The 56,526-nt window shown below is 63.7% G+C and carries 47 protein-coding genes and 3 pseudogenes (1 of these 50 only partly in view); 19 read left to right on the plus strand and 31 right to left on the minus strand.

Features of this window, described 5'->3' with window-relative positions:
- Positions 1 to 3 precede the first annotated feature (3 nt).
- The 3 genes from repA (at position 4) to repC (ending at position 3,672) form a co-directional block, all read left to right on the plus strand.
- A complete protein-coding gene (gene repA, locus SS05631_RS19475) occupies positions 4 to 1,197 on the plus strand; it encodes a plasmid partitioning protein RepA (RefSeq protein ID WP_037421435.1) in 1,194 nt (397 codons plus the stop codon).
- A gap of 3 nt (positions 1,198 to 1,200) precedes the next feature.
- Positions 1,201 to 2,205, plus strand: a complete 1,005-nt coding sequence (repB, locus tag SS05631_RS19480; RefSeq protein ID WP_037421359.1) for a plasmid partitioning protein RepB — start codon at positions 1,201 to 1,203, stop codon at positions 2,203 to 2,205.
- 156 nt (positions 2,206 to 2,361) lie between these two features.
- On the plus strand, positions 2,362 to 3,672 hold the full coding sequence (gene repC, locus SS05631_RS19485; RefSeq protein WP_037421362.1) for a plasmid replication protein RepC: 1,311 nt from the start codon (positions 2,362 to 2,364) through the stop codon (positions 3,670 to 3,672).
- A 309-nt stretch (positions 3,673 to 3,981) separates the two neighbouring features.
- On the opposite strand, the pseudogene SS05631_RS19490 reads toward repC, so the two are convergent.
- Both SS05631_RS19490 and SS05631_RS19495 read right to left on the minus strand, forming a co-directional pair.
- Positions 3,982 to 4,345, minus strand: a pseudogene (locus tag SS05631_RS19490) (VOC family protein).
- A gap of 76 nt (positions 4,346 to 4,421) precedes the next feature.
- Positions 4,422 to 5,258, minus strand: a complete 837-nt coding sequence (locus SS05631_RS19495) for a hypothetical protein (RefSeq protein ID WP_037421364.1) — start codon at positions 5,256 to 5,258, stop codon at positions 4,422 to 4,424.
- Between the two features lie 469 nt (positions 5,259 to 5,727).
- On the opposite strand from SS05631_RS19495, the gene SS05631_RS19500 reads away from it, so the two are divergent.
- Positions 5,728 to 6,870 (plus strand): RHE_PE00001 family protein, encoded by a 1,143-nt coding sequence (locus SS05631_RS19500; protein ID WP_037421367.1) that lies wholly within the window; start codon positions 5,728 to 5,730, stop codon positions 6,868 to 6,870.
- A 20-nt stretch (positions 6,871 to 6,890) separates the two neighbouring features.
- Here the strand turns inward: SS05631_RS19500 and SS05631_RS19505 are convergent, their stop codons facing one another.
- Entirely contained in the window at positions 6,891 to 7,391 is a 501-nt protein-coding gene (locus SS05631_RS19505; protein ID WP_037421370.1) for a hypothetical protein, read from the minus strand.
- Positions 7,392 to 7,566: 175 nt separating this feature from the next.
- The gene (locus SS05631_RS19510) at positions 7,567 to 8,430 is read right to left on the minus strand and encodes a DMT family transporter (protein ID WP_037421372.1); all 864 of its coding nucleotides are present in this window, start codon (positions 8,428 to 8,430) and stop codon (positions 7,567 to 7,569) included.
- 93 nt (positions 8,431 to 8,523) lie between these two features.
- Between SS05631_RS19510 and SS05631_RS19515 the strand changes: the two genes are divergently transcribed.
- On the plus strand, positions 8,524 to 9,945 hold the full coding sequence (locus SS05631_RS19515) for a PLP-dependent aminotransferase family protein (protein ID WP_037421375.1): 1,422 nt from the start codon (positions 8,524 to 8,526) through the stop codon (positions 9,943 to 9,945).
- Here SS05631_RS19515 and SS05631_RS19520 read toward each other — a convergent pair.
- Positions 9,881 to 11,218, minus strand: coding sequence for a mechanosensitive ion channel domain-containing protein (locus tag SS05631_RS19520; protein WP_037421378.1), 1,338 nt, complete (start codon positions 11,216 to 11,218; stop codon positions 9,881 to 9,883). The two genes, SS05631_RS19515 and SS05631_RS19520, sit on opposite strands and share 65 nt — an antisense overlap.
- Positions 11,219 to 11,668: 450 nt before the next feature.
- Here SS05631_RS19520 and SS05631_RS19525 point away from each other — a divergent pair, with 450 nt between their 5' ends.
- Together SS05631_RS19525 and SS05631_RS19530 are read left to right on the plus strand one after the other, a co-directional pair.
- On the plus strand, positions 11,669 to 12,826 hold the full coding sequence (locus SS05631_RS19525) for a ceramide glucosyltransferase (RefSeq protein ID WP_037421381.1): 1,158 nt from the start codon (positions 11,669 to 11,671) through the stop codon (positions 12,824 to 12,826).
- 392 nt (positions 12,827 to 13,218) lie between these two features.
- Complete coding sequence (locus tag SS05631_RS19530; protein ID WP_037421383.1) at positions 13,219 to 14,988, plus strand: adenylate/guanylate cyclase domain-containing protein; 1,770 nt, start codon at positions 13,219 to 13,221, stop codon at positions 14,986 to 14,988.
- A 125-nt stretch (positions 14,989 to 15,113) separates the two neighbouring features.
- Here SS05631_RS19530 and SS05631_RS19535 read toward each other — a convergent pair whose 3' ends face one another.
- The 5 genes from SS05631_RS19535 to SS05631_RS19555 all read right to left on the minus strand — a co-directional run bounded on the left by SS05631_RS19535 (position 15,114) and on the right by SS05631_RS19555 (position 21,163).
- The gene (locus SS05631_RS19535; protein ID WP_037421386.1) at positions 15,114 to 17,003 is read right to left on the minus strand and encodes a sugar phosphate isomerase/epimerase and 4-hydroxyphenylpyruvate domain-containing protein; all 1,890 of its coding nucleotides are present in this window, start codon (positions 17,001 to 17,003) and stop codon (positions 15,114 to 15,116) included.
- A 278-nt stretch (positions 17,004 to 17,281) separates the two neighbouring features.
- Positions 17,282 to 18,142, minus strand: coding sequence for a shikimate dehydrogenase (locus tag SS05631_RS19540; protein WP_037421389.1), 861 nt, complete (start codon positions 18,140 to 18,142; stop codon positions 17,282 to 17,284).
- 87 nt (positions 18,143 to 18,229) lie between these two features.
- A complete protein-coding gene (locus SS05631_RS19545; protein WP_095678050.1) occupies positions 18,230 to 19,246 on the minus strand; it encodes a TRAP transporter substrate-binding protein in 1,017 nt (338 codons plus the stop codon).
- A 62-nt stretch (positions 19,247 to 19,308) separates the two neighbouring features.
- Positions 19,309 to 20,589, minus strand: coding sequence for a TRAP transporter large permease subunit (locus SS05631_RS19550; RefSeq protein WP_037421395.1), 1,281 nt, complete (start codon positions 20,587 to 20,589; stop codon positions 19,309 to 19,311).
- A gap of 10 nt (positions 20,590 to 20,599) precedes the next feature.
- The gene (locus SS05631_RS19555) at positions 20,600 to 21,163 is read right to left on the minus strand and encodes a TRAP transporter small permease (protein WP_037421398.1); all 564 of its coding nucleotides are present in this window, start codon (positions 21,161 to 21,163) and stop codon (positions 20,600 to 20,602) included.
- A gap of 293 nt (positions 21,164 to 21,456) precedes the next feature.
- Between SS05631_RS19555 and SS05631_RS19560 the strand changes: the two genes are divergently transcribed.
- Positions 21,457 to 22,122, plus strand: coding sequence for a TetR family transcriptional regulator (locus SS05631_RS19560; protein WP_037421401.1), 666 nt, complete (start codon positions 21,457 to 21,459; stop codon positions 22,120 to 22,122).
- Between the two features lie 75 nt (positions 22,123 to 22,197).
- Here the strand turns inward: SS05631_RS19560 and SS05631_RS19565 are convergent, their stop codons facing one another.
- The 6 genes from SS05631_RS19565 to SS05631_RS19590 form a co-directional block, all read right to left on the minus strand.
- Positions 22,198 to 22,584, minus strand: a complete 387-nt coding sequence (locus tag SS05631_RS19565; RefSeq protein WP_050988284.1) for an SgcJ/EcaC family oxidoreductase — start codon at positions 22,582 to 22,584, stop codon at positions 22,198 to 22,200.
- 23 nt (positions 22,585 to 22,607) lie between these two features.
- Complete coding sequence (locus tag SS05631_RS19570) at positions 22,608 to 26,012, minus strand: adenylate/guanylate cyclase domain-containing protein (protein ID WP_037421404.1); 3,405 nt, start codon at positions 26,010 to 26,012, stop codon at positions 22,608 to 22,610.
- Positions 26,013 to 26,405: 393 nt separating this feature from the next.
- Positions 26,406 to 27,224, minus strand: coding sequence for an isocitrate lyase/phosphoenolpyruvate mutase family protein (locus tag SS05631_RS19575; RefSeq protein ID WP_037421407.1), 819 nt, complete (start codon positions 27,222 to 27,224; stop codon positions 26,406 to 26,408).
- 185 nt (positions 27,225 to 27,409) lie between these two features.
- Positions 27,410 to 28,300, minus strand: a complete 891-nt coding sequence (locus SS05631_RS19580; protein ID WP_037421410.1) for a dihydrodipicolinate synthase family protein — start codon at positions 28,298 to 28,300, stop codon at positions 27,410 to 27,412.
- A 13-nt stretch (positions 28,301 to 28,313) separates the two neighbouring features.
- On the minus strand, positions 28,314 to 28,946 hold the full coding sequence (locus tag SS05631_RS19585) for a LysE family translocator (RefSeq protein WP_037421413.1): 633 nt from the start codon (positions 28,944 to 28,946) through the stop codon (positions 28,314 to 28,316).
- Positions 28,947 to 28,988: 42 nt separating this feature from the next.
- Complete coding sequence (locus SS05631_RS19590) at positions 28,989 to 29,597, minus strand: LysE/ArgO family amino acid transporter (RefSeq protein ID WP_037421416.1); 609 nt, start codon at positions 29,595 to 29,597, stop codon at positions 28,989 to 28,991.
- Positions 29,598 to 29,698: 101 nt separating this feature from the next.
- Here SS05631_RS19590 and SS05631_RS19595 point away from each other — a divergent pair, with 101 nt between their 5' ends.
- A complete protein-coding gene (locus SS05631_RS19595) occupies positions 29,699 to 30,598 on the plus strand; it encodes a LysR family transcriptional regulator ArgP (RefSeq protein ID WP_037421419.1) in 900 nt (299 codons plus the stop codon).
- Here the strand turns inward: SS05631_RS19595 and SS05631_RS19600 are convergent.
- Positions 30,587 to 31,771, minus strand: a complete 1,185-nt coding sequence (locus SS05631_RS19600; protein WP_095678051.1) for an MFS transporter — start codon at positions 31,769 to 31,771, stop codon at positions 30,587 to 30,589. The genes SS05631_RS19595 and SS05631_RS19600 overlap by 12 nt on opposite strands.
- A gap of 48 nt (positions 31,772 to 31,819) precedes the next feature.
- Here SS05631_RS19600 and SS05631_RS19605 point away from each other — a divergent pair, with 48 nt between their 5' ends.
- Complete coding sequence (locus SS05631_RS19605; protein ID WP_037421450.1) at positions 31,820 to 32,344, plus strand: Lrp/AsnC family transcriptional regulator; 525 nt, start codon at positions 31,820 to 31,822, stop codon at positions 32,342 to 32,344.
- Between the two features lie 118 nt (positions 32,345 to 32,462).
- On the opposite strand, the gene SS05631_RS19610 is transcribed toward SS05631_RS19605, so the two are convergent.
- From SS05631_RS19610 to SS05631_RS19620, 3 genes are all read right to left on the minus strand, one after another.
- The gene (locus SS05631_RS19610) at positions 32,463 to 33,416 is read right to left on the minus strand and encodes a substrate-binding domain-containing protein (protein WP_037421453.1); all 954 of its coding nucleotides are present in this window, start codon (positions 33,414 to 33,416) and stop codon (positions 32,463 to 32,465) included.
- A 62-nt stretch (positions 33,417 to 33,478) separates the two neighbouring features.
- Positions 33,479 to 34,489 (minus strand): ABC transporter permease, encoded by a 1,011-nt coding sequence (locus tag SS05631_RS19615; protein ID WP_037421456.1) that lies wholly within the window; start codon positions 34,487 to 34,489, stop codon positions 33,479 to 33,481.
- A gap of 69 nt (positions 34,490 to 34,558) precedes the next feature.
- The gene (locus SS05631_RS19620) at positions 34,559 to 36,085 is read right to left on the minus strand and encodes a sugar ABC transporter ATP-binding protein (protein WP_037421458.1); all 1,527 of its coding nucleotides are present in this window, start codon (positions 36,083 to 36,085) and stop codon (positions 34,559 to 34,561) included.
- Between the two features lie 165 nt (positions 36,086 to 36,250).
- On the opposite strand from SS05631_RS19620, the gene SS05631_RS19625 reads away from it, so the two are divergent.
- From SS05631_RS19625 to SS05631_RS19635, 3 genes are all read left to right on the plus strand, one after another.
- Positions 36,251 to 37,273, plus strand: coding sequence for a LacI family DNA-binding transcriptional regulator (locus SS05631_RS19625; RefSeq protein WP_037421461.1), 1,023 nt, complete (start codon positions 36,251 to 36,253; stop codon positions 37,271 to 37,273).
- A gap of 330 nt (positions 37,274 to 37,603) precedes the next feature.
- Entirely contained in the window at positions 37,604 to 37,819 is a 216-nt protein-coding gene (locus SS05631_RS19630; RefSeq protein ID WP_037421478.1) for a hypothetical protein, read from the plus strand.
- 122 nt (positions 37,820 to 37,941) lie between these two features.
- The gene (locus SS05631_RS19635; protein WP_037421463.1) at positions 37,942 to 38,415 is read left to right on the plus strand and encodes a VOC family protein; all 474 of its coding nucleotides are present in this window, start codon (positions 37,942 to 37,944) and stop codon (positions 38,413 to 38,415) included.
- Positions 38,416 to 38,533: 118 nt separating this feature from the next.
- On the opposite strand, the gene SS05631_RS19640 is transcribed toward SS05631_RS19635, so the two are convergent.
- From SS05631_RS19640 to SS05631_RS19665, 6 genes are all read right to left on the minus strand, one after another.
- Complete coding sequence (locus SS05631_RS19640) at positions 38,534 to 40,039, minus strand: tripartite tricarboxylate transporter permease (protein ID WP_037421464.1); 1,506 nt, start codon at positions 40,037 to 40,039, stop codon at positions 38,534 to 38,536.
- Positions 40,040 to 40,048: 9 nt separating this feature from the next.
- Complete coding sequence (locus SS05631_RS19645) at positions 40,049 to 40,510, minus strand: tripartite tricarboxylate transporter TctB family protein (protein ID WP_037381923.1); 462 nt, start codon at positions 40,508 to 40,510, stop codon at positions 40,049 to 40,051.
- Positions 40,511 to 40,744: 234 nt separating this feature from the next.
- Positions 40,745 to 41,722 carry a tripartite tricarboxylate transporter substrate binding protein BugD gene (locus tag SS05631_RS19650; RefSeq protein ID WP_037421466.1) on the minus strand — a complete coding sequence of 326 codons (978 nt, stop codon included), beginning with the start codon at positions 41,720 to 41,722 and terminating at the stop codon, positions 40,745 to 40,747.
- 205 nt (positions 41,723 to 41,927) lie between these two features.
- Positions 41,928 to 42,701, minus strand: a complete 774-nt coding sequence (locus SS05631_RS19655; protein WP_162109131.1) for a pseudouridine synthase — start codon at positions 42,699 to 42,701, stop codon at positions 41,928 to 41,930.
- Positions 42,702 to 42,870: 169 nt separating this feature from the next.
- Positions 42,871 to 43,293 (minus strand): potassium channel family protein, encoded by a 423-nt coding sequence (locus tag SS05631_RS19660; RefSeq protein ID WP_037421470.1) that lies wholly within the window; start codon positions 43,291 to 43,293, stop codon positions 42,871 to 42,873.
- 225 nt (positions 43,294 to 43,518) lie between these two features.
- Positions 43,519 to 44,091, minus strand: a complete 573-nt coding sequence (locus SS05631_RS19665; RefSeq protein ID WP_037421472.1) for a winged helix DNA-binding protein — start codon at positions 44,089 to 44,091, stop codon at positions 43,519 to 43,521.
- Between the two features lie 107 nt (positions 44,092 to 44,198).
- Here SS05631_RS19665 and SS05631_RS19670 point away from each other — a divergent pair, with 107 nt between their 5' ends.
- The 3 genes from SS05631_RS19670 to SS05631_RS19680 all read left to right on the plus strand — a co-directional run bounded on the left by SS05631_RS19670 (position 44,199) and on the right by SS05631_RS19680 (position 50,326).
- Positions 44,199 to 47,807 (plus strand): hydantoinase B/oxoprolinase family protein, encoded by a 3,609-nt coding sequence (locus SS05631_RS19670; protein WP_095678052.1) that lies wholly within the window; start codon positions 44,199 to 44,201, stop codon positions 47,805 to 47,807.
- A 325-nt stretch (positions 47,808 to 48,132) separates the two neighbouring features.
- Positions 48,133 to 49,344, plus strand: a complete 1,212-nt coding sequence (locus SS05631_RS19675; RefSeq protein ID WP_037421486.1) for a glycosyltransferase family 4 protein — start codon at positions 48,133 to 48,135, stop codon at positions 49,342 to 49,344.
- 7 nt (positions 49,345 to 49,351) lie between these two features.
- Positions 49,352 to 50,326 carry an NAD-dependent epimerase/dehydratase family protein gene (locus SS05631_RS19680; RefSeq protein ID WP_037421489.1) on the plus strand — a complete coding sequence of 325 codons (975 nt, stop codon included), beginning with the start codon at positions 49,352 to 49,354 and terminating at the stop codon, positions 50,324 to 50,326.
- 185 nt (positions 50,327 to 50,511) lie between these two features.
- Here SS05631_RS19680 and SS05631_RS19685 read toward each other — a convergent pair whose 3' ends face one another.
- The 4 genes and pseudogenes from SS05631_RS19685 to SS05631_RS19695 all read right to left on the minus strand — a co-directional run bounded on the left by SS05631_RS19685 (position 50,512) and on the right by SS05631_RS19695 (position 52,861).
- Positions 50,512 to 51,105, minus strand: a complete 594-nt coding sequence (locus SS05631_RS19685; protein ID WP_280106854.1) for a dienelactone hydrolase family protein — start codon at positions 51,103 to 51,105, stop codon at positions 50,512 to 50,514.
- 27 nt (positions 51,106 to 51,132) lie between these two features.
- Complete coding sequence (locus SS05631_RS32665) at positions 51,133 to 51,585, minus strand: DinB family protein (RefSeq protein WP_348628887.1); 453 nt, start codon at positions 51,583 to 51,585, stop codon at positions 51,133 to 51,135.
- Positions 51,549 to 51,704, minus strand: a pseudogene (locus SS05631_RS32670) (nuclease); the annotation flags it as partial. The gene SS05631_RS32665 and the pseudogene SS05631_RS32670, both read right to left, overlap by 37 nt.
- A gap of 107 nt (positions 51,705 to 51,811) precedes the next feature.
- On the minus strand, positions 51,812 to 52,861 hold the full coding sequence (locus SS05631_RS19695; protein ID WP_037421495.1) for a helix-turn-helix domain-containing protein: 1,050 nt from the start codon (positions 52,859 to 52,861) through the stop codon (positions 51,812 to 51,814).
- Between the two features lie 156 nt (positions 52,862 to 53,017).
- Between SS05631_RS19695 and SS05631_RS19700 the strand changes: the two genes are divergently transcribed.
- The gene (locus SS05631_RS19700) at positions 53,018 to 54,094 is read left to right on the plus strand and encodes a class I SAM-dependent methyltransferase (RefSeq protein ID WP_037421498.1); all 1,077 of its coding nucleotides are present in this window, start codon (positions 53,018 to 53,020) and stop codon (positions 54,092 to 54,094) included.
- A gap of 156 nt (positions 54,095 to 54,250) precedes the next feature.
- Positions 54,251 to 55,190: pseudogene (locus tag SS05631_RS19705) on the plus strand (flavodoxin family protein).
- A gap of 54 nt (positions 55,191 to 55,244) precedes the next feature.
- Here the strand turns inward: SS05631_RS19705 and SS05631_RS19710 are convergent.
- A complete protein-coding gene (locus SS05631_RS19710) occupies positions 55,245 to 56,117 on the minus strand; it encodes an MBL fold metallo-hydrolase (RefSeq protein ID WP_037421501.1) in 873 nt (290 codons plus the stop codon).
- Between the two features lie 274 nt (positions 56,118 to 56,391).
- On the opposite strand from SS05631_RS19710, the gene SS05631_RS31115 reads away from it, so the two are divergent.
- Positions 56,392 to 56,526: the 5' portion of a hypothetical protein gene (locus tag SS05631_RS31115; protein WP_157213175.1), read on the plus strand. Its footprint extends 3 nt past the window's final position; the window shows 135 of its 138 coding nt (coding positions 1–135); its start codon is at positions 56,392 to 56,394; its stop codon lies off the right edge, out of view.

The raw sequence follows: 56,526 nt of genomic DNA on the forward strand, positions 1-56,526 counted from the left end.
ATGTTGCAGCCGAGAGTCCAGAGTGTCGACGAGCAGGAGCACTTGCCCTCCTTGCTGGCGGCCGACGCTCAGGAACTCGCTCATCAGCTGCAGGAACATCAAAGGAAGATCTTCTCTCCGACGGCACAGAAGTCGATGCGGCTCTTCAGCCCGGCGGAGGCCGCCGCCTTCATCGGAATCGGTGAAGGCTACCTGCGCCAGATCGCCTCAGAAGGGCACGGCCCGCAGCCTCTGTCAAACGGCCGGCGCATGTATGCGGTCGAGGATATCGAGCGGATCCGCCGCGTCCTCGACGAGGGCAGCAAGACGGGCAAATACATTCCGCACCGGCGGCCGGGCGAAAAGCTCCAGGTCATCTCGGTGATGAATTTCAAGGGCGGCTCGGGCAAGACGACGACGTCGGCGCATCTGTCGCAATATCTGGCGCTGCGCGGCTATCGCGTGCTGGCGATCGATCTCGACCCGCAGGCATCGCTTTCCGCACTCTTCGGCCACCAGCCCGAACTCGACGTCGGCGAAGCCGAGACGCTTTATGGCGCCATCCGCTACGAGGCCCCTCGCCCGATCGCCGAGGTGGTGCGCTCGACCTATACGACCAATCTGCATCTGATCCCCGGCAATCTCGAATTGATGGAGTTCGAGCACGAAACCCCGAAGGCGATGATCGGCGGCTCCGCCGAGACGCTGTTTTTCGCGCGGATCGGCGAGGTGCTGACGGAAATCGAGAGCTTCTACGATGTCGTCGTCATCGATTGCCCGCCGCAGCTCGGCTTCCTGACGATGTCGGCGCTCTGCGCCGCAACCTCCGTCCTCATCACCGTGCACCCGCAAATGCTCGACGTCATGTCGATGTCCCAGTTCCTGTCGATGACCAGCGAACTCATGGCGGTCGTCGAGAAGGCGGGCGGCCGCACCAGCTATGATTGGATGCGCTATCTCGTCACCCGTTTCGAGCCTAATGACGGTCCGCAGAGCCAGATGACCGGCTTCATGCGGGCGATCTTCGGCAACCGTATGCTGCAGAATGCCATGGTGAAGTCGACCGCGATCTCCGACGCCGGCGTTACGAAGCAGACGCTTTACGAGGTCGAGCGGTCGCAATTCATTCGCGGTACCTATGACCGGGCAATGGATTCCCTTTCGCTCGTCAATGCGGAGATCGAAGAGATGATCCGCAGCGTCTGGGGAAGGAAGTAATCGATGGCCCGCAAGAACCTGATCGGCATCTCCGACAGCCCGGCCGCTCCGCTCGACGCGGAACGGCCGGCGGTCGAGCGACCGATCGCCGGGCTTGCGCCGGGGAAGAGAACCAATGCGCTGGTCGGCGGCATCACGAGGTCGCTCACCAACATCACCCACAAGGTCGAGCGGGCCGAGGAGCTGGAGCGCCAGCTGGCGCAGGGTCACGCGATCGTCGAGCTCGATCCGGACCTGATCGACGCCTCCTTCGTCGTCGACCGGCTGGGCGTCACGCCGGAAGTGCAGGCCGCGCTGGTCGAGCAGATCCGCGACCACGGACAACAGGTGCCGATCCTGGTGCGGCCGCACCCGGAGGCGGAAAACCGCTATCAGGTCGCCTATGGCCACCGGCGCCTGGCGGCGCTGCGCGAAATCGGCGGCAAGGTGAAAGCCGTCATTCGCGCGCTGAGCGACGAGCAGCTCGTCATTTCGCAAGGGCAGGAGAACAACGCCCGCACGGACCTCTCCTTCATCGAGCGGTCGCTGTTTGCGGCCAGGCTCGAGGACCGCGGCTTTTCGCGGGAGACCATCATGTCAGCGATCGGCGTCGACAAGGCGGCGCTGTCGAAGATGATCACCGTCGTGCGGCGCCTGCCGGTGGAGATCATCGAGGCGATCGGTGCCGCACCCTCCTTCGGGCGGCGGCGCTGGATGGAACTGGCCGATCGGCTTGAAAACAGCGGACGGCGCGCCAAGGCGCTCTCACACATTCGCCAAAGCGTGTTCACGGAAATGGACAGCGACCGGCGCTTCGAAAAGCTCTTCGCGTTGCTCGCCGAAACCAGTACGCGGGCTCGCTCCGAAGCCTGGCTGGCTCCCGACCGGACGCGTCCGGTGCGCATCCGCGATACCGATACGGAAACGACGCTTGCTTTCAGCAAGAAGGCGGCGCCGGGCTTCGCAGAATTCGTGAGGCAGAGGCTCGATGCTCTCTACCTCGAATACCAACAGGAAACAGGAGATTAAGCAGAGCAAAAGAAAAAGGCTTCCGAACGACTAGCGCTGCGGAAACCCTTCTCTCGTGTAGCAACTAGAGATTCCCATTTCCGCGAATCAGTGTCAAGCATTTTTGACGTCGTTTCGGCGAACGGTTTTCTTTTGCCTTGGAAAAGGTGAAGAAAAATGGAGCGTGGGAATGTGACGACGCCTTTCGGGCGCCGGGCGATGACGCTTGGCATGCTCGCAAGGCAGATCGCTGTTGGCGATATTCCGCCGAAGCAGTCGGTCGACAAATGGAAATTGTTTCGCACGGTTTGTGAGGCGAAGGCCGAGATCGGCATCTCGGATCGATCGCTTGCCGTGCTCAATGCTCTCTTGAGCTTCTCTCCCGGTGCCGAACTATCGAGCGAAAACGGCTTGGTCGTGTTTCCCTCGAATGCGCAGCTTTCGCTCCGCGCCCACGGCATGGCCGGTACGACGCTCCGCCGGCATCTCGCCTGCCTAGTCGAAGCCGGGCTGATCGTCCGGCGCGACAGCCCGAACGGCAAGCGCTACGCCCGCAAGAACCGCAATGGCGCGATCGGCGAAGCCTTCGGTTTCGACCTCGCACCGCTGCTTGCCCGGGCCGAAGAATTCAAGGCCGCCGCGGCCAAGCTTGCCGCCGAACAGCAGCATCTCCGGCTCGTTCGTGAGCGCCTGAGCCTCTGCCGGCGCGACATAACCAAGCTGCTCGAACTCAGCCGCGAGATCGGTCCTGACGCTGATCTGGACGCACTCGAGTCCGAGATTCAGCACCTGATCACCGGCCTGCCGCGCAAGGCTCCCGCCGGAGTCGTCGAAGCCATCCTCGAAAAACTCGCAAGACTCCGCGACGATCTGACCAATCGATTGGAAATATTGCTGAATTCGCAAAAAACGGCCGCCAATGATCACCAGAATGGATGGCACAAACAGAATTCAGATCCAGATTCCCAATTTGAATCTGAACCGGGCATGGGAAAAGGCCGGGAGATCAGCTTTACCGCCGACGCCCGCCGAACGGAAAGCGATGGGCGGACGAGAAAACCGGAACAGCGGCGGCGAGATGAGGCCTCTCCCCGACTGCCGGCCAGCCTCGTTCCACCCACCGCCCCTGTCGAACGGCTTTCCCGCCAAATCCCCCTGCCAGCGGTTCTTCAGGCCTGCCCGCAAATTGCCGACTATGCGCCATCCGGCCGCGTGGCGAACTGGAAAGACCTGATTACCGCGGCGATCGTGGTCCGCACCATGCTCGAGGTGAGCGCCGACGCCTATGAGGATGCCTGCTCGGTGCTCGGCTACGAGAATGCCGCGACCGTCATGGCCTGCATTCTCGAAAGAGCCGATCGGATCAACTCACCGGGCGGCTATCTCAGGGATCTCACCCGACGCGCAAGGCAGCAGACCTTTTCGTTGGCACCGATGATTGGCGCCCTGTCCCAGGCAAGCAGGGCGAGTGCGACGATGGTCAGCTAGCGCCGGATGAGAGGACAGGACAGGCAAGCTCGTTGTTTGGAAGACTTGGGAAGCCGCGCCACTTCGTGCGCGGTGCCCTGACGGCATTGTTTTGCCGTTGCAGGTGTCGGAGCCTCCGCGCAATCGGAATCGTCGTTGGTGATCCGACAACCTGTTCTTAACGAAATTGCGGTTATCGTAACGCATTGACAGAAAAGCTTCGCTACTCGCCACACGGAAGCTAACTCGCCAATCGTTTCCGCTACTTGGATTCACGGTGGTCACTCGCCCCTCGGAGTCGGCCGCCTGTCGATACACGTGGACGTGTTTTCAATCCGTCTTGCGGAAGGGGCGACTTGAGACCGAGATCGAAGTTTTGGTCGGGGTCTTTGGCATTGGCGAATTGATCGCCGTCAGCTTGGTGTATGGCGCCGAACTCAAGTCCCAATGCCGCGGATCGCCGGCAGAAGGCCTCGACATTCTCCGCGTCGAAGACGAGCTTGATAGCCGATTGACCGCCGCGCTGCCCTTTTGCTGCCGGATGCAGCAGGAGATTTGCGCCGCCGTCCCGGGAGCACAGTTCTACGATTCGGTCGCCAGGCCGACGGCTTACCTCGAAGCCAAAGTGCTTCTCGTAAAAGCGGGCTGTTTCTTCGACATCTCTGGCATAGATAACCAGCCTATTGAGCGGCACATCGCTTTCCTTCTCGCTATGGTCAAGCAGCGCCGAACTTCAAACCCTGTTGACAGCTGTCAACTCCGCCCGGCAATCACTCGCGCCAGTGTTCGGCCACCCACTGGGTCGGTCGAATATAGTGGCGCAGATAGCGGAACGGGTTTCTTTCCCTTCGCTCGGGAGAAAACAGACCACAGACGTGGCCGAGCGGCGTGGAGGCGCGGCCCTTGTAGCCGAACTGGCCGTCGATCGCGTGCTGCGGCAACAGCCCGCGCGGGAAGAGGACGATCCGGGCGTCGGCGGGAAGGCGCGGGGCGAGATAATAGTTCAGCGGAAACGGCCAGCGGCAATCCTGGCGGAAATGCAGGACATGCCGGCGCGGGAAGAATTTTGCCCCGCCTGGGGCGTTGCGCGTCACGAAGCGCTGTTCGAACCGATATTCGTCCGCCACCCCTTGCGGATCGGCCCGGAATTTCTCCTGCAACGGCACGAGCTTGCCGACCGGGAAGCGGAACACCGACGTCTGGCCGAGCCGTTCGAAAGGCGTCGTCTGGTTGACTGCCAGGACGACGTCATCCGGTCCGCCGACCTCGAAGAAGCTGTCGAGCGAGCCGACGATCACCACGTCGAGGTCAAGGAACAGCACCGGCCCTTTGAGGCTGCCGAGCTTCGGTCCCCAGAGACGCGCCTTCGGCCAGATGCCTTTGGTGTTCTTCGGCATCTCGACATCGAGCGGCGGCAGGTCTTCGCAGAGAATTTCCGGCCGCAGGTTGTCGCGGCTGTCGGTGAAGCAGGTGAAGGTGAAGGGCGGGGTGATGTTGCGCGCCACCATGGCATAGAGCCGGTTGATGAAGGGAGGGCCGTATTTGGTGCCCCAACTGATGCAGATCACCTGCTTGACGCCGCCGCTTGCTGCCAGAACGCTTGTCATGAATGCCGCTTCTTTCGTGTCTGTGCCTGCGGAAAATGCGTACCGCTGGAACTTGCCCCGCGCGTCTTAAAGCAGGAATTGTCGACCACTGGCAAGATGCGGGCTTGAGGCCGACAGTTGGCGACGCAAGTCCGAACGAGGGACCGGGGCAGGGGCATGCCGCCGACACCGGTCGGGCACGGAGTTGACAGCTGTCAACTCTAGGGAGGAGGGCCGGGACCTGCGAAGAATGCCTTGGCGGTGCGCCGCGTCTCACGTCGGAACAGGTTTGCCTTGATCCGAGTCGGATGCTGTTGACAGCTGTCAACTCGATCGGCGGCCGGTGTTTGCCGCCGCGTGGCCGGTGATTAGTCGTTTGGCTAGCTGGCGGTGCCGACCGGCAAAATTCCAGTGGGCAACGTTGCCTCACCCTGTGACGGAACAAAAACTCGTGTTAGCTTCTGTTTCAGCAAAAGGCTACGTCTTTTTAATGAGATATGAAACACCCGATCCGCTTCATCCAGCGCTGCTTCCGGGCCTGATCGCCGCGGAGGACGGGCTTGCCCGGCTCGATGAACGCGCCGCCCGCCATGCCATTGCCGAGGGGTTTCGCGAACGCGGACAGTTCTTCGACGCGGCGGCGGCTCTCTGGGTGGCAGGCGAACTCGTCCATGTCGAGGATCTCGTATTACACGATTCGCACATGGATGCGCGAGCGCCTTCTCACGAATTGACGATCGCCCATGGCGTGTTGCGGGCCCGGCGCCGCCTGGAACTGGCCGAGCCCGGCTGGGCGTTGACCTTGCCGGGGATGAATGCGCTGAGGGGAGACAAGGGCGCTGCCGCCGCGAATGAAGCAATCGCACGGGATGCCCGGCCGAGCCCCGACGGGGCATCGGAAGCGGCGGACGATGCCGACGACAACCCGCTCGCCGGCGAATTCGCCGAGCTCGACGCGGCCATTGCCCGGTCGCAGCGGCTCCTCGAATTTCACTCCGGCAGCCTAGCCGAAGGCGGTCCCGCATTGTCCCTGCAGCGGGCGGCTGAGCCTCGAGGCCAGCTCGGCCTGCTCTTCGATGAGGATTGGGACGAGACGGCGCGGCTCGATGCGTGGCGGAAGATCCTCGCCGCCGCCGACCCCTTGCCCGCCTGCCTCGGCGCCGCGGTGCTCTTCGACGCCTGGGAAAGGATCGAGCCGCTGCGCCGCCAGCATTGGCTCGGCGCGCTGCTCGTCGGCGCCTATCTTCGCTCGCGCGGCAAGGTCGCCTCGCACGTGCTTGCCTTCAACACCGGGCTGAAGACGATCCGCCACGAGCGGCGCCGCTCGAAGGACCGGCTGACGCGCCTCAATGCCTTTCTCGAGGCTATGGCGATGACGGCCGATCTCGGCCTCAAGGAGCTCGACCGGCTGTCGCTCGCCAGGACGCAGATGGAGATGCGGATCAAGGACAGGCGCTCCAACAGCAACCTCCCCCGGCTGATCGATCTCGTCCTTTCCCGGCCGGTCGTCTCGACGACGATGATCGCCCGGCATCTCGGCGTCACCCCGCGCGGCGCGCTCAATCTGGTGCGCGAGCTCGGAGTGCGCGAGATCACCGGCAGGGGACGCTATCGCGGCTGGGGCGTGATCTGACGCCTCGCGTAAAGCGCCGGCTACTTTCGCTGCAGATTGATTTCGCTGGTGACCACCCGATTGCCGGATCGCGGATCGACGTCGACGGTCACGAGCTTCATGCCGTTCTCGCCCACCTTCTGCAGCGTCAGGTTGGCGCGGCGGTCGCCGTTCACCTCCCGCGCCCAATGGATAGTGAGGTTGATGGCGCTGCCGCGGCGCTTGCCGGTCAGCGTTGATTTGCGGCCGCTCGGTCCGACATAGGTGCCGCTATAGTTGACACCTGTAAACTGAAGGTCCGCGCCGATCGAGCGCGATACGACGATAAGGCCCCGGCATGTGCCGCGCATCGACAGGGCGGCATCGGTCGCCTGCGAATCGAAGTTGCAGGAGACATTGATCGGCGTCCTGTCGACGCGAACCCTCACCATGCCGCCCCCGGCCCATTGCCCCTCCAGTGATCCGAGAAAAGCCGATTCATCGGCTTGAACCGTGCCCGCGGGGAGGGACAGCATGGCCGCGACGAGTAGATGCCTGATCATCGATGAGTGCCTCCCCCAATCGTCCGAGGCTGGACGTGTTTCCCATCCGGTGCAACGCGCCGTCCGGCCGGAAGTTCCCCGGCGAGGATACTATCATCGAGCACCGCCTGGCAGGACACATCCTCAGGGTGATGGTCGGACGGCGCATCCGCAACCATCCGCGGCGGGTGCGTGACTATTTTGCGAATTTCTTCGCGCCGGCAACGCAGGCGACGATCGCAAGCGTGGCGGCGAGCATCGCCCAGCTCACCGGTTCATCGAGCAAGGTCGCGGCCAAGGCGAGCCCGAAGAAGGGCTGCAGCAACTGCAACTGGCCGACGGCGACGATGCCGCCCTGAGCCAGGCCGCGATACCAGAAGATGAAGCCGACCAGCATGCTGAAGACGGAGACATATCCGAGACCCAACCAGGAGGCGGGGCGCAGGTCCTCGAAGCTCGCGGGCATGGTGGCAAGCGCCAGTCCCAGCATGACGGGAAGCGACAGCACGAGCGCCCAGGAGATCACCTGCCAGCCGCCGAGCTTGCGGGACAGCTTCGCACCCTCGGCGTAGCCGAGACCGCAGGCGAGAATGGCGGCAAGCATCAGCAGGTCGCCGACCGGGGAGGCGGAAAACCCCTGACGCAGAGCGAAGCCGACGACGATGACGCTGCCAAGTCCGGAGAAAAGCCAGAAGGCCGGCCGCGGCCGCTCGCCACCACGCAGCACGCCGAAGATCGCGGTGGCGAGCGGCAGCAGCCCGACGAACACGATCGAGTGGGCGGAGGTCACGTGCCGGAGCGCCAGCGCCGTCAGCAGCGGGAAGCCGACGACGACGCCGAGCGAGACGATGCCGAGCGGCAGCAGATCGCCGCGCTCGGGCCGCCTCTCGCGGAAGGCGACGAGCAGCCCGAAGGCGAGCAGCCCGGCGATCGTCGCGCGCGCCAGCGTCAGGAAAATCGGATCGAAATCCATCACCGCGATCCGCGTCGCCGGCAGCGAGCCCGAGAAAATCAATACGCCCGCCATGCCGTTCATCCAGCCGCTCGTGGTTCTGTCCATGCCATGCTCCTTTCGCCCCTGTCGGCGCCATCTCTATCGGCTGAGGCGGCTGGCGCTTCCAGAGACGGTGAAGTACAGTTTCGGCGAACTGTCATGCAAAAGGAACCGGTACAGATGAGGCCGCAGACTGTCGACGCCGATGGCGAGACGCTGATCGCAAGGGTGATGGCGACGGTAAGGAACCGGATTGCCGGGCGCAGCCTGACACCCGGCGCCCGGCTGCCGTCGATCCGTGCCTTCGCGACGAGCTTGAAAGTTTCCAAGTCGACCGTGGTCGAGGCCTATGAGCGGCTGGCGGCCGAGGGGCTGATCCGCTCGCGGCCAGGCTCCGGTTTCTTCGTCGCCGCGCCGCTAGCCCCCTTGTCGCTTGCCGAACTCGGCCCGCGGGTGGAGCGCGAGGTCGATCCCCTGTGGATCTCGCGGCAGGCGCTCGAGGCGGATGTCAATGTGCTGAAGCCGGGCTGCGGCTGGCTGCCGGCCGAATGGATGCCGGAAGAGGGGCTGCGCCGGGCCTTGCGGTCGGTCGCGCGGGCAAGTGCCTCGACGCTCGTCGACTACGGCCCGCCGCTCGGGCTCTTGCCGCTCCGCGCGCTCCTTGCCCGCCGTCTGGCGCAGCACGGCATCGAAGCCTCGCCGGAGCAGATCATGCTGACGGAGTCCGGCACCCAGGCGATCGACCTCCTCTGCCGCTTCCTCGTCGAGCCGGGCGGAACCGTGCTCGTCGACGATCCGTGCTACTTCAACTTTCATGCGCTGCTCCGGGCGCATCAGGCAAAAATCGTCGGCATTCCCTATACGCCGGCCGGGCCGGACATCGAGCGCTTTGCCGCGGCGCTCGAAGAACACCGGCCGCGCCTCTACATCACCAATTCCGCCCTCCACAATCCGACCGGCGCGACGCTCACGCCGCTTATCGCCCACCGCCTCTTGAAGCTCGCCGACCAGGCGGGACTGACGATCGTCGAGGACGACATTTTTGCCGATTTCGAAGAGGCGCCGGCGCCGCGGCTTGCCGCCTTCGAAGGGCTCGAGCGGGTGGTGCATATCGGCAGCTTTTCGAAGTCGCTGTCGGCGGCGGTGCGCTGCGGCTTCATCGTCGCGCCCCGCCAATGGATCGAGCCGCTCGCCGATCTGAAGATCGCCACCAGTTTCGGCGGTCCCGGATTTGCCGCCGAGCTGGTGCTGACGCTGTTGAAGGACGGCAGCTATCGCAGGCACATGGAGACGGTGCGGCAGCGATTGTCGCGGGCAATGGCCGAGACGATCGGAAAGCTCCGGGCGATCGGCATTCAGCCCTGGATCGAGCCGCAGGCGGGCATGTTCGTCTGGTGCCGCCTGCCGGACGGCATCGACGCGGCGGAGCTCGCCCGAAGGGCGCTTGCCAGAAACATCGTGCTCGCCCCCGGCAATGTCTTCAGCCAGGCGCAGACGGCCGGCAATTTTCTGCGCTTCAACGCGGCACAGTCCGAGGACGAGCGGCTGTTTCGCGAGCTGTCGGCTCTTCTGCGCCGGTGATTTCGACCGGCGTCTTCATGATGATCTCGCGCGGGTCGGGCGTCGCAATGCCGGCTGCCTGGAAGGCGTCCCAGAGCGCCATGAACACCTGGCCGCGGATGTTCGTCAGGCCGTTGGCCGGATCGGAAATCCAGAATCTCAGCTTGAAGGTAAGCGACGAGCCGCCGAAACCGGTCAACCAGCAGACCGGCTCGGCATAGGCGCTGGCGACCCGCGGCACGGTCTTGGCGGTTTCGATCGCAAGCCGGGCGACCTCGTGCGGATCGCTCTTCGGCGACGTTTCGAAGGCCACGTCGATGCGGACATAGTCGCTGGAAAACGACCAGTTCACCACCTGCTCGGAGATGAAGTCCTCGTTCGGGATCAGATACTCCTTGCCGTCGCGGGTGATGACGGAGACGAAGCGGGAGCGCAGGTCGCGGATCGAGCCGAAGGTTTCCCCGAGCGTGATCGTGTCGCCCGGCTTGATCGACTTGTCGAGCAGGATGATGATCCCGGAGATGAAGTTGGAGACCACCTTCTGCAGGCCGAAGCCGATGCCGACGCCGACGGCGCCGGAAAAGACGGTGAGCGCCGTCAGATCAATGCCGGTCGCCGACAGCGCGATCGTGCCGGCAAGCACGATGAGCCCGATCTTGATCAGCTTGCTGATCAGCACCTTCAGCGACGGCGTCAGGTCGGCGGATTTCTGAATCCAGTTCGACGACATGTTGCCGGTGAGAACGGCGAGCCAGATCATTGCGGCGGAGAGCACGATCGCCTTCAGTACGAGCAGCAGCGAAAGACGAACGGCACCGAGATTGACGGCGGCATTGTCGAGCGCTGTCAGCACCGGGCGATCCAGCCCGAGCGCGTAAAGCGCGAAGTAGAGCCAGCCGAGGACGGCGACGACGCGCGCCAGCGTCTGGTTGCGGATGATCCGGGTCAAGACCGCGATGATGAACCAGGCGGCGACCAGCGTCAGCACCGTGCCCACCAGCCAGCGATAGGACGGCCAGCCGTAGCGCGACAGCACGACGTCGGCGATCCACAGCCAGACGATCAGGAACAGCCATTTGAGCCGCCGCATGAAGGCGATGATGACGCGCAGCAGGTCCGGATTTCCCCTGATCATCCGGGCGCGGGCTTCGAGCGCCGGCTCCAGGCGCTTAGCGGCGAGGCCGCAAGCGAAATAGCCGACGACGATCACGGCGCACTGATAGAGCGTCCATTCGTTGAGCACAAACCGCTCGAGCCACGCCGCGGTGGCATTGATGGTCTCGACGAAATCCATCGTCTCTGTCTAAATTCTTGTGCTGCCTGTTCCGGTACGAGGACGGGGCATGGAACAAGCGGCGGCCGTCGGGCGCCCTGAAAAGGCGCACTGCGCAGACATATAATTAACCGGGCAGGGAATTTGTTCAATTCGTCCCACGCAGCAAGGGCTCGAATGCGGATGGCCACCCCCTCTAGCCTGCCGGCCATCTCCCCCCACAAGGGGGGAGATTGGATGTGGCACGCTTTGCACCTCGAGCGAAGCGTTCCGCTTACAGAAGCGGCAAGGTCGGAGCGAGGGGCCGGCCGCAAATGATCTCCCTCCTTTTTGGGGGAGATGGCCGGCAGGCCAGAGGGGGGTGCTTCAGCCACGGCCCCGAGAGCGCCCAACTGTCATTCGCCTGTCATCTTGCGATGATGTTTATCCGGAACTCAACTTCGTCGGAATCGCGGTTCGTTGCCCGGGTAAATGATGCTCATCTTGTTCGTCGCCGGTGCCTTCCTAGCCATCAATCTGTTGAGCCTGATGATAGCGGGCTGGCGGATCTGGCCGCGTCTCGGCCCGCAGCCGCGGACGACCTATCGACCGCCGGTCTCCCTCGTCATCCCGCTCTGCGGAATCGAAGAATTTTCCCGGGAAACGCTTGAAAGCGCGTTTCGCCTGGATTGGCCGGAATACGAAGTCATCTTCTGCGTCGCCGATGCCAAGGATCCGTTGATTCCGCTGATCGAGGCCGCGCGCCGGCGCCACCCGGGCATTCCCGCGGCGATCCTCATCGGCGACGACCGGATCAGCGCCAATCCGAAGCTCAACAACTGCGTAAAGGGCTGGAATGCGGCCGCGCATGAATGGGTGGTTCTCGCCGATTCGAACGTGCTGATGCCGGCCGACTATCTCGTTCGGCTGATGGCGGCGTGGCGGCCCGAGTGCGGGCTCGTCTGCTCGACCCCGCTCGGCTCACGCCCGAACGGCTTTTGGGCCGAGGTCGAGTGCGCCTTCCTCAACGCCCACCAGGCGCGCTGGCAATATGCCGGCGAGGCCCTCGGCTTCGGCTTCGCCCAGGGCAAGAGCATGCTCTGGCGCAAGAGCCTGCTGGATGCCAATGGCGGCATCCAGGCGCTGGCGGCGGAGATCGCCGAGGATGCGGCCGCAACCAAGCTGGTGAGAAGCCTCGGCCTGAAGGTGCACCTCGTTTCCGCGCCGTTCGACCAGCCGCTCGGCACAAGGACGTTCCGCGAGGTCTGGGCCCGGCAGTGCCGCTGGGCGCGGTTGCGGCGCGTCACCTTTCCGCAGTTCTTCGCGCCGGAAATTCTGGCCGGCGTCGTGCCGCCGCTCCTGCTGTCGGCGATCGCCGCTGTCGCTGCGGGTCACAGCGTGCCCGCCGTCGCCGCTCTTGTCGCAACCGCCGCCTACCTGCCGGAATTTTTGCTCGTCCATCGCAAGAACTGGCATCTCTCCCGCTGGTCGCTCGTCGCCATGCTCACCCGCGACCTGCTGCTGCCGGTCATCTGGGTCCGCAGCTGGTTCGCCGGCAGCGCCGACTGGCGCGGCAACAGAATGTCGATCGGCTCGCAGGAGTCGCGGCTGGAAACGGGTGAGCTGCCGCTGGTGGTGAGTACGTCGTAGGGAGCTGGCGCTGGTCAGAAACGCCCGGGAAATATGCTCATTCGGGCGCAGAGCGCGTGCAATTCCCGGTCCGTTCTTTTTTCAATGTCGCGCATTGCGAGGCTGAACGGTTGCTGCGGAGCTTTGCCGGAAAGCAGCGGCAGCTTGCGGCCCTGAGCCGACTTTCGGCGTCACGGTGTCGAATGTCCGAAAGTTGCCAGGACAGTCATTGCCCAGGCAGGACGTCTGCGCCCATTGGCACCGGGTTGCGAGTGCTCGACATTGTGAGCATTCACGATTGCCGGCGAACAAATGGCGAGCGATGATCTCACCCAAAGTCGCTCTGAACGGGACCCCGAAAATTTCCTCTTCCCTGTGTCTTCCTGTTATTGTGGAGACGAGGAGATGGCCCTGTGAGCGAGAACCGCAAGCTAGCGGCGATCCTGGCTGCCGACGTGGTCGGGTACAGCCGGCTGGCCGGCGCAGACGAAGACCGTACTTTGGCCAGGTTGCGGGCGCTGCGCAGCGACCTGATCGATCCGACCATCGCCGTGCACAACGGACGCGTGATCAAGCGCACAGGCGATGGGGCGCTGGTCGAGTTCCGCAGTGTAGTAGACGCCGTGCGCTGCGCCATTGAGGTGCAGAACGGTATGGTCGAGCGCAATGCCGGCGTGCCGCAGGACCGCCGCATCGAGTTCCGGATCGGAATTCATCTCGGCGACGTGGTCGAGGAAAGCGACGGCGACCTGATGGGCGACGGCGTCAACATCGCCTCGCGTCTGGAGGGCGTCGCTGCGCCAGGGGCCATCTGCCTATCCGAGGATGCCTATCGCCAGGTCAAGGCGCGGCTTGACCTCTCAGTCAGCGATCTCGGCAACACGCAGCTCAAGAACATCGCCGAGCCGATCCGGGTGTATTCGCTGCGTGTCGGCACCACCGAGGCAAAGGCAACCGCGACCTCACAGCCGGTGACAAGCCGGCCGACGACGGAACTGCCGCCGAAACTGTCGATCGCCGTGCTGCCCTTCGCCAACATGAGCGGTGATGCCGAGCAGGAATATTTCGCCGACGGAATCTCCGAAGACATCATCACATCTCTCTCAAAGCTGCCGCAGCTCTTCGTCATCGCCCGCAATTCGTCGTTCACGTTCAAGGGCAAGAACGTTCACGTGCAGGAGGTCGGCAGAAACCTCGGCGTACGCTACGTGCTGGAAGGCAGCGTCCGCAAATCGGGAAACAGGGTGCGCATCACGGCGCAGCTTATCGACGCAGCCTCGAGCGGACATCTGTGGGCGGAGCGCTTCGATCGCGACCTCACCGACATATTCGCGGTGCAGGACGACGTCACGCAGCAGATCGTTGGCGCACTAGCGATCAACCTGACGGAGGGCGACCGGCAGCGGCTGGCGCCCGAGCACACCGGCAACATTGAGGCGTATGACTATTTCCTGCGTGGCCGAGAGCTGTGGCACCGGCTGACGAAGGAGACGAACGTCGCCGCCCGGGACCTTTTGCAACGTGCAATCAAACTGGACTCGAATTTCGCCTCGGCCCACGCGTTCCTGGCCCTCACCCACGTACTCGACTATTTGAATGGATGGAGCCCGTCACCGCCGAATTCGCGCGAGCAAGCGGAAGAGCTTGCGACGCGGGCGGTAGCGCTGGATGATCGCGATCCCAGGGCGCACTGGGCGCTGAGCATCGTCGAATTGTATTCGCGACGGCACGACGTGGCCATCAGCGAGGCCCAGCGTGCGATAGTCCTCAATCCGAACTTCGCTGAAGGGCACGTCAGCCTGGGCGAGGCACTGAATTACTCGGCCAGGGCCGACGAGGCACTCAAGCATTTCGATCGGGCGAAGGTCTTGAACCCATATTTTCCGGATGTGCTATTGCACTTCCAAGCCTTGGCGTCGTTTCACCTGGGAAGGTACGAACAGGCGGTTGGCTTGCTAAAAGAGCGGCTGACCCGCAATCCCGTTACCGATGTCTCGCGCGCGCTCCTGGCAGCGAGCTACGGCCATCTGGGCCGTTTCGACGATGCCCGCGCGGCTTGGCAGGAGGTGTTCCGGGTCAATCCCGACTACTCCCTCGAATACCGTCGCAAAGTGTTGCCCTACAAGAACCCCGACGATTTCGAGCTAGTCGTGGACGGGCTTTGCAAGGCCGGCCTGGTGTAATTTCAGGCCGGGCGAGTGTCCGGTCTTGCACCTTCTGCAGCCACTCGCTCAAGGAGGAGCAATGACCGGTGCTGGCGCAAAGGGGAGAGAGGCCGCAATGGCCAACCCAAAAATCCCCCATCCCCTCAATCCTTCGGCAACCCCTCAGGCCTCAAATACTTCTTCAGCGCCGCAATCCTGAAGATCGCATTTGCCGCACCGTAGCCGCGATAACCCCTCCGTTCGATGATTTCGAAGAAGAAGCCTTCGCCATAGGTGGGGCTGTAGAGCTGGAAGAACTCGCCGTGGTCGTCGCGGTCGTAGAGGATGTTTTCGGCCTTCAGCCGCTCGACCAACTCGGCATCGAGGCCGAAGCGGGCCTCGACGTCGTCATAGTAGTTGGGCGAGATCGGCAGGGACTTGAAGCCGTTGGCGCGCAGGGCCTGAGCAGTCGCGAAGATGTCGTCGGTGGCGAAGGCGAGGTGCTGGACGCCGGAGCCGAAGGTTTCGGCGATGAAGCGGCCGGCGAGCGTGTTGCGGTTCTCGGCGCCGTTCAGCGTCAGGCGCAGCGTGCCGGCGTTGTTTTCGACCACTTGGCTGCGGACGATCCCGGCCGGATCGATGATGTCGACCATCGGCGTCTTCTTGGTGTCGAGCAACGAGGTGTAGAACAGTAGCCAGGTCAGCAATTCCTCGTATTTGACGGTCTGGGCGACGTGGTCGATCACGGTGAGGCCGGCCGGCGCCGCCGGGGCGCCGTCGGTCACCGGCTCGAATTCGATCTCCCAGATTTTCGCGAGCTCGGATTTGTCGTCGAGGAAATAGATCAGGCCGCCGCCGACGCCGCGGATCGCCGGCACCTTGAGCTCGCCCGGCCCGACGGCCTGCTCGAAGGGCTCGGCGCCGAGGGCGCGGGCGCGTTCGGCGGTCGCCGCGGCATCGTCGACCGAAAGGCCGAAGGCATAGGCCGAGGTGCCGTGCACCAGATAGGAGGCGTTGGCAAAACCCTCGCGCTCGGTGTTGATCACCAGGTTGACGGCGCCCTGGCGGTAGACCAGCACCTGTTTCGTCCGGTGCCGCGCCGCCTTCCGGAAGCCGAATGTGCGGATCAGCGCTTCGAGCTCGCCCGCCTCCTCTTCGGAAGCGGTGAACTCGACGAAGGCGACGCCCTTCACGTCGACGCGCGGCGGCATGTCCGGGACCGGCAGCCGGATATCCGGCTCGGCGCGCTTCACCTGGTCGCCGAGATAGATCAGCGAGCGGTAGCCGTCGACGGCGATCGCATTGGCATTGCCGCCGCGAAACTGGTCGTTGAAGATTTCCAGCGACAGATAGCCGTCATAGCCGGTCGCCGCCACCGCGCGGGTAAACTCGGTCACCGGCAGGTCGCCTTCGCCGGGCATGTTGCGGAAGTGCCGGCTCCAGTAGAGAAGATCCATGTCGATCAGCGGCGCATCGGCAAGCTGGACGATGAAGATCTTTTCCTTGGGAATCGAGCGGATCGAATTAACCTCGATCTTGCGCGACAGCGTGTGGAAGCTGTCGAGGATCAGCCCGATATTCGGATGATCGGCCCGCCGGACGATCTCCCAGGCGTCGCGGTGATCATGGATGTGGCGGCCCCAGGCGAGCGCCTCGTAGCCGACGCGCAAACCGCGTCTGGCGGCGCGCTCGCCAAGCTCGCGGAAATCGGCCGCGGCCCGGTCGATGCCGCCGAGTGCGGCCGGCGAGACGTTGGAGCAGACGAGCACCAGGTCGGTGCCGAGCTCCTGCATCAGGTCGAACTTGCGCTCGGCGCGGTCGAAGGTGCGGGTTCTGAGCGGTTCCGGCATGCCCTCGAAGTCGCGGAAGGGCTGGAACAGGCTGATCTCCAGGCCGAAGTCGCGCACCATTCGGCCGACCTCGCGCGGGCTCTCGTCAAAGGCGAGGAAGTCGTTCTCGAAAATCTCGACGCCGTCGAAGCCGGCCTTGGCGATGGCGCGCAGCTTGTCGATGAGGTCGCCGCTTAAGGAAACTGTCGCTATCGAGGTCTTCATCGTCCTGTCCTCGCGGTTAGAATCGAAATGCGAAAAATGGGAGGCGGGCGACACCCCCTCTGCCCTGCCGGGCATCTCCCCCGCAAGGGGGGAGATCGACTAGATGCAGGCGCCCCGCTCCTCTCATCGACGGCGCCAACCTCCTTGCCGCGTGGCCGCGGCCGACGGCGTGCCTCCTGCCCATCTCCACCCTTGCGGGGGAGATGCCCGGCAGGGCAGAGGGGGGTGTCGCCCGGCAGTTACGGTAGATGCTCCTCGCGCCACAGCCCCCGAAACCCTCACCCCGTCATCGCCCGGAAATGCTCGAGCATCCGCGCCGCATCCGGCTCGAGCCCGGTGAACAGCCGGAAGGCGCCGACGGCCTGGAACACGGCCATGCCGCCGCCGTCGAGCGTGCGGCAGCCGCGGCGCCTGGCTTCCTTCAGCAGCGCCGTTTCCAGCGGGAAATAGACGATCTCGGCGACCCAGTGGCCGGACTCAAGCAGCGCAGCATCGAGCGGCAGCCCCGGATATTTCGCCATGCCGGTCGGCGTCGCATGGATCAGCCCGGCCGCCTCGGCCATCGCCGCGGCGAGATCGGCGCCTGCCGCGATCTCCGCCTCGGGGAAGAGCGGCGAGAGCATGTCGGCGAGTGCTTCGGCCCGTTCCGGCTCGCGGTCGAAGACGGTAAGCTGCCGCAAGCCGAGCGACAGCGCCGCATAGGCCGTCGCGACGCCAGCGCCGCCGGCGCCGAGCTGGACGGCGGAGGAGAGGTCCGCGTCGGGGAGGCCGCGCCGGAATGCCTCGGCAAAGCCCCACCAGTCGGTGTTGTGGCCATGGCGCCGGCCGCCCTTGAGCACCACGGTGTTGACGGCGCCGAGCCGGCGGGCGTCGGGGGCGAGCTCGTCGAGATGGACGATCACCGCCTGCTTGCAGGGATGGGTGATGTTGAGGCCGGCAAGCCCGCGGGCTTCCGCTTCGGCGATGAGACGCGGCAGGTCGTCCTCCGTGGCGCCGAGCGCCTGCAGGTCGATCAGCTCATAGTGATAGCTGAGCCCCTGGGCGGCACCCTCGGCCATGTGCATCGCCGGGGTCAGCGAGGCCTGGATGCCGGCGCCGATCAGGCCGGCCTTCAAGGGTCTTACAAGCGTCTCGGTCATGCTTTCCGCTCTCACTTTATCCGTCCCGTCGCGAGGGTCTTCCGGTCCGCCGCTTGGGATCGGGCGGACCGGACGATTGGCCGGCCGCTACTGGCCGCGTGCGGCGCCGATCTCCTTGAACAGCGCCTCGACCGTCTCACTGCCGATCTCGGCCTTGAACTTCTCGATCACCGGCTTAACGGCATCGCGCAGCTTCTGCGTTTCCTCGGGGCTGAGTTCGCTCACCTCCATGCCGGTCTTTTTGATCTCCTCGAGCGCCTCGGCATCCTTCTCGCGCGAAACCTTGCGCTGGAAGTCGCGCGCCTCGGTCGCGGCCGCCTGCAGCACGGCCTTTTCCTCGTCATTCAGCCCGTCCCAGAACTTCTTGCTGACGAGCACGATCTGCGGGTTGTACTGGTGACGGGTGAGCGTCATGTACTTCTGCACTTCGTAGAACTTGGCGTTGAGGATGTTTGCCGCCGGATTCTCCTGGCCGTCGACCGTTCCGGTCTCGAGCGCGGTATAGAGTTCGGTGTAGGGGAGCGGCACGGCATTGGCGCCGAGCGTGTTGAAGAGTTCGAGCGGGATCGGCGACTGGATGGTGCGGATCTTCAGCCCCTTGATGTCCTCGAGCTTGGTCACCGGATGGCGGTTGTTGGTGAGGTTGCGGAAGCCGAGCTCCCAATAGCCGAGCCCGACGAGGCCGGTATGGGGCAGCAGCTTCGTGAGGCTCTCGCCGAACGGGCCGTCCATCACCTTGTCGGCTTCCTCGCCGCTGTTGAAGAGGAAGGGCAGGTCGACGGCGCCGAACTGCTTGACGTTGTTGGCGAGGATGCCGGCGTTCAGCACCGTCATCTCGATCACGCCGCCTTGCAGCGCCGAGATCGTCTGCACATCGCCGCCGAGCGTGCCGCCCGGGAAGAGCTTGACCTCGATCTTGCCGCCGCTCTTTTCCTTCACCAGCTCGGCGAATTTCTCCATGCCGGTCACCTGCGGGTGACCCTTGTTGTTGGCCGAGGCGAATTTCAGCGTGTGTTCGCCGATCTCCGCGTTGGTCGGCCCGGCAGCCATCAAGGCGAGCGGCAGGGTGAGGCCCAGCGCCAGTTTGGTCAGTCTCTTTAACATGTTTTCCTCCCAGGGTTGGACCGGTACTCCCACCGGCCGTGTTGAATGCGTAAAAATCTGTGTCAGTGCCCGAACCAGGAGACCGGCACGGTTACCAGTTCGGGGAACAGAACGAGCAGGAACAGGACGATCAGCTCGGCGATCAGGAAGGGCATCACGCCCTTCATCAACTCTTCCATCGACAGCTTCGAGACGCCGCAGATGACGTTGAGCACGGTGCCGACCGGCGGCGTGATCAGGCCGATCGAGTTGTTGATGATGAACAGCACCCCGAAATAGACCGGGTCGATGCCCGCCTGCTTGATGATCGGCATCAGCACCGGCGTCATCACCAGGATGGTCGGCGTCATGTCCATGGCGGTGCCGACGACGACGATCAGCGCCATGATGGCGATGAGGAGTGCCGTCTGGTTGTCCATCAGCGGCTCGACGAGGGCCGCAAGCGCGCCGGGCACGTCGGCGACGGTGATCAGCCAGGCGGAGACCGCGGCGCAGGCGACCAGGAACATGACGACGGCGGTGATCTTGGCGGCCGAGACGAAGACGTGGAAGAGCTGCGCCGGCGGCAGCTCGCGATAGACGACCATGGCGACGAAGAGCGAGTAGACCGCGGCGACGACGCCCGCTTCCGTCGGCGTGAAGACGCCGAATTTCAGCCCGACGATGATGATCACCGGCAGCATGAGCGCCCAGATGCTGTCGGCCAGCGCCTTGAGACGTACCGCGCCCGTCTCCCGCGGCGGCAGCTCGAACTGTTCCTTGCGGGCGACGAGAAACCAGGTGATGCAGAGTGCGGCGGCGATCATCAGGCCGGGAAAGATGCCGGCGAGGAACAGCTTGGTGATCGAGACGCCGCCGACGACGCCGTAGAGGATAAAGCCGATCGACGGCGGAATGATCGGGCCGATGATCGAGGCCGACGCAAGCAGGCCGCCGGCGCGCGCCGCGTCATGGCCGCTCTTCAGCATCATCGGCAGCAGCAGCGCGCCGAGTGCGGCCGCATCGGCAACCGCCGAGCCCGAGAGGCTCGAAAGGATGCAGGCGGCGAAGATCGCCACGAAGCCGAGACCGCCGCGGATATGGCCGACCATCGCCATCGCCAGCGCGATGATGCGGCGCGAAAGGCCGCCGGTGTTCATCACCTCGCCGGCAAGCAGGAAGAAAGGCACCGCCATCAGCGGAAAGCTGTCGGCGCCGTTCAGAACGTTCTGCGCGACGATCTGCGCGTCGAAGAGGCCGAGATAGAGCATCAGCGCTACGCCGCTGAGGACCAGGGCGAAGGCGATGGGCACGCCGAGCGCCATCGGACCGAGCAGGGCGCCGATAAAGATGGATACGGTCATGCTCGCCTCCTCAGTGCTTCACGGAGACCGGCCCGAGCGCGGGCTCTGGCAGATCGTCGAGGATCACCTCGTCCTCGCTGTCGCGCACGAGTTCGACGGTCGCTATGTCGATACGGCCGGTGGCGATGGCGAAGGCGTCGGAAAGGAGGATCAGGAAGGCGGGAATGCCGAAGGCAAGACCGGCGCCATAGAAGAAGCCCATGGAAAGGCCGGTGGCCGGCGCGCCGACATGAAGATTGATCAGCGTCTGCGCCCAGCTGCCGCTGATCATCAGCCAGGTGGCATAGAGCATCAGCGCATGGCCGATGAGCACGGCGATCTTCGCGCCGAGCGGCGGCAGCCGCTTGATGAGTGTATCGACGCCGAGATGGCCATGCTCGCGCATGGCGACGACGGCGCCAAGGAAGGTCAGCCAGACGAAGAAGATGCGCGACAGCTCCTCTGAAACCGTGATTCCCTGGTTCAAGGCATAGCGCAGAACGACATTGCCGAAGACTAGCACGACCATGCCGGCGAGCAGCAGGGCGATCGTCACCTTCAGCGCGAAGAAATAGAAATCGATGATGCGGGTCATGCGCTCCTCCCAGGCGACAGGCGAGCCCTGGCGGACGCGCTTGCGCGAGCTTGTCTCCCAATGCCGGAAGGTTCCGGCCGCCAGAACCCCGCGCTCCTCCGCGGGTTCGGCCCTCTTCCGTTAAAATGTACTAACTAGTTCGGATGTCAAGTGGCTTGCTATTGAAACGAAGCGGCAAGGTAGAATATGTCTTGATGCATCGCTTGGGAGAGGGGCCTCCGGCTCGATCTGGAGAAGCGGGCAATAAGGTCAACGGAACAAGGGCTCGTGGAAGATGGGGGCGACGCGCGACAATGGCCGAACGGCAGATGAACGGCAGGAAGAACGATCCGGCGAGAACCCAGGAAAACATTCTCGAGGTAGCGACCGAGGAGTTTTCCACTCACGGCCTGGCAGGCGCCCGGGTGGATCAGATCGCCGAGCGGACCCGCACCTCGAAGCGGATGATTTATTATTATTTCGGCAGCAAGGAAGCGCTCTATCACGCCGTGCTGGAGCGCTCCTACCGAAAGATCCGCACGCTCGAGGCCGATCTGGAACTCGCCAACCTGCCGCCCGAACAGGCGCTGCGCACCCTGATCGCCACCACCTTTGACCACGACGAGGCCAATCCCGACTTCGTCCGCCTGGTCAGCATCGAGAACATCCACCACGCCGTCCACATGCTGCGCTCGGAGGCGATCCGCGAGCTGAACGTCTCGGTGATCCAGACGATCGACGCGATCGTCGAGCGCGGCCTTGCCGACGGTACCTTCCGCCGCAAGGCCGATCCGATCGACATCCACATGCTGATCAGCGCCTTCTGCTTTTTCCGCGTCTCGAACCGCTACACCTTCGGCACGATCTTCCGCCGCGACCTCTCCGAACCGGAGACGATCGGCCGCCACCGCACGATGATCGCCGATGCGGTGGTGAGCTATCTGAAGGGCGGGGAGGGGGGTGGGGCGGCCTCTCCCTGACTGGACGCGGCTGCCGGCCGGCAGCGATTTCCACCCTAAATCAGGTCCGGCCTCATGCTCAGCCGCGGCGCAGGCTCAATTCCAAGTGTGGAGACAAGCTTTCCAGGATCCGTCGCCTTGGCGTCGGAAGACCGTAACGACAGTCCCTTCGTAGCGCTGCGTTTCACCGTCTTCGCCGGGAGCATTGGCCGACCACTTCCCTATTGCATAGGCGATGTCGGCACCTGACTGGGCATCGATCATCTCGATTCGATGATCCTTCACTCCAGCCGAGATCAAGCCATTCCAGAAGTCTTCGATTGCGCTTGTTCCCCTGACAACTGCGTGTGTAGACGGCAAAACGACCGCATCCGGCGCATAGAGTGCGGCTACCGCGTCAGCTTTGCCGCTGTTGAAGGCTGCATTCCATTCATCGTTTGCCCGCTGAATTTCGCCGCGGATATTTTCAGATGATTGTGTCATCGCGTCCTCCCTGGCCGGATCAATCAGTTGGCCGCCCGAAGCCCTTCAGCTGTTGCCGTGAGCGCATGTGCGGCTTGCAGGTCAGGCAACGTCAGGCCCTCGGTAAATCCGGAATAAATCAGTGCGAGCCGCTCGCAAGCGCCTGGCGCGGGAAGGCCGGCCCGCACGAGACTGAGCGCCGCACGCAGTTCCCAGAAGCGCGCGCGCTGTGCCCGTGCCGTCGCCATTGCCTCCACAAGGAGATCCTCGGAATTTCTGGCTTTGTCCTCTCCAAGTTGCAGCAGCACCTCCCCGTGGAGGCGAAGTATCTCGGCCGCAAACCAACGCTCTTTGGTACGTTCCATCCTTGCCTCGGCTGTTTCGAGCAGAACGAGTGCAGCACCCGGGTCGCCCGCTCTCAGTTCGAGCTGCGCCTGAAGAGCAATGAAATAGGGAACCATGTACTCTGCGCCGGTATCGCGCCATTCAGCAAGACCTCGTTGGAGTTCGCGGCGTCCACCATCGAAATCGCCCGTGTCGGCGATGCTCCAAGCGTTCAGCATCGTGGCGCCGGCAAGCCAGAAGCGGAATCCGGCTTCGCTGGCAATGCGGGTCAGTTCCGAGCACCGCTCCTGGACGCCTTGGTGGTCGCCGAGAATCTGGCGGATGACTCCGCCAAAGAACAGTGGCAGGGCGAGGCTGTTGCGATGACCCACACGATGCGCCTCAGCAAGCGCTTCGTCGTTTGCTGCCAATGCCTGATCGGGAAAGCCGAGTGGCAGCAATGTGCGGGCGAGATAATCCAGGCACACCACGCGCGGATCAAAGGCGTAGACAAATGCCGGCGATCGGTGCTCTCGAGGATTGTAAAGTGCAAGAGCCTCCTCCAGATGTGCCCGGGCGCTGACGAACTCACCGGCAGGCAATGAGCTGACGCCGGCGGCCCGGTGAGCAAAGAAGGAAAGTCCGCGATCATTGCTCGGTTCCGCCAATTCAAGCAGCCGGTTGGCCGCACTGCGTGCTTCCGCCAGTTCGGCAGCATAGAGGTGGTAGAGGCATAGTCCGTAAAGCACCGGGAAGAGCAGACGCGTCTCGCCCAGCTCTTCACAAAGCTGGCGCGCTCGACCATAGGCATCTGCTGTGGGAGGCGCGGCGAAGCCGTGCGCAGCAACATGCGTGCTGCCGAGCGCCAGTTGGATTGAAAGTTCTCGGCGCGAACGCTCTTCGGACGGAGGTATCGCCGAAAGCCCGCTAAGGGCGTTGTCGAAACGCGTACGCGCTTCCGTCAAAGCGGAGCGTGAAAGCGCCCGGCGACCAGCGAGTTCATTGTACTCGACAGCCCTGTCCAAAAGGCCCGCTTGACCAAAGTGGTGCGCAAGCAGTTCGGGCTCTGTCGTCACGATTTCGGGGAAGCGTTCCTCGAGTATCAAAGCGATCCGGGCGTGCAGCTGTTGACGACGGCTGTGCAGCAAACTGCTGTACGCGGCATCCTGTACCAGCGCATGCTTGAAGGCATAGCTTGCTTGACCGTCACTGCCGCGGCGGAAAACAAGGCCGGCCGCCACCAGCTGGCTCGTTGCGCGCTCAAGCTCCAATTCGGGCAGGCCCGTTGCTGCCGCCAGCAGCTCGTGCGTGAACTCGCGTCCGATCACCGCCCCGACCTGCGCCACGTCCCTTATGGAGTCCAAGCGATCGAGGCGAGCCATCAGCGAGTCATGCAGCGTCGCGGGAACCGCGAGCGGCGGCAACGGCCCAGCCAGAACCAGCTCGCCATCTCGTGCTTGAAGCAGGCCCGATTCCAGGACGACCTTGGTCAATTCTTCCACGAACAACGGAACGCCTTCGGTCTTCGAGAGTATCTGGTCCAGCACTTCGGCCGGTAGCTGTTTACCGCCGGTCATCGCTGCAATGATAGAGGCCGCTTGGGCACGGCTGAGCCGGTTCAGCGTCAAGAACGTCGCGTGCGGAAGACCGCTCCAGCGGGCCGCGCCTTCCGGTCGCGATGTTGCAATCAGCATTACAGGTAGTCGCTGAATCCGACCTGCGATCTGGTCAAATAGCTCTGCCGATGTCGGATCCAGGAAATGCGCGTCTTCAAGCAGCATCAGCACTGGTTGGCTGCGTGCAAGGGCCTCTAGTTGCTCGATCAGCACCTCGAACGTGCGCGTCTTCTGCTTCTGCGCCATAAGGTCGACCTTAGGGTAGCGCCCCTCGGTGGGGATGGACAGCAATGCCGCGATCAGCGGTATCGCGTCGTTTGCGTGCTTGGTTGAACCGGCGAGGAGTTGCTCAAGCAAGTCAAGCTGACGCTCGGGGGGGTCGGTCCGCCTTATGCCTCCAGCTCGGAGCAACTGATCCGCGACAGGATAGAGGGCGCTTTCCACGTGATAGGGCGAGCAGTAGTATCGCAGTCGCGTATGTGCCTCGTCTTTCATGTGCTCCCGCAGTTCCTGCAGAATACGGGACTTGCCAATGCCGGCCTCGCCGAACAGCTCGACCACTTGTCCCTCACCGGATGCGGCCAGCCGCCACCGATCGAGCAACAAGGCAATATCGTGTTCGCGTCCGGCAAGCGGTGCAGATTCGTTTGCATGAAGCGCGTCGAACCGACTCTCTGCGCCACCCTCTCCAATCACTTTGAATGCGCTGACGGGGGTGTCGAACCCTGCTAGATTCTGTGGTCGAATGCTGGTTATCTCGAACATATTTCCGATAAGGCGATAGGTAAGCTCGGAAATGACCACCGTTCCCGGCTCGGCTATTGCCTGCAGGCGCGCGGCAAGATTGGGAGTCTCTCCGACGACCGCGTTCTCCTGTGCTGACCCGATGCCGATGAGGTCACCAACCACCACCACCCCGGTGGCGATTCCGATCCGGACCGAGAGTTGCTGACCGTCCTTGACGGGCAGACCATTCACGGCACTGACGACCGCAAGCGCCGCGCGAACGGCGCGTTCCGCTTCGTCTTCGTGTGCCTGCGGCCAACCGAAATAGGCCAACACGCCGTCGCCCATGAGTTTCGCGACGTATCCCGCGAAGCGAAGGACTTCGCCAGCCGTGGTGTTCTGGAACTGCCTCAGGAGGTCGCGCATGTCCTCCGGGTCAAGCCGCGTCGCAAGCGCCGTAGAACCGACGAGATCCACAAACATGACCGTCAGTTGCCGCCGTTCCGCCTCGCGCGGGCGTCCAGGTTCGCCGCGCTGTTCAACCGACGGCGACATTGGAATTAATGAGACCGAATCTGGCTTCCCCGACACCGTCTCGGGCTGTCCTTGCAACCCGGCTATCGCCTCGAGGATGCGCTTGCGGTGGCCCAGCGCGCCTACGCCGATTTCTTTCAAGTCATCGGCCGTGAGGCGGGGTAGGATATCGGCATCAATCGCATTGTCGTCGAAAGCCGGAACATACTGCTCCAGGCCCAAGCTCTTGAGCCAAGCTGCAATGTTCATATGGCCTCTCCTCGAGCACTCCTTCCGGGGGGGAACGAGTTTATCACACCGACGTTGCGTTGCCACGATTCCTGGTGCAGCGACGGCGCTGCCGCACGAACCCCCCGGGGTGGCTGAGCAGGACCGAAAGTCGGGGAATATTTATGGTCAGAATGCCTGTCCGGCCGGAACGCCAACGGCCGACCTGCCTGCCGCACTGCGCCGGGGGGCGTGACGGCGCCCGCGCGATGCACCGTTGCGGCAGGAGAGGCACAGTGCCGCATGACATCCGGTGCGCTTGTATGTTTCGCGCGCGAGCACCGTTCAGGTGCCGGCGGGGCGATCCGCCAGCAGACGGTGGCGCTGCTAGCTGGCGCGCAGGGCGAGCTTCCATCCGCGAGAGGCTGATCTCGTCTATGATGATGCGCGGAATAATCCCTCCAGTTCCGCAAAGCCCATGGCTTTCTCCGAGAACCGGAAGGTCCCCTGCGACCGCATCTCCCGTGCAGCGTCCACCATTGCACCGTAAGCAAGACGCGCCAGGGCGGAACCGACACTGATGCGCTTCACTCCGGCCTCGGCGAGATCCGCCAGGCTGAACGTCGCCCCCGGCATGCCCATCACGACGTTGACCGGCTTCGCGACGGCCCCGCACACAGCGCGGATCGAATCTAGGTCGGCCAGGCCGGGCGCGTAAAGCACATCCGCCCCGGCTCGCTCGAAGGCCTGCAGCCGCCGGATCGTGTCGTCGAGGTCGGCGCGCCCCCAGAGGAAATTCTCGCACCGCGCCGTCAGAACGAAATCGTGAGGAAGGGACCGGGCGGCCTCGGTGGCCGCCTCGATCCGCTCGACCGCCAGAGCGAAGTCGAAGATCGGCCGGCTCCGATCTCCCGTGTGGTCTTCGAGGGAACAGCCGGCCAAGCCGATGCCGGCCGCCGCCGCGACGGTCTCCCCAGCACTCTTGGGATCGTCTCCGAAGCCTTTTTCGAGATCGGCCGAAACCGGCAGTGGTGTCGCATCGACGATCGCCCGGCAATGGGCAAGCGTCTGTTCACGCGAGGCGGAACCCTCTGGCAAACCGAGCGAGAACGCCATGCCGGCACTGGTCGTGGCGAGAGCTGGGAAACCCATGGCCGCCAGAATTCGGGCGGTGCCGATATCCCACGGATTGGGAATGATGAAGGCTTCGGTACCCTCGTGCAGCTTCCGGAACAATGCGCGCCTGTCGTCCATTTGCGACCTCGTCGAATCTCAGGGAACGAGCATTGCACACCGACTGGAACAATATAGAACAAAGATGCGCGTGGAGGATCGCAGGAACGAGCATCGACCTGCCTTATGAACGGGCCTTCGCCCGCCGGAACCCCGATCGGCGACCTGATACCCGCGGTATCGCGGCTCTGGCGGGAGCCGACCGCTCAGCCAAGCACGCGATCAAGGGCGTTCTTGACCCGTGCCCTTTCGGATTGCGGCAATGGCAGGATCGGGCGCGGCGGGTCGGCCCGGCAAAGGCCGAGCGCTTGCGCGATGGCGTACATGACACGGAAGCTGCCGAACGCCTTGAACAGGCTCCACAAGGGTTGAAATGCCTGGTCGAGCCGCTCGACCTCGGCAACATCGCCGGCTTGCGCGGCCCGGGTAAGCGCCAAGGCCTCGGCGGGCAAAAGGCCCGCGATCACACTGTACCAGGCGTCGCAGCCCGCCAGCAGCGCCGCCGCCGCTCCCCAATCGCCACTGTAGCCGATCGAGAAACCGGGTGGTGTTTCGGCGCGAAGGCGCGCCGTCTCGCCCTCGAAGTCGCCGTCCTGCGGCAATGGCATCTTCACCGCCGCGATGTTCGCGATCTTCGAGAGCCGCGCAATCAAAGCGTCGCTGAAGGTGAATTTCGTGGTGCCCGGGTTGTTGTAAATGCAGAGCGGCAATTGCCCCGCCTCGGCGATCGCGGCGAAGTGCCGATAGACCTCTTCTTCAAAGAGCGGCGTATAGGACATGGGCACCAGCAGCAGGCCGTCAGCGCCGGCGGATCTGGCGTCCCGCGCCAATGCCTGCGCCTCGTCGGTTCGAAGCGCCCCGACGCCGACGATGACGGGCGTCTTGCCGCCGACGCAGTCCATCGCCGCCTCGATGGCGTGTCGCCGCTCGCCGCGTGAGAGAAAGGCATAGCCGCCCGTGCTGCCAAGCAGCCCGATCGAGTCGGCTCCGGCAAGATGAATACGCTCGAGCAAACGAGAAAGTGCACCTGTGTCGACATGGCCGGCGGCATCGGTCGGGGTGATGGAAAAGGCGGAAAGACCGGTGAAGAGCGTCACGATCGCCTCCTCTTTAAGCGCGAGACAGCAAGAGCCGCAGGCCGGCCACGCCGAAAAACACGGCCAACAGACTTTCTATCCAGCGCCGCGCGCGGCGATAGAGGCGCACCATCGGCGCGGTCGAAAAAACGAGGGGGTAACCGCAAAAGATGGTGACGCTCAGAACCGCGCAGCCGCCGAGGATCGCCGCAAGCCTATGCCACGACGCCTCCGGTCCGAGACCGAGCGTCACTAGAGCGATCCATGCGAGCACGGATTTCGGATTGGTGAGGTGCATCAGCAATCCACGCCGATAGAGAGCCGATCCAGAGAGCGCGTCGTCACCCGGCGTCTGCACCGCGTTGTCGCCGGAAGAGAGAGCCGCCCTTCCCGCCTTGAATGCGAGATAGAGGAGATACAGACCGCCGAAGATTTTAAGCACGATCAGGGCTTCGGCGTAGCGGGTCAGCAGGGCCGAGATGCCGGTGGCGGCCATCATGCCCCAGAAGATCGACCCGCTGACGACGCCGGCTGCCAGGAGGAGTGCTGCCCGCCGGCCGTTATTCATAGCAGCGCCCATGATCTGCAAGTTGCTGGGGCCGGGGCTGGCGGCGGCGATCACATAGGCGGCGTAGACAAGCAGAAGCTGGTGGACGGAGGTGGACAAGCTTTTGGGACCTTATAAGCCGAGGAGACGGGCGAGCCGGGATCACGTCCCGCTCAACAGTTTAGAGGCGATCATCCACATAGTAAGTGCGATGAGCGCTTCCAGGATGCGCCAGGACAGCGGGTTTGAGAAGACCGGTCGCAGCCATGTGGCTGCATAGCCGAGTGAAAAGAAGAACAGGAAGGAGGCGGTGACCGCGCCTGTCGTGAACGAAAGCTCGCCTCCCGGAAATCGGGTCGAGATCGTGCCGAGCAGCACGACGGTGTCGAGATAGACATGCGGATTGAGCCAGGTGAGCGCCAGGCATGTCAGAACGGTCTGCCGAAAGCTCGACGCTCTCTCCTCTCCGGCCGCCAAGGCTCCGGACGACCGCAGGGCGGAATAGAGGTTCTTGGCGCCGTACCAGATCAGGAACGCCGCCCCGCCATAGCGCATGGCCGGATCGAGCCAAGGCAGAAGCGTGGCAATCTGCCGGAAGCTGGTCACCCCCAGGACGATCAGCAAGGTATCGGACAGGGCGCAGGCAAGGCAGACGGCGAACACGTGCTCGTTGCGCAGCCCCTGGCGCAGCACAAAGGCATTCTGCGCGCCGATCGCCACAATCAGGCTGAGCCCCATCATCAGGCCTGTGACATAAGCCGAAAAATTCATACCTGCGAAGCGCTCCAGAAACGAGATGAGCGTTTCCGGTATCGCGACGGAAGAATTCAGGCTAGTTAATGTTGCTAACTTCAATTAAGTAAAACTAAGCCATGCTCGATTATTCCGCTCTCCGTGCCGTCACGGCCGTCGTCCAGACGGGCAGCTTCGAAAAGGCCGCCGGCGTCCTCAACGTGACGCCCTCGGCCGTCTCCCAGCGGGTGAAGCAGCTCGAGGAACGGCTCGGCGTCGTCCTGATCGCCAGGGGAAATCCCTGCACCGCGACGGAGAAGGGAGAATGGCTCTGCCGTCATATGGAGAATGTCGGCATGCTCGAAGGCGAGTTGCTCGCGCACCTGCCTGCCCTCGTCGGTCCGGGCGAACGGCGGCAAAGGGTGACACTGAACATTGCGACAAGCGCCGACAGCCTCGGAACCTGGTTCGTCGCGGCGGTCTCGAACTTCGCCAAGCGCTCGCCCTACCTGCTGAACATCGCCCTCGACGACGAGGACCATACCGCCGAATGGCTGCAAAAGGGGCGAGTGATTGCCGCCGTCACCAGTCTGGAAAAGCCGATCCAAGGGTGCCGGCGTGTGTCTCTCGGCACGCTCCGCTATCATGCGACGGCGAGCCCCGACTTCGTTGCCCGGCACTTTACTGAGGGCGTCACGCCGGAAGCGATAACCAGTGCGCCGGCCCTTACGTTCAATCAGAAGGACAGGCTGCAAAGCCGGTGGATCCGCCAGGCGCTCGGGGAAGAGCTGACCTATCCGACCCACTGGCTGCCGTCGACGCAAGGCTTCCTCGAGGCGAGTCTTGCGGGCATGGGCTGGGCGATGAATCCGATACAGCTTGCGCGCGACCATCTGGAGTCCGGCCGACTGGTCGAGCTGATCCCCGGCACGCCGTTGGACGTTCCCTTGTACTGGCAGATCAACCGCCTTGCCGCCGACCGGCTGACCGAGCTCACGCGCGAGGTCACTCTGGTCGCCAAGCACAGCCTACTGCGTTGAGGAGTGGCGCGGCGCGCGGGCTGCCGAGACTGCGGCGGCCAGCATCAGCCCCGCCGCGGCCAGCGGCAGAACGTAAAAATCCGTCCCGGCATAGGCGGCGCCGAAGCCGAGCGTGCCGGCAAAGAGGGCGAGATAGGTGACGCCGCTGTTCAGCCCCAAGATCGCACCGCGTCGGGCGGGATCGAGCGCCGTCAGCCGCACGATGAGGACGTTCAGCCCGAAATGGTTGGCGAGCCCCCAGAGAAAGACGACGGCGAGCAGCGCCGGATAGGAGCCGCTTGCTGCCGACATCGCGACATAGACGCCGGCGACCGCGAGAAAAATTAGCGGCAGCAGCCTCGCCGCACCGAAGCGATCGATCAGACGGTCGAGGAAGGCCGCGCCACCGAAGCCTAAGCCGTAGGAGGCCGCAAGGAGGCCGTTGGAGCTGACGGGCAGGCCGAGGGCGCCATGCAAATGGTCGCCGATATAGGCATAGACCCCATAGAAAGCCGCCATGAAGGCCGCGCAGGCGACAAGAAGCGAGGCCGCGCCGGGCACGCCGAGCGCCGCTAGCGGCGAGGTCGTCCTGCCGGCGGGTCGTTCCCGCACCGCCGCGCGCCGGACGCCGGCGCAGGCCGTCAGCGCTGCTCCGGCGACGACGAGATAGACCGCCCGCCAGCCGGCGAAATCGGCGATCGCCGCCGACAGCGGCACCCCGGCCACCATGCTCAGCGTCCAGCCGGTCAGCACCAGGCCGATCGTCTCGCTCTCGCGCCCGGCCGGGGCGATCACCGAGGCCAGCGTATAGATGGCGGGAAGCGCAATGCCCGCGGCAATCCCGACGACGAGCTGGGCTGCGACCAACAGCGGCAACGCCGGCGCGGCGGCGCTTGTGGCAAGTCCGCCGGCCAAAAGTAGCAGCGATGCCGCGAGCATGCGGCGCGGGCCGTGCCGATCGATGAGGCGGCCGAGGAAGACGGCGCTCGCCGCGGTGCCGAGTCCGAAAGCGGCGGAAGCCGTCATCACCGCTGGCACGCCGGTGCCGAGGCTTAGCGACACCTCCGGCGCGATCGGCCCGAGCGCCAGCGAATTGGAGCCGATGACGCCGGTCGAGGCGGTCAGCAGCAGGGCAAAGGGCGGAATGCGAGCCCGGTCGGCGGATGAGGAAGCGGATTGATCGATGTTCGTCATTCCCGCATAATCTCAGAACGAAGTTCGGCATCAAGGAGAAATAGCGGAATGGATCAAAATACAGACGACGTTCGGCGGAAGCGCCTGCCGGAGCGCGACCTCGATGCAATGGACCGAAAACTATTAGGCGTGCTGGTCGAGGACGCGACGACGAGCTACGCCGAGCTCGGCGACCGCGTCGGGCTTTCGCCGCCGGCCGCGCATGAGCGTGTGAAGCGCCTTCGGCGTTCCGGGGCGATCCGGCGCGTGGCGGCGCTGATCGATCCCGAGGCCGTCGGCAAGACGCTGCTCGCCTTCGTCCATGTGGATACGACCGGCTGGGGCAAGACTCAGGCGCTGCTGGCGATCGAGGAATATCCGGAGGTGGAGGAGATCCACTCGGTCGCAGGCGACACCTGCATGCTGCTCAAGGTGAGAACCGAAAGCACCCATGCGCTCGAAGGCCTGCTGGCGCGCCTTTACGACACACCCGGCGTCAAGGCGACGCGGAGCTATGTCGTGTTGTCGACCTATCTGGAGCGGCCGGTGCAGCCCGGCACGACGAGCGAATGGCCGGCCGTGGTGAAGAGCTGACGGCCGCCTCCGCGTCGCGCACGCTGAGGCCCGTGCCAGGTCAAAGCTCGGATCGGCCATGAGCCCGAGAAGACGGTGGCCCGCGCCAAACGCGGGCCGCCCTTGCCACAGCTCCGGATCAGAACGGCGAGTCCGGGAAGTAGAAGTCCTTCGCGTTGTCCTTGGTCACCAGCGTCGCGTCAATCGTGTAGACGCCGCGGACCGGAACCTGGCCGTAGAAATTGGCGACGGTCATTTCGAGGGCGGTGCCGATCATTGCCGGCGGATAGAGCACGTCGACGGGGACCATTTTGTCGCCGTCCATGACCTTCTTGATCATTTCCTTTGAGCCGGCGCCGGCGACGATGTACTGGATGTCGGTTCGCTTTGCCTGCTCGATGGCCTGCAGTACGCCGACGGCCATGTCGTCGTCCTGGCACCAGACGACGTCGATCTTCGGGTATTTGGTTAGGTAGTCCTGCATGACCTTGAAGGCATCGTCACGGTTCCAATTGCCGTACTGGCGGTCGAGAACCTTGACGTTTGAGCCTTCGATGCCCTTGTCGAAACCGTCCTGTCGCTGCTGGTCGATCGGGATCGGAAGGCCGCGGATGACGACGACTTCGGCCTCCGGCGTCGTTGTCTTGATGTATTCGCCGGCGACCTGGCCGAGGGCGGGGTTGTTGCCCGCGACATAGAGATCACGCACCGAATTGTCGTTGACGCTTGGCGCGCGGTCGACAAGCGCGACGAAAGTACCCTTGCCCTTCACCTCCTTGATGGCGTTGACCAGCGGATCTGGATCGGTGGGCAGGATAACAAGCGCATCGATGCCCTGTGTCTCTAGATCCTGCACGGCGTTGGCCTGGCTTGCCGGATCGGGCGATGTCTTGACGATCACGTTCAGGCCCGGATTGTGCTCCATCAGGAGCTTGGCGACGCGCTCGGCATGGAAGACCACGCCGGCCGTCCAGCCATGGTCGGCCGCCGGGATAGACACGCCCACCGTCACTTTCTTTTCCTCCTGAGCGTGCGTCACGCCAGCCAGCGCTGTCATGGCTGCGAGGGTAAGGCCGAATAGCTTCTTGCGCATTAACTTCCTCCCAAAAACAGGTCAGTCTATTGCAGGCCGGGAGACCTGTGGACCCGGCCGTCTCACGGTTTGCGCACCAGCGAGCGCTGTACGAGCATCGCAATAATGATGATCGCACCCTGAATGGCACCGATCAGGTATTCGCTGATGAAGTTGGACAGCAGCATGATGTTGCCGACCAGTTCGAGGATGAACGCTCCGCAGATGGTGCCCCACACGCGGCCCGCGCCGCCCTTGAGCGCCGTGCCGCCGACGACGACGGCGGTGATCGCCTGCAGCTCCCAGAGAATGCCCGTCGTCGCCGAGGTCGAGCCAAGGCGCGGCACATAAAGCAGCACGGCTGCGGCCACGCATAGGCCCTGGATTACGAAAGCGACGGTGCGGACGCGGTTGACGGAGATGCCGGAATATCGCGCGACATCGCGATTGGAGCCGACGGCAACGACGTGCCGCCCGTAACGGGTGCGATAGAGGATGAAGGCGGCAACTGCGGTCACGGCGAGGATCACGACGATCGGAACCGGCACGCCGAGGATCGTGCCGAAATAGGCGGGACGGTACATCTCCTGGAGTTGCGGCTCCTTGAGGGTGATCGCTCCGCCCTGCGAAAGCCAGGTCGTCAATCCGCGATAGATACCCATGGTGCCGAGCGTGGCGATGAAGGGCTCGATCTTGCCCACCGTGGTAATCAGCCCGTTGGTGAGACCGCAGAGCGCGCCGGCAGCTATGGTGAACAGGATCGCTGCCAGCAACATGAGCACGGGGTCGGCGACGACACCGGAATTCATGAACAGGATCATCAGGCTGGCGATGAAGGCGACCATGGCCCCGACGGAGAGGTCCAGATCCCCCGACGAAATCACGAAGGTCGCGCCGACTGCGATGATGGCGATGAAGGCGCTTCGGGTGGCGACATTGGCGAGGTTGTTGATGCTGATGAAGTTGGGATTGACCAGCGCGCCCACCAGCAGCAGCAAGGCCAGGGCAACGAATGGCGCCACGGCTCTCAGATCTATGTCACGCCAGCTGCGTCGGCGGATCGCCTCCTGGCTGCGTTCCTGGTTCACGCTCATATCCAATCGAACCTCCATCCCACCTGTCGGGAATCTCTTTGTTGTCGGCGCCGGCGCAACCCACGCGACTCAAGCCGCCGTCTTCTTCTTCAGGCCGGCCGCATAGCGCATGATCTCCTGCTCAGAGATCTCGTCTCCCTCGAGAATGCCGGCGATATGGCCCTCGCGCATGACCGCCACGCGACTGCAGAGGCCGATGATCTCGGGCATCTCGGACGAGACGACGATGATCGAGCGACCGTCCCGGGCCAGCGCCGAGATGAAGTGATAGATCTGCTGCTTGGTGCCGACATCGATGCCGCGAGTCGGCTCGTCGATGATGATGATGCCCGGGTCGGTCTCCATGACCTTGGCGAGCAGCAATTTTTGCTGGTTGCCGCCGGACATGCGACCGACGACGACGCTGTCATCCCTGACACGGATATCGAAGCGGCGGCGCGCCTTGACGAGAGCCGCCTGCTCGCTTCCCGGGTCGAGATAACCCAGGCGAGCATGGCGGCCGAGCGACTGCAGCGTCAGGTTCGCCATCATGCCGGCGTTGAGCAACAGACCCTTGGCCTTCCGATCCTTGGTCATATAGGCTAGCCCGGCCTTGTTGGCCGCATGCACGTCGCCCGACGGCACTGGCTGGCCACGAACCAGGACCTCGCCCGCAGCGCGCGAGCGAAGCCCGACGACCGCCTCCATCAATTCGGTGCGACCAGAGCCGATCAGCCCGGAAAAGCCGAGAATCTCGCCGCGACGGACCTCAAAGCTGGCATCTCGGACATAGCCTGTTGATATCGAATCGACCCGAAGCACGACCTCCTCGTCGACGTCGGGTTCGGTCTTGGCCGGATAGAGGCTCGACAGTTCTCGGCCAACCATCAGTTGCGCAATCGCCTCGCCATCGAGAATGGAGGTCGGCGCCGTCTTGATCCACTGGCCGTCGCGCAACACCGTCACGCGGTCGGTGAGTTCCATGACTTCATCGAGCTTGTGCGATACGAAGACGAAACTCGTTCCCTTGTCGCGCAGTTTGCGCACCAGCCGGAACAGGAAGTTCGTCTCCTCACGCGACAGCACTGCGGTCGGCTCGTCCATGAAGACGACACGGGCGTCGCGGCTGATGGCCTTGGCGATCTCGACCATTTGCTTTTCTGCAATAGAAAGGGAGCCGATCATCGCGTTCTCGTCGACCTGCGAGCCGAGGAGTTCGAGCACACGGCGCGTCTCCGCGCGCATGAACCTGCGGTCGAGCACACCGAAACGCGTTACCTCGCGGCCGAGAAACAGGCTCTCGGTGACGGTTAGGTGTTCGGCGAGATTAAACTCCTGGTGGATGATAACGATGCCGAGCGCTTCGGCAGCGCCATTGGGAGGAAGCTTCACCGACCTGCCGTCCAGCAGGATCTCGCCCGAAGTCGGCTGTTCGAAGCCGGAGAGAATCTTGACGAGCGTGGACTTGCCGGCGCCATTCTCCCCCATGAGCGCATGGATCTCGCCCTGGCGCAGCTCAAAATCGACGCTGAACAGCACCTGCACGCCGCTGAACGACTTGCTGATGCGGCGCGCGGACAGCACGACGGGAGCACCGCCGTCAACCTCCGTGGTCATATTCCCCTCCCTGCGGCCTCCACCGCCCGTTGCGCAGATGTAAACCTTTACACTGACCGATGTAAAGGTTTACATCGAGCATGATCGACAATTTTCTTGCCCTGTGCGTTTGACCCTCGGGCAAGTCTGTGTAGTGTCTCGCAACAAAGTCCGAGGCCCAATCGAGTGTCCAATTCCCCGCCCGCAACCATTGAAGACGTCGCACGGATCGCCGAAGTGTCGATCGCGACGGTTTCAAGGGCCATTCACATGCCGGAAAAGGTTGCCAAATCAACGCGGCTCAAGGTCAATCAGGCGATCGCGATTACCGGCTACACGACCAACGCCATGGCGCGCAGCCTGAGGCTGGGGCGATCAAACATGATCCTTGTGGTCGCACCCGATATCGGCGACCCGAATTTCTCCAGCATTCTGGTTGGCCTCGAAAACGAAGCTCGCGCGCACGGCTACGGCGTGCTGATCGGCCATACTCAAAACGATGCGCAGCGTGGATTGGAGTATCTGAAGTTCTTCAATTCCTACCAAGCCGCAGGTCTGATCCTGTTTACCGGCATCCTTCCCTTCGGCCATCAGGCCGCGACCGATAGTCTACCGCCGAGCGTCGGCGTTTTCGAACCCGTCTTCAACGGAGGCATCCCCTATGTCGGAGTTGATGACGTCGAAGGGGCACGAAAGGCCGTTGATTTGCTCATTTCCGAAGGCCATCGCCGCATCGCGTTCATCGGCGATTCCAACACGCGTCTTGCCTATCGCCGGCGCCGGTCGGGATACGAGGCCGGGCTTGCCGCGGCCGGCATCCCGCTGAACCGCCAACTGGTCCTGGACGGCGATGGCACAGTCGAAAGCGGTAGATTGGCGCTGGAACAGTTCTTCATGCGCGATGACCTGCCGACGGCCTTCATGTGCGTCAACGACCAGACGGCGCTCGGCGTTTCGATCGGCCTCAAGGCTCGCGGCTACGATATTCCGGACCACTTTTCGGTCACCGGCTTCGACGACGTCCCACAAGCAAGTTTCATGACGCCGTCGCTGACCACAATCCGCCAACCACGCACCGCGATCGGAAAACAGGCGATGGTATTGTTGCTCGACATGCTCTCGGACCGAGCTGCCTCCGAAACTGAAATCCTGCTGAGGCCAGACCTTGTAGTGCGCAATTCCGTCGGGCCACCCCCGGCCCGGCGATAGAGAGTGGAAGAATGAAGATGCCCTGTGTCTGCGAAAGCTGCTGGGCGTGCGCGTGTCCGCGCACTCCGGAGCGGATTGAGGACTTTCCAGGCCAAATTTGAAGTCTTTGGGATTCGAGCGTTCCGCAGCTCGTGGCGATCGTCAACGGCTACCCGAAGGCCCAGCAGGCGACGCCCCGTACCACGGTGCAGAGCGCCTTTTTGGGGGGCGACATCGTGCCCGAAGGCAGGTGCGATGTATTCATATAACTTGCTGCCGTGACCAGGGGCGTGCATCATCGGACATCCCGAGCGCGGGGCATTGGAATTTGGCACGGACGAGGTCAAGCCTATGCACAAGTTCACAGTCGTCGTCATGAAGGAGTTCGAGGCCGACACCGCCGAGGAGGCCGCCTTGCTCATGTATCAGGAACTGGCCAGGGGGCCGGCACCTCTGCAATATTCAGTCACGGACGAGGCGAGGAATGCAAGGGATCTGACGCTCGACCGGGCAAGGGCCGATGAGTTCGCCGCTGTCGATCACACGGCCGATCCCGGCAACTGGTGAGGCTCGAAGGAATTACGAACCCGCGCTCCAGCGGACGAACATTCCGGGGTGGAGAAAAACGGTTGCCTATTTATTTCGCAGGGGGAACGCGTCGAACGCTTTCAAAGCGAAAGGAACTGGCAATGGAGAAGAACACGATTTGCCTCTGGTACGACAAGGACGCCGAGGCTGCCGCTCGCTTCTACGCGGAGGTCTTTCCCGACAGCAGCGTGGGGGCCGTGCAACGTGCACCCAGTGACTTCCCGTCCGGCAAGGAGGGCGACGTGTTGACGGTCGAATTCACGGTCGCGGGCATTCCTTGTCTCGGCCTCAACGGAGGCCCGACCTTCAAGCACAACGAAGCCTTCTCGTTCCAGATCGCCACCGACGATCAGGAGGAGACCGACCGCTACTGGAACGCCATTGTCGGCAATGGCGGCCAGGAGAGCGCCTGCGGCTGGTGCAAGGACAAGTGGGGGATCTCCTGGCAAATCACCCCGCGCGTATTGACCGACGCGCTGTCGGCCGGCGGCGGCGAGGCAAAGCGCGCCTTCGAGGCGATGATGACGATGGGGAAGATCGACGTCGCCGCGATCGAGGCGGCCCGGCGCGGCTGACGCTCACCGGGTGTATTGCCGGCACGGGTGCCGGTTCGCCGCTCGCCGATGGCTCTATGCAAAGCGGCCCCGCGCTTGGAGAGGCGCGGGGCCGCAGGGCCGCAAAGCTAAACCCTTCTCAATCCTCCTCGACGAAAACCTCCTCGCGCTTCGCCTTGACCGCGGGCAGGAAGACGACGACGAGCACGATTGCGGCCATCAGCAAGAGGCCGGCGCTGATCGGCCGAGTGACGAAGGTGGTCGGGTCGCCGCGCGAGAGAATCATCGCGCGCCTCAGGTTCTCCTCGAGCAGCGGCCCGAGCACGAAGCCAAGCAGCAGCGGCGCCGGCTCGCAGCGCAGCTTCAAGAGCAGGTAGCCGATGAGGCCGAAGAACGCGACGGCATAGAGGTCGAAGACGTTGGAGTTGACGCTGTAGACCCCGATCGAGCAGAAGGCCATGATGATCGGGAAGAGCACGAAATAGGGGATCTTCAGGAGCTTTACCCAGAGTCCGATCAACGGCAGGTTGAGCACGACGAGCATCAGGTTGCCGATCCACATCGAGGCGATGATGCCCCAAAAGAGCGCCGGCTGTTCCGTCGCCACGTTCGGGCCGGGCACGATGCCCTGGATGATCATCGCGCCGATCATCAGCGCCATCACCGGGTTCGCCGGAATGCCGAGGGTGAGCAGCGGGATGAACGAGGTCTGCGCACCGGCATTGTTGGCGCTTTCCGGCCCGGCGACGCCGGCAATCGCGCCGCGGCCGAATTCCTCCGGCCGGTCGGAGAGCCGCTTTTCCACCGTATAGGAGGCGAAGGCGGCGAGGATGGCGCCGCCGCCCGGCAGCACGCCGAGCGCCGAGCCGATCGCCGTGCCGCGGATCACCGGCGCGAACATCCGCTTGAAATCCTCTTTCGTTGGCAGGAGCTCGCTAACCCGTGCCATCAGCACTTCGCGGGTCTTCTCGCTTTCGAGGTTGCGCAGGATCTCGGCGATGCCGAAGACGCCGACCGCCAGCGCCACGAAGTTGAGGCCGTCGGCATATTCGCGGATGCCGAGGGTGAAGCGCGGCGTACCGGTATAGATGTCGGTGCCCACAAGACCCAAAAGCAGGCCGAGCGCCACCATGGCGAGTGCCTTGACGACGGAGCCGTGCGCCAGCGCAACGGAGGAGACGAGACCGACGATCATCAGCGAGAAATATTCGGCGGCGCCGAACTCGAGCGCGATCTCGGTCAAGGGCGGCGCGAAGAGGGCGACGAGGAAGGTCGATACGGTGCCGGCGAAGAAGGAGCCGAGCGCGGCGATCGCCAGCGCCGTTCCGGCGCGGCCGTTGCGGGCCATCTGGTAGCCGTCGATGGCGGTGACGGCGGAGGAGGATTCGCCCGGCATGTTGATGAGGATCGCCGTCGTCGAGCCGCCATATTGGGCGCCGTAATAGATGCCGGCGAGCATGATCAGCGACGAGACCGGCTCAAGCTGGAAGGTGATCGGCAGCAGCATGGCGATCGTCGCCGTGGCGCCGATCCCGGGCAGCACGCCGATCAGCGTGCCGAGCAGGACGCCTATCAGGCAGAAGAGAAGGTTTGCCGGCGAGGCGGCGGTGGCGAAGCCGAGGGCAAGGTTGCTGAAGAGATCCATCGTCGCCTCCTAGAACCGGACCCAGGGGCCGAAACGCTCGAACGGCAGGTTGAGGCCGTAGCTGAAGACGGCGACCGAGAAGATCGCGAGCCCCAGCGAGACCGCCACCGCCCAGAGCGGCTTCATCCGATGCGAGGCGAAACAGGCGATCAGCGCCGTCAGGAAGACGGCCGGCACGAAGCCCAGTCCGCGGACCGTCAGGCCGAAGAAGATCGGCGCCGGCAGGATGAAGAGCATGCCGCGGATGGCGATCGGTCCCATCGGCTCGTGGTTCACCCGGGCCGACTGCACCAGGATGATGACGCCGAGCAGCGTCAGGACGACGGAAAGCAGCAGCGGGAAATAGCCCGGGCCCATGCGGAAGGCGGTGCCGAGCTCGAGCCCGAAGGACTGCCAGGCGAAAAAAAGACCGACGGCCGTCAGGATACTCCCGCACAGCGCGTTGGTGGTATCGAAGGAGATGGCTTTCATCTTGTCCCCATGTTCTCGTTCGGACGCGGCCGCGGACGTCCTGATCTTGGCGATTCCTCGCTTCTTGTCCGGCTGTGCTCAGCGTCCCCCGCAAGTTGACGGCTGTCAACTTTTCCGGAAGCCCGCCGATTTCTCCGGCCAGCCGTTGCCCCACAGCACGGCCGGCCGGAGGCGATGCCGTCGCCGTACCGCTCTAATCGGAGAACAGGATCGGCGGCGGCTCGCGGGAGCCCATTAGTCGGCGTACTGGCCGGCGGCCTCGATCACCGGCTTCCAGCGGGCGATCTCGCTTTCAAGCTTGGCCTTCAGCGCCGCCGGGGTGGCGTCCGCCTCGCTCGACGGTTCAGTGCCGAGTTCGCCGAAGCGGGCCGCGACGTTCTCGTCCTTGAGCGCCTTCTGCAGCGACTTCGACAGCCGGTCCGTCACCTCGGCAGGGGTTCCCTTCGGCGCATAGATGCCGTGCCAGATGCCGACCTGGAAGCCGGCAAGACCGGCTTCTTCAGCCGTCGGCAGCTCGGGGAAGATCTTCAGGCGCTTCGGCGAAGTGACGGCATAGGCCTTGATCGTGCCGCCCTGGATCTGCTTGGTGGTGTTGGTCGTCTGGTCGCACATTATGTCGACCTGGCCGCCGAGCAGATCGGTCATCGCCGGGCCGGTGCCCTTGTAGGGGACGGTGGTCAGCTGGGTGTCGATCGCGTCCATGAACATCATGCCGCAGAGATGCGAGGCGGCGCCGATGCCGGCATTGGCGACCGTCACCGTGTCCTTGTTGGCCTTGGCGTATTCGATCAGCCCCTTGAGATCGGTCGGCTCGAAATCCTTGCGGGCGACGATGGTCATCGGTACTTCGGTGACGAGGCCGACATATTCGAAGGCGTTCAGCGTGTCATAGGCAAGCTTGCGATAGAGCGTCGCGCTGGTTGCCATGCCGATATGGTGAAGCAGGACCGTATAGCCGTCCGGATCGGCCTGGGCGACGCGGCCCGCACCGAGCGTGCCGCCGGCGCCGCCGACATTCTCGACGATGATCTGCTGACCGAGGTCCTTCGACATGGACTCGGCGACGAGACGGGCAACCGTATCGGTCGGGCCCCCGGCCGAGAAGGGCACCACCATGGTAATCGTGCGCTCCGGATAGGTTTGGGCGCTGGCCGAAGCGGCAAGCAGGGAAACGGCGGCGACGGCGCCAAGAAGCGCGTTCAATATTTTCATCTTTTTCCTCCCGGATGACTTTGTCCACCAGCCGGCACGGTTCCTCCCGCCGGTCCTGGTTGCAGCCATTAACAAACGGGATTTTAGCACAGACAACCGCCTAGCGCGGCGGTTTCGCGCATTTGTCGTGCCAGTCGCCGGGTGATGGGTGGAATTGGAAACAAAGCCGTTCCGTGATGGGTGGATTCCCACCCATCGGCACAGTTCAACCGCCCGTGCGTCGTCTCAGATACTGGACCTCCGCGTCCGTCAGCAGCCGGCTTCGCCCCTTCGGCAGGTCGCCGAGATTGATCTCGCCGATTGCGACGCGGATGAGCCGCAGGCATTCGAAGCCGAGCGCGTCCAGCATGCGGCGGATTTGGCGGTTGCGGCCCTCCTGCAGTTCGACCTCGATCCAGGAGTTCCTGTCGCCGCTCCTCAAGCCCCGGACATGCGTTGCCGTCAAAAACTCGCCGCCCTCGCTCACGCCGCCGAGCATCGCCTGCATCGAGGCCTCATCGAAGAGGCCGCGGACCTGGACGTGGTAGATCTTGCCGAGATGGGTGGCGGGATCGAGAAGGCGCTGCGCCAGCACCGTGTCGTTGGTGAAGAGCAGCAGCCCCTCGCTCGCCTTGTCGAGTCGGCCGACCGGCGAGAGGAAGCGCGCATCGACCTCGCCTAGGCAATCGAACACCGTCGGCCGCCCCTGGGGATCGTCGCGCGTTGTGACGAGGCCGCGCGGCTTGTTCAGCATCAGATAAATCTTCGCCTCGGCCGCGATCGCCGTTCCGTCGACGGCGATCCTGTCCTTATCGATATCCACCCAATGCGCAAGGTCGGTCGTCTTCCTGCCGCCGACGCTGACGCGGCCCTCGGCGATCAGCTTCTCGGCCTGGCTGCGCGAGCAGTAGCCGACCTTGGAAAGCGCCCGGGCAAGGGTGACGCGCTTGCCGGCGTGTTCGCCGTCGGCTTTGATCCCGGCCGTTTTCCTGCCTCGCAAGGGGCGGCGCTGCTTCACGTCAATCTCCGCGGCTGTTGTATCGGTTCCTGTGGCACAGTCGGCGCCACGGGGCCAGAGTGAAATCTCTGGCTTGCCGCCCCTATCGGCTGAGAGATCCGGCGGCGAGGCAATCGCGCCATTTCATCGATCGCTTGCGGCCCGAAACCGATCAGTGATCTGGGCGAAAATAGAGGCGCTGGATCACCGCCATCATCAGAGCCGTGGCCCAGCCAAAGATGATCCAGCCATTGATCGCCTCGAAGGTGGCGACCTGACGCCAGTCCTTGCCGAGCACGATGTCGCCGTAGCCGACCGTTGTGAAGGTGACGGTTGAGAAGTAGAGCGCCTCTTCGATGCTCGGAAGCGTCTGCGCAAGATAATAGAAAGCGGCCCAGAGGCAGACATCGATTACGATCGGAATGATCAGGTAAATGACCCACGCCACGGTGACGAGGGTCGGATAGCGGTGAAGGATATAGGTCCGGTGCTTCTCCAACGACCGGAAGGCGTGCAGCCCGGCAGACATGAAAAACGCCTGAATGGCCACCGTCGACGCGATCAAACCACAGGCGATGACCAGCCGGAAAATCACTGATGCCCCCTCGCAGCTTCGTTGGATCGGAGCCGATCCAGGGATAGAAACATGCAGCGAATTAAAGTGCTACAGCGATTGTTGCCCGGTGACCATCGAAGGCGCTTGCCACCACCGCCTGCTTCGGTTGCAACTTTGCCAGAGGCGGCGTGATGCGTGCCCAGGCATCGGGCCATGGCCGTCGCGGCTCTTTCCTTCACCGCGGAATATCAGCATGATTGCCCTTCACAGCGTTGTCGCGGCGCGGGCCGATTGCTCGTAGGCGCCGGAGAGGAAGCGCAGCACGGCGGCGATCTCCGAGAGGGTCTCCTCCGGCGGACGGGCTCTGGCGGTCGAGGCGACGAGCAGGCGCTCGCGGATCTGGGCATAGCGGGCACAGGCCTCGGCGCCCTTCTCGGTGATGCGGATCGTCTTCTCCTTGCCTTGCCGGCCGGTCGTCACAAGGCCGGCACCCTCGAGCTTGCGGATCGCATAGGTCGCCACATGGGTGTCCTCGATGTCGAGGACGAGGCAGATGTCGGCGAGCTTCTTGCCCCGGTCGCGATGCCGGATCGTATGCAGGATCATGATTTCCATCGCCGAGAGGCCAGGAACGCCGGCGGCGGCCATGCAGCGCACCATCCAGCGCTGGAAGGCATGCGAGGCGAGGATCAGGCCGTATTCCACTTCGGAAAGCCCGGGCGAACCGCCTTCGGCAAGGTGAGCCGACGACACGATCGGGCCGATGGCGGAGACGGATTCCGGATGGTCGGGCGGGAGGGCTCCGGCCCGCTTTTCGCGCTCCCGCTTCTTGGTCATCGGCACACTCCTGATCTGCGCGACGACAACACTTTATCGACAAATTGTCAATAAAATGCTTTTGTTGGGGCCAAGCGGAACTGGCATTTCAGCGTGGAGAGACGACGATGGCTGCAACGTGGGACTTCTGGGTGGATCGCGGCGGCACCTTTACCGATGTGATCGGCCGCGACCCGGAAGGCCGGCTGCATGCGCTGAAGGTGCTTTCGGAAAATCCCGGCGCCTATCGCGACGCCGCCGTCCACGGCATCCGCCTGCACCTCGGCCTTGCCGCCGGCGAGCCGGTGCCGGCCGGACTGATCGGCGAGGTGAGGATGGGCACCACCGTCGCCACCAATGCGCTGCTGGAGCGCAAGGGGGAGCGGCTGGCGCTGATCACCACGCGCGGCTTTCGCGATGCGCTGCGGATCGGCTACCAGGAGCGCAAGAAAATCTTCGCTACCGAAATCATCAAGCCGGAGGCGCTCTATTCGGAGGTCGTCGAGCTCGACGAACGCGTGCTCGCCGACGGGACGATTGAAAAGGGGCTCGACGAAACGGAAGCGCGGCGGGCGCTGGAAGCGCTGAAGGCGAGCGGCTACCGATCGGTCGCCATCGTCTTCATGCATGCCTACCGCTTTCCCGAGCATGAGGCGGCCGTCGCGCGGCTTGCCCGCGGGACCGGCTTTGCGCAGGTTTCTGCAAGCCACGAGGTCTCACCGCTCGTCAAATATGTCGGCCGCGGCGACACGACGGTCATCGACGCCTACCTCTCGCCGGTGCTCGGCCGCTATGTGGCACAGGTTTCGGAAGAACTGGACGTTGCCCGGGCGGGCGCCCGGCTGATGTTCATGATGTCGTCCGGCGGGCTCACCGCCGCGGACATGTTCCAGGGCAAGGACGCGATCCTTTCCGGGCCGGCGGGAGGCGTCGTAGGACTTGCGAGGACCGGCGAGGCGGCGGGCTTCGACCGCGTCATCGGCTTCGATATGGGCGGCACCTCGACCGACGTCGCCCATTTCGACGGCGAATACGAACGCGCCTTCGAGACGGAAGTCGCGGGTGTCCGCGTCCGGGCGCCGATGATGTTGATCCATACGGTCGCGGCCGGCGGCGGCTCGATCCTCCATTTTGACGGCGAGCGCTTCCGCGTCGGGCCGGGTTCGGCCGGCGCCAATCCGGGCCCGGCCTGCTACCGCAACGGCGGGCCGCTCGCCGTCACCGACGCCAATGTCATGCTCGGCAAGCTGATGCCGGAATTTTTCCCGGCGATCTTCGGGCCGGAGCAGAACCTGCCGCTCGACGTCGAAACGGTGCGGGCCCGGTTCGCGGCGCTTGCGGCCGAGATCGGCGACGGCCGCACCCCGCAAGACGTCGCCGACGGCTTCATCCGCATTGCGGTTGCCAACATGGTCGAGGCGATCAAGAAGATTTCCGTGCAGCGCGGTTACGACGTGACCCGCTACGCGCTGAACTGCTTCGGCGGCGCGGGCGGCCAGCACGCCTGCCTCGTCGCAGATGCGCTCGGCATGACGAGCATCCTGCTGCATCCGATGTCGGGCCTGCTTTCCGCCTACGGCATGGGCCTCGCCGATATCCGCGCGACGCGGCAGAAGGCGCTTGGCGTCGCGCTCGACGATGCCGGGCCGCAGGCGCTCGCCGGGCTCGGGGCGGACCTGCAGGTCGAATGCCTGGCGGAACTCGACGCGCAAGGGATTGGCCGCGACCGCATTCGCACGCATCTTCGCGCCCATATCCGCTATGCCGGGACCGACACGGTGCTCGCCGTCGAGGCGCGCTTTCCCGAGATTGACGATGCGGCCCGTCTGCGCGCCGGATTCGAGACGCTGCATAGGCGCCGCTTCGGCTTCATCGCCGAGAACAAGCCGCTGGTGATCGATGCCGCCGAGGTCGAGACGGTCGGCGGCGGGGCGGTGCAGATGGAAACGGACGGCCTGGCGACAGCTTCAGGCGAGGCGGTCGTTAGCCGACAAACCCGTTTCTATTCGCAAGGCCAGTTCCACGACGCGCCGGTGGCGCTGCGCTCGGAAATCAAGCCTGGCGAGACGCTGACCGGCCCGGCGATCGTCATCGAGGCGAACCAGACGATCGTCGTCGAGGACGGCTGGCAGGCGAAACTGACCGCCAGGGACCATATCGTGCTCACGCGCATCAAGCCGCTGCCGGCGCGAACGGCGATCGGCACCAGGGCCGATCCGGTGATGCTGGAAATCTTCAACAACCTCTTCATGTCGATCGCCGAGCAGATGGGCGTAACGCTGCAGAACACCGCCTATTCGGTGAACATCAAGGAGCGTCTCGATTTCTCCTGCGCGGTCTTCGACAACAGGGGCAATCTCGTCGCCAATGCGCCGCACATGCCGGTGCATCTTGGCTCGATGGATGCGTCCGTCGCCACCGCGATCCGCGAAAACCCGGTCACCCATCCGGGCGACGTGTTCCTGATCAACGCCCCCTATAACGGCGGCACGCATCTGCCGGACCTGACGGTCTGCACGCCGGTCTTCGACAATGAGGGCCGGGCGACCCGCTTCTGGGTGGCAAGCCGCGGCCACCACGCCGACATCGGCGGCATCTCGCCGGGCTCGATGTCGCCGCTCGCCGCCAATATCGAGGAGGAGGGCGTCTATATCGACAATTTCAAGCTGATCGACCGGGGCCGCTTCTCAGAAGCGGAACTGGAAAGGCTGCTCACCGGCGCGCGCTATCCGGTGCGCAACATCCTGCAGAACGTCAACGATCTGAAGGCGCAGGTCGCCGCCAACGAGAAGGGCGTGGCGGAACTCAAGAAGATGATCGCCCAGTTCGGCGAAGAGGTTGTCGAGGCCTATATGGGCCATGTGCAGGACAATGCTGCCGAAAGCGTCCGCCGCGTCCTCGACCAGTTGAGCGAGGGCGAATTCTCCTACGAGATGGACCAGGGCTGCCGGATCGTCGCGAAGATCACCGTCGACCGCGAGAGGCGTGAGGCGACGGTCGACTTCACCGGCACTTCCGAGCAGCGCGCCGACAATTTCAACGCGCCGGAGCCGGTGACGCGTGCGGCGGTGCTTTACGTCTTCCGGGTGCTGGTCGAGGCGGATATCCCGATGAATGCCGGCTGCCTGAGGCCGATCCGCATCGTCATCCCGGAGGGCACGATGCTTTCGCCGCGCTATCCGGCGGCCGTCGTCGCCGGCAATGTCGAGGTCAGCCAGGCGGTCACCAATTGCCTGTTCGGCGCCGTCGAGGCGCAGGCGGCGGCGCAAGGGACGATGAACAATCTGACCTTCGGCAATGCCAGCTACCAGTATTACGAGACGATCTGCTCCGGCGCGCCGGCCGGTCCCGGATACAACGGTGCCGACGCCGTCCACACCCATATGACCAATTCGCGGCTTACCGATCCGGAGATCCTCGAGACGCGCTTTCCGGTGGTGCTCGAGGATTTCCATATCCGCAAGGGCTCCGGCGGCCGCGGCAAGTGGTCGGCCGGCGATGGCACGCAGCGAACGATCCGTGCCCGGGAGCGGCTGGATTTCGCCATCCTTTCCGGCCACCGGCGAATCCGTCCCTTCGGGCTGAAGGGCGGAGAACCCGGCGAACTCGGCCGCAACTATGTCCGCCGCAATGACGGCCGGATCGAGGAATTCGCCGGCTCGGCGCATACGGTGCTCGAGCCGGGCGAGGCCTTCACGGTGGTGACGCCGACGGGAGGCGGCTACGGGAAGGGGTGAAGTTGCGGGTTCGGACAGCACCACCGGCAACTTACCACTTTGCGTCAACAGCAGCCGCACGACCCGCTCCGTCAGTGGCCGCGGTCGCTCCCTCCGCGGGCATGGGCGAGTGCCACCGTAAATGGCTCAGTTGAGCCCTGATCAAAGTCGGGGATTCCTCGTCCGTCACGGCGACTTAATGAATTTGACACCACCCGATAGTGAAAAAGGCTGAATTGCAATCGACCCCAAAATGGCGCCTCATTGAGCGGCGGGAAGTCTAGCTTATGAGCTAAAAGTATGCGCCCGTGCCGGGCGCGCGTACCATTTGCGATGGTCCTGGGATATGCGCCTTATAGTCATAAATGACGTATCGGTCGTGCGCGGCGGCGCAACAAAGGTCGCAGTCCAGTGCCTGCAAGCATGCCGAAATGCCGGCATCGACTGCACGTTTTTTGTCGGGGATGACGGCGTCGGTGTGAAGGAACTGGACGTTGCCGTGCGCACGATCGCGTTGGGCGAAAGACCGTTGAGAGACGGACACAGCATCGCCGATATATTCGACAAGCATTTCAACAAACGTGCCTATGAAATGCTTTCAGCATTGTTGTCCGAAAGCCAGGAAGAGACTGTTGTCCACGTCCATGGATGGAACCAGATATTGTCGCCGTCCATCTTCCATGCTCTCGCAGCGAGCAAGGCGAGGGTCATCATCACGGCGCATGACTATTTTCTGAATTGCCCGAACGGCGGACGCCTGAATTTCAGGAGCGGCGCGATCTGTAATCTAAAGCCGATGTCCCTCGATTGTCTCTTAACCAATTGTGACAAGCGAAACTATTTCCATAAGCTCTGGCGCTTTCGCCGAAGCCTCGTCCAATCAGGCGCTGGCGACGCATTCTGGGAACGCGTCGAAGTAGTGCTGGCGCACGAAGGCATGGAAACCTACCTGAAGTCGGGTCCTCTCCGGCATTTCACCACATTGCGTACGCCCACGGAACCTTTGACGCGGCTGTCGACGGAGCCGTGGCGCAGAGAGCGCATCGTCTTCCTCGGACGGATGACCTGGGAGAAAGGCGTCCGCACGCTTGGTGAGGCTTTGCGAATGACGGGCCAGGCAGCAACCCTGATCGGCCGCGGCCCTTTGCTCGCCGAAATGCAGGAGGCCCTTCCCCATTGCTGGGTGCCGGGCTGGCTCGATGACGAAATGGTATCCGAAACGGCCGCCCAGGCGCGCGCATTCGTCATGCCGTCGCGAATGCCGGAGCCATACGGCCTGGTGGCGGCCGAGGCATTGATGAGTGGAATTCCCGTGATCGTAAGCAGCAACGCGTTGATTGCCGAGGAGATCGAAAGCAATGGCGCGGGGCTCATCTTCGAGAGCGGAGATGCGGGCTCGCTCGCCGAGGCTCTGGTTAAAATCAAGAGCGATAGTCTTGTGAGAAAGCTGGCCGAAGGTGCACGGGCCTTCGGCAAGAATGTCGCTCCAAGTCGCAAAGAGTGGGAACGTCAGTTAATTGGCATTTATAGGGGCGAATCTGCCCTTCAGTTGGTCTAGGAGGACCATGGCACGAGCACTTGTGACAGGCGGATGCGGCTTCGTCGGACGGCATCTTTGTGATCGGCTTCTTGCGGAGGGGTTGGATGTCGTCTGTGTTGATTCGTTGAAGCCAGGAACAGGCGCAAAGCACCCGCTTCGTTGGAGGCGTCCGAGCGTGAACTTCGTCTTTATCGAGGAGGATTGTAGATCCTACTTCGAAACTTCCTGCGAACACTTCGACTACGTCTTTCATCTTGCGGCTCTCGTCGGCGGGCGAATGACGCTCGAGAATGAAACGCTTCTGGTCGTCGAAGATCTGGCGGTCGATGCTGCGCTGTGGCGATGGGTGAGCGAGCACAAGCCCGGCAATGTTGTCTATTTCAGCTCCAGCGCAGCCTATCCCGTGGCGTTTCAGACCGAGGAAATGCAGACGCCGCTCTCGGAAGACATGATTTCGTTCGAACGCTCGCTTGGCGTTCCTGATTTGAGTTATGGCTGGACCAAGCTGACCGGCGAGTATCTCATGAAGCTATATGTCGAGCGCTATGGCGGCCGCGCCATCGCGTACCGGCCTTTCAGCGGCTACGGCGAAGATCAGGACCTTGCCTATCCGTTTCCGGCAATTTGCCGGAGGCTCGTCAAGCAACGGGGAGCAGCCGAGGTGACCGTCTGGGGCAGCGGCCGTCAGCGCCGTGACTTCATTCACATCTCCGATTGCGTCGACTTTGTCTGGCGCACAATGGACCTGCTGCCGACAGGAAGGAGCCTAAACGTTTCAACCGGCTGTGCGACGTCCTTCATCGAACTCGCTGGTCTGATAAGCGAAGAGCTCGGCTGGTCGCCGAAAATCGTCGGAACAACCAGTCGTCCCGAAGGGGTGTTTTTCCGGTGCGGGGACACCGAGCTTCAACGGCACTTCGGGCTCGCGCCGCAAGTTAGCCTTAAAGACGGAATCAGGCGTTCGCTGGACGTTCTCCGTGCGCGGGCGACCCACCGATAGGGGCAGGATAAGAGCCGATCAACATCCTGCTGCGATCGAACGTATTGTAAACATGACTCAGCTCGGAATGACCTTGCCGGATCTTGCTGCCTCTGGCGCAAAGTACGACAGCTTCAGGCCGGACGCAGTCATTGGCAGTATCTGCCATCTCTCTGGCCCAAAGGGCACTCGCGTTGATCGCGATCCTACAAGCGGGCGAGGAAACGCTCGACACGATCCCATGTCAGTCTTGCGGCCACGGCGTCGTGGTCAGCGAGGGTGGGGTCGGTGTAGATATGGCCGGCACCGGGATAGGTGAAGATTTCGAGGGCGATCGGCGTTTCTGCCGCGGCAGCCCTCCAGGCAGCAACCTCCTCGGCCGGCTCGAAGGGGTCCGGATCGGCAAGGTGCAGCTGCAAAGGCACGCCGGTTCGGGCATTGGCGGGGAGTTCGGCGATGCTGTGCAGGAAGAGCAGTCCGGCGGTTTTGGGACGCTTTGCCCAGAGGGTTGCGGCGACGGCTGCGCCCATAGAAAATCCGCCGAGCACTGCCGTTGCCGGCAGGTCGGCGACTGCCCGTTCGGCTCGCTCGAAAAGCGTTCGCCAGCCGATCCCGTCCCTCAGGGCGACAGCCTCGCCGATCGAGCCGGCAACGCGGCCATCGTAAAGATCCGGCGTCACCACCTGGTGACCGGTCGCGGCCAGGCGCTCGGCAGCATCGCGCTCGAGCGGGCGCAGACCGTAGGCAGAATGGAAGAGGATTACGGTCGCCATTCTCATATCTCTCGTGCTGGTGGCAATGTCGGTGCAGCAAACCGGGCGGTCAGCCTATCGCATCAGTAGGGTCTCGCTCCAGTCCAGCGCGGCGAGGTCCTCCACCCGCGCTTCAGCATTGTCCGCCAGGATGAATTCGTCGATCTGCGGCGGCGGAACGCTGGTGCCGGAGAGCATCGAATGGATTTGGCCGCGATGGTGCTGGCCGTGCAGGAAGACGTGCAGCAGGGTGTCGGCGACGGTCTCGGTCAGCGTCCGGTCCGGCCAAGGGATACTTATCTTCCGCGACAGTACCTCGAGGGTCAGCGTCTCGCAGAAATCGACCAGCCAGTCGTCGACCTCCGCCCGCTCGGCCGCGAATTCGGCGGGGGTGCGCGGCTGCCGGGCGGGTTCGGCGGGCCCGCCAGATCGCCCCGCAGCGTGTCGATATAGTAGCGATCGGCATTCAGGAGGTGCACCATGGTTTCCTTCAGCGAAGGAAAGAAGGAGGTCCGCGCCGCCTCCCATTCGCCGGGCTGCAGTGCCATGCAGGCGCGGTCGAGGCGCGCATTGGCAAGGCGCGCATTGCGGGCCAGCTGGCGATAGGGCCGGCAGACGAGATCCGGTGAGAAGGTCGTTCTGTCCATGATTGCCTCGTTTTCATGCGTCGACACTTTTGTGGCGGCTGCTGCGGTCGAGGTCAACGAGAAGATGCGGGCAAGGGCTTCATGCAAGCTCAGGAGTCCGATGCGCCTCAGCTCTCCCGGCGCGGCTGCGCGAATTCCGGGATCTTGAAGCGGCGGCGATAGCTTCCCGGCGTCACCCCCGTCAGCCGCTTGAAAAGACGGCGGAAGAAGGCCGGTTCCTCATAGCCCACCTGCCAGCTGATCTCGTCGACCGGGGCCTCCGTCCGCTCGAGCCGGCGCTTGGCTTCCTCGATCCTCAGCCGCTGCACATAGGAGATTGGGCTCAAGCCCGTCGCGCCGGTGAACCTGCGCTTGAAGGTGCGCTCGCTCAGCCCGGTGAGGCGGATCATCTCTTCCAGCGGATTGGCGACCGGGAAATGCGTGGCAAGCCAATCCTGCGCGGCGCTGATGGCGAGATCGTGATGGTCCTTGCGTCCCTCGAAGGTCATATAGGGGGCGAGCCCGTCCTGGTGCCATTGCAGCGCGAAGAGCCGCGCAACGGCCTGCGCTGCGGTCGCGCCGGCATGGCGGGCGATCAGATAGAGTACCAGATCGTGCCAGGTCATCGAGGCGCCCGAGCTGATCAGTTCCTCGCGTTTGCCGGAGACGACCAGCACCTGTTCGGGCCGAATCGGCACCCTGGGAAAGGCAGACTCGAAGGCGCGTGCGTAGCCGAAATGCACCGTTGCGTCGACGCCGTCGAAGAGCCCGGTTTCGGCGAGCAGAAAGATGCCGGAGCAGGCGGAGCAGAGAAGCGCGCCGCGCCGGTGCATCGCCTGGAGCCAGTCGACCAGCTCTGTGTGCAGGCCCTTTTTCCAGCCTTCCGGTCCGAGCAGGACCGAGGGGACAATGACGATATCAGTCGCCACGAGCGAGGCGACGCTGCGCTGGACGGAAATCGGCACGTGGCTGGCGAGCTGCAGCGGTCCCTGCTCCAGTCCGACGATCTCGACCCGGAAGGGCGGCGGGTCGAGCGGTGCATGGCCGAGCGGCGCCATCACAGCGAAGGCGTTCATAACGTCAAAGATGCCGGTCAGCGTCGAGACCACCGCCTCGGGGATGGCGACGAGGCTGACGTGGATGGGCTGCGGGCCGGTCTCGGCTCTCTGGCCTGGCATCTCGAATTCCCCGGTTGGTTAACGACGACGCGCAAACAGACGGCCTGTGGCGCAAACGGCCCGATTGTGGACCGATCGGCTCTGCCGCTCAACCGCGATGGCTGCGATCCTCGACCATCGCCGAAATTCATCGGCGCCCATGGAGGAGAGACGAATATGCAACAGACCCGGAAAGGAAGCGTGGACGCCGCCAAGCTCGACGCGTTCGTCGCCCGCGCGATCGGCGACCTCTCGGCTGGCTATGGCGGCGTGATGGTGAGTCTCGGCCACCGGCTCGGCCTATACAAGGCGATGGCGGAAGCCGGCCCGCTCACCTCGCGGGAGCTCGCGGGCCGCGCCGGCTGCGCCGAGCGCTATGTGCGCGAATGGCTGGGCTCGCAGCTTGCCGGCGGCTATGTCGGCTATCATGCGGTGAGTGATACCTATGAGCTGGCGCCGGAGCAGGCGCTTGTGCTGGCCGACGAGGACAGTCCCTACTTCATCCCGAACGCCTGGGCGGTGCCAGCGTCCATGTGGACGGACGAGGAGAAGGCGCTCGAGGCCTTCCGAACCGGCAGGGGCATTGCCTGGGGCGACCATGACGGGAAGCTCTTCTGCGGGGTCGCGGCCTTCTACCGCAATGCCTACAAGGCGAGCCTGGTTTCCGAATGGCTGCCGGCGCTCGACGGCGTCGTCGAGAAGCTCAAAGCCGGCGCACGCGTCGCCGATGTTGGCTGCGGCCACGGCCACTCGACGGTGCTGATGGCCGAGGCGTTCCCGGCCTCCGAGTTCCGCGGTTTCGACAACCACCTGGATTCGGTGGCGGAGGCCTGGAAGATCGCGGCGTTGGCAGGCGTTGCCGAGCGGACAAGCTTTGCGACCGCCTGCGCCGACGATTACCCGGCTACCGGCTACGATCTCATCTGCTTCTTTGATTGCCTGCACGATATGGGCGATCCGGTCGCCGCGGCCTCGCATGCCGCGAAAGCCATCGCACCGGGCGGCACCGTGATGCTGGTCGAGCCCTTCGCCAAGGACCGGGTCGAGGACAATGTCTCGCCGGTGGCGCGAATCTACTATGCCGCCTCGACGACGATCTGCTGCGCCCATGCGATCGCCGACGGCGGCCGCCTGGTGCTCGGCGCCCAGGCCGGCGAAGCGCGCCTTGAGGACGTGTTCCGCAAGGCCGGCTTCAGCCGCTTCAGGCGCGCGCTGGAAACGCCGTTCAACCTGATCCTTGAGGCGCGTCTCTAGAGCGGCGTGCTCCGTGATCCATCAACCTGAATATCCGGGCAGTACCTTACTGCCCGGAACAATCGTTGCCGAGCTCGATTACAGATTGCAGGTATAAAGAGAACGAACCGCAGCTGGACGTGCGCCATGACGAAAAGCCCTGAGACAAAACCGACGATGATTGAGCCGCGCAAGGGCACGCCAAGCCCGAGGCTCATGGAGAGCGAATTTCGCCGCCGCTTTCTCAACCGGTTCCAGGACAAGGCCTTCGACGCGCTTCGCCCGGAACTGGACAGGATCGCTGCCGCGGCATGGGATGCCTACGAGCATCAGCGAAAGGCGCCGCGTACCCGTCAGCGGCTCGTCGCGCAGCGAGCACACCTGTCCGGGCGAGATGTCGAAGTCCTATACGCGGATCGCGCAGGACGCGTTGGACCGAACGGACGGGGTGAAGACGACCGTTCTCGAACTGCATCGCCTCGCTTCCGAATATGGTCGCGTGATTCATCCGTGCAAGGCCTGCTTTTCCACCTCGCCGGCTCTGTGCCATTGGCCGTGTTCCTGCTACCCCAACTATTCGCTCGGCCAGGTCGACGACTGGATGAACGAGATCTATCCGATGTGGGTCGAGGCGCATGGCATCATGATCGTCACGCCGGTCAACTGGTATCAGGTGAGCTCCCCGATCAAGCTGATGATGGACCGGCTCGTCTGCGCCGATGGCGGCAATGCCGATCCGACCTTGACGAAGGGCAAGGATGCTGCACTTGCCAAGGCACTCGAACTCGAGGGCTGGAGCTATCCGCGGCATCTTGCCGGGCGGCTCTTTTCCGTCATCGTGCATGGAGACGTGGAAGGGGTCGAGAACGTTCGGCGCAGCCTGTCGGACTGGCTCTGCTACATGCATCTCGAACCGGCTGGCGCCTTGGCGGAACTGGATCGCTATATCGGCTATTGGAAGCCCTATGCGCTGAGCCATGCGGAGCTCGATGCCGACGAGGCGGTGCAGGAAGAGGTCCGCAACGCGGCGCGGACTCTCTTGGAGGCAGTGATGCTCAAGCGAAACGGACAGTGGGTCTCTGCCGGCAAGGAGCTCTCGCAGCCACGCCAGAAGTGATCGAAGCTCACGGCAAGCGATGCCCGTAAACCACGGTCGAGGCGGTGGACAAGCTCATAGCGCGGAGAGGGCGGCGATGTTCTTCCGATGCACGGCCTCATAGGGCTCGAAATACGAGACGGCCCCCGTTGCCAGGTCCTCGGCGATAAAGTCCTTGAGGGATGCGGCTCGGCCCTGTTTGACCGCCTGCATCAACTGCTCGAGGTAGCGCCGGTTGGCGTCGATGAGCCACGCTTCATATCCGCCTGCCGCGATCCGATCCGGATCGCCGTGGTTCGGCAGGATGCGATTGATCGGCCAGGTCGCCAGGCGCGCGAGCTCGCGAATGTGTTTCTCGGTGTTCTCCGCTTCGGAAACATAGGTGACGGTGTCTTCGAGCGTATCGCCGGCCAGAAGAATTTTCTCGTCCGGCAACCAGAGGATGGTCCCGTCGGCGCTGTGGATGTCGAAATGGTGGAGCTCGACCCGGCGACTTCCGACCTCAAGGTCCAGCCTCGTTTCAAAGAGACGATTGGGCATGACGAGCGGGCTGATGGGCGGGACGCGTGTGGCGAGTTGATCGCGATTGGCATGAAGCAGATGGGCGGTCAGCTTCAGCGCGATGATTTCGCAATCGGCAAAGACCGCATTGCCGGCGACATGGTCATTGTGCCAATGGCTGAGGACGACCCGGATGGTCCTTGCGCCGAGCCCCTCGAGATGGCGCCTGATGGCTTGCGCATGGGCAAGCGAGATATGCGTGTCGTAGACGATCGCCTCGCCTGCATTAAAGACCGCATAGGAGGCGACCCCCAAGCCGTAGGCACCGTCATCGAGCCAATTCGGCTCCGCGCCATGAAGTCTCCGCCCCTCGATGCGGCCGTCGTAGTAGGCAAAGACGCCGTGATGCGGTTCAAGGATTCTCAGTGTCGAGGTCATGTCTGGCATGCGAGGCTCTCGAGCAAATTGGCTTCAATCTCTGCCGCGGCGGTCGGCGGCTCGGCAGCGCAGAACTATCACATCCTGACCGCCGCTCACATCGGTTTGCGCATGATTTGGCTCTAGCCCTGCGTGGCCGGAATTAGGAAACTCGCGATTCGTTGTGGTGCCATAAATCATTGAAAGGTTGTATTTTTGTCAATTCATTAACAAATCCCTACATTCCTGCGTCTTTCGGGATCGGCCGGCTGTTGTCGGCAGGCGAACCGCAGCCAGCAGGAGTTTGCGATGGCTGGAAGAGGGCCGGGCGAGGGGACTGCTCGACATCGGCGAGCCGCTGCCCACCGCGCGCATCCTCATGGACCTGATCTTCGGCGCCGCGGCGCTCGAGACCGGCCAGGGACCCGAATGGCCGGGC

It is taken from the genome of Sinorhizobium sp. CCBAU 05631, assembly GCF_002288505.1.
In the GTDB taxonomy this organism is placed as follows: domain Bacteria; phylum Pseudomonadota; class Alphaproteobacteria; order Rhizobiales; family Rhizobiaceae; genus Sinorhizobium; species Sinorhizobium fredii_C.

What these genes read in the sequence shown, in the direction of transcription:
- repB (WP_037421359.1), top strand. Translation starts at nt 1,201, where the DNA reads ATGGCCCGCAAGAACCTGATCGGCATCTCCGACAGCCCGGCCGCTCCG.
- repC (WP_037421362.1), top strand. Translation starts at nt 2,362, where the DNA reads ATGGAGCGTGGGAATGTGACGACGCCTTTCGGGCGCCGGGCGATGACG.
- SS05631_RS19495 (WP_037421364.1), bottom strand. Translation starts at nt 5,258, where the DNA reads ATGACAAGCGTTCTGGCAGCAAGCGGCGGCGTCAAGCAGGTGATCTGC.
- SS05631_RS19500 (WP_037421367.1), top strand. Translation starts at nt 5,728, where the DNA reads ATGAGATATGAAACACCCGATCCGCTTCATCCAGCGCTGCTTCCGGGC.
- SS05631_RS19505 (WP_037421370.1), bottom strand. Translation starts at nt 7,391, where the DNA reads ATGATCAGGCATCTACTCGTCGCGGCCATGCTGTCCCTCCCCGCGGGC.
- SS05631_RS19510 (WP_037421372.1), bottom strand. Translation starts at nt 8,430, where the DNA reads ATGGACAGAACCACGAGCGGCTGGATGAACGGCATGGCGGGCGTATTG.
- SS05631_RS19515 (WP_037421375.1), top strand. Translation starts at nt 8,524, where the DNA reads ATGCAAAAGGAACCGGTACAGATGAGGCCGCAGACTGTCGACGCCGAT.
- SS05631_RS19520 (WP_037421378.1), bottom strand. Translation starts at nt 11,218, where the DNA reads ATGGATTTCGTCGAGACCATCAATGCCACCGCGGCGTGGCTCGAGCGG.
- SS05631_RS19525 (WP_037421381.1), top strand. Translation starts at nt 11,669, where the DNA reads ATGATGCTCATCTTGTTCGTCGCCGGTGCCTTCCTAGCCATCAATCTG.
- SS05631_RS19535 (WP_037421386.1), bottom strand. Translation starts at nt 17,003, where the DNA reads ATGAAGACCTCGATAGCGACAGTTTCCTTAAGCGGCGACCTCATCGAC.
- SS05631_RS19540 (WP_037421389.1), bottom strand. Translation starts at nt 18,142, where the DNA reads ATGACCGAGACGCTTGTAAGACCCTTGAAGGCCGGCCTGATCGGCGCC.
- SS05631_RS19545 (WP_095678050.1), bottom strand. Translation starts at nt 19,246, where the DNA reads ATGTTAAAGAGACTGACCAAACTGGCGCTGGGCCTCACCCTGCCGCTC.
- SS05631_RS19550 (WP_037421395.1), bottom strand. Translation starts at nt 20,589, where the DNA reads ATGACCGTATCCATCTTTATCGGCGCCCTGCTCGGTCCGATGGCGCTC.
- SS05631_RS19555 (WP_037421398.1), bottom strand. Translation starts at nt 21,163, where the DNA reads ATGACCCGCATCATCGATTTCTATTTCTTCGCGCTGAAGGTGACGATC.
- SS05631_RS19560 (WP_037421401.1), top strand. Translation starts at nt 21,457, where the DNA reads ATGGCCGAACGGCAGATGAACGGCAGGAAGAACGATCCGGCGAGAACC.
- SS05631_RS19565 (WP_050988284.1), bottom strand. Translation starts at nt 22,584, where the DNA reads ATGACACAATCATCTGAAAATATCCGCGGCGAAATTCAGCGGGCAAAC.
- SS05631_RS19570 (WP_037421404.1), bottom strand. Translation starts at nt 26,012, where the DNA reads ATGAACATTGCAGCTTGGCTCAAGAGCTTGGGCCTGGAGCAGTATGTT.
- SS05631_RS19575 (WP_037421407.1), bottom strand. Translation starts at nt 27,224, where the DNA reads ATGGACGACAGGCGCGCATTGTTCCGGAAGCTGCACGAGGGTACCGAA.
- SS05631_RS19590 (WP_037421416.1), bottom strand. Translation starts at nt 29,597, where the DNA reads ATGAATTTTTCGGCTTATGTCACAGGCCTGATGATGGGGCTCAGCCTG.
- SS05631_RS19595 (WP_037421419.1), top strand. Translation starts at nt 29,699, where the DNA reads ATGCTCGATTATTCCGCTCTCCGTGCCGTCACGGCCGTCGTCCAGACG.
- SS05631_RS19600 (WP_095678051.1), bottom strand. Translation starts at nt 31,771, where the DNA reads ATGACGAACATCGATCAATCCGCTTCCTCATCCGCCGACCGGGCTCGC.
- SS05631_RS19605 (WP_037421450.1), top strand. Translation starts at nt 31,820, where the DNA reads ATGGATCAAAATACAGACGACGTTCGGCGGAAGCGCCTGCCGGAGCGC.
- SS05631_RS19610 (WP_037421453.1), bottom strand. Translation starts at nt 33,416, where the DNA reads ATGCGCAAGAAGCTATTCGGCCTTACCCTCGCAGCCATGACAGCGCTG.
- SS05631_RS19615 (WP_037421456.1), bottom strand. Translation starts at nt 34,489, where the DNA reads ATGAGCGTGAACCAGGAACGCAGCCAGGAGGCGATCCGCCGACGCAGC.
- SS05631_RS19620 (WP_037421458.1), bottom strand. Translation starts at nt 36,085, where the DNA reads ATGACCACGGAGGTTGACGGCGGTGCTCCCGTCGTGCTGTCCGCGCGC.
- SS05631_RS19630 (WP_037421478.1), top strand. Translation starts at nt 37,604, where the DNA reads ATGCACAAGTTCACAGTCGTCGTCATGAAGGAGTTCGAGGCCGACACC.
- SS05631_RS19635 (WP_037421463.1), top strand. Translation starts at nt 37,942, where the DNA reads ATGGAGAAGAACACGATTTGCCTCTGGTACGACAAGGACGCCGAGGCT.
- SS05631_RS19640 (WP_037421464.1), bottom strand. Translation starts at nt 40,039, where the DNA reads ATGGATCTCTTCAGCAACCTTGCCCTCGGCTTCGCCACCGCCGCCTCG.
- SS05631_RS19645 (WP_037381923.1), bottom strand. Translation starts at nt 40,510, where the DNA reads ATGAAAGCCATCTCCTTCGATACCACCAACGCGCTGTGCGGGAGTATC.
- SS05631_RS19650 (WP_037421466.1), bottom strand. Translation starts at nt 41,722, where the DNA reads ATGAAAATATTGAACGCGCTTCTTGGCGCCGTCGCCGCCGTTTCCCTG.
- SS05631_RS19665 (WP_037421472.1), bottom strand. Translation starts at nt 44,091, where the DNA reads ATGACCAAGAAGCGGGAGCGCGAAAAGCGGGCCGGAGCCCTCCCGCCC.
- SS05631_RS19670 (WP_095678052.1), top strand. Translation starts at nt 44,199, where the DNA reads ATGGCTGCAACGTGGGACTTCTGGGTGGATCGCGGCGGCACCTTTACC.
- SS05631_RS19675 (WP_037421486.1), top strand. Translation starts at nt 48,133, where the DNA reads ATGCGCCTTATAGTCATAAATGACGTATCGGTCGTGCGCGGCGGCGCA.
- SS05631_RS19680 (WP_037421489.1), top strand. Translation starts at nt 49,352, where the DNA reads ATGGCACGAGCACTTGTGACAGGCGGATGCGGCTTCGTCGGACGGCAT.
- SS05631_RS32665 (WP_348628887.1), bottom strand. Translation starts at nt 51,585, where the DNA reads ATGGGAGGCGGCGCGGACCTCCTTCTTTCCTTCGCTGAAGGAAACCAT.
- SS05631_RS19695 (WP_037421495.1), bottom strand. Translation starts at nt 52,861, where the DNA reads ATGCCAGGCCAGAGAGCCGAGACCGGCCCGCAGCCCATCCACGTCAGC.
- SS05631_RS19700 (WP_037421498.1), top strand. Translation starts at nt 53,018, where the DNA reads ATGCAACAGACCCGGAAAGGAAGCGTGGACGCCGCCAAGCTCGACGCG.
- SS05631_RS19710 (WP_037421501.1), bottom strand. Translation starts at nt 56,117, where the DNA reads ATGCCAGACATGACCTCGACACTGAGAATCCTTGAACCGCATCACGGC.